Source organism: Haliscomenobacter sp. (assembly GCF_041740695.1).
Lineage (GTDB): Bacteria > Bacteroidota > Bacteroidia > Chitinophagales > Saprospiraceae > Haliscomenobacter.
Genome location: NZ_JBGSLK010000033.1, coordinates 1 through 52793, shown reverse-complemented (window position 1 = coordinate 52793; position 52793 = coordinate 1). Strand labels below are relative to the sequence as shown.

The 52793-nt window shown below is 47.2% G+C and carries 40 protein-coding genes and 3 tRNA genes; 19 read left to right on the top strand and 24 right to left on the bottom strand.

Translation table 11 applies throughout. The features are described from left to right. Positions 1–155: 155 nt before the first annotated feature. Entirely contained in the window at positions 156–4088 is a 3933-nt protein-coding gene (locus tag ACEW9O_RS07205; protein ID WP_373549464.1) for a CheR family methyltransferase, read from the bottom strand. 353 nt (positions 4089–4441) lie between these two features. Between ACEW9O_RS07205 and ACEW9O_RS07200 the strand changes: the two genes are divergently transcribed. Beyond that, positions 4442–6697, top strand: a complete 2256-nt coding sequence (locus ACEW9O_RS07200) for a prolyl oligopeptidase family serine peptidase (protein WP_373549463.1) — start codon at positions 4442–4444, stop codon at positions 6695–6697. Between the two features lie 135 nt (positions 6698–6832). Here the strand turns inward: ACEW9O_RS07200 and ACEW9O_RS07195 are convergent, their stop codons facing one another. Next, entirely contained in the window at positions 6833–7786 is a 954-nt protein-coding gene (locus ACEW9O_RS07195) for a nucleoside hydrolase (RefSeq protein ID WP_373549462.1), read from the bottom strand. Between the two features lie 315 nt (positions 7787–8101). Next, a complete protein-coding gene (locus tag ACEW9O_RS07190; protein WP_373549461.1) occupies positions 8102–12271 on the bottom strand; it encodes an ATP-binding protein in 4170 nt (1389 codons plus the stop codon). Between the two features lie 216 nt (positions 12272–12487). On the opposite strand from ACEW9O_RS07190, the gene ACEW9O_RS07185 reads away from it, so the two are divergent. Together ACEW9O_RS07185 and ACEW9O_RS07180 are read left to right on the top strand one after the other, a co-directional pair. Further along, positions 12488–12949, top strand: coding sequence for an energy transducer TonB (locus ACEW9O_RS07185; protein WP_373549460.1), 462 nt, complete (start codon positions 12488–12490; stop codon positions 12947–12949). Between the two features lie 192 nt (positions 12950–13141). Continuing rightward, a complete protein-coding gene (locus tag ACEW9O_RS07180) occupies positions 13142–13387 on the top strand; it encodes a hypothetical protein (RefSeq protein ID WP_373549459.1) in 246 nt (81 codons plus the stop codon). A gap of 73 nt (positions 13388–13460) precedes the next feature. On the opposite strand, the gene ACEW9O_RS07175 is transcribed toward ACEW9O_RS07180, so the two are convergent. From ACEW9O_RS07175 to ACEW9O_RS07165, 3 genes are all read right to left on the bottom strand, one after another. Then, positions 13461–15179: a GMC oxidoreductase gene (locus ACEW9O_RS07175; RefSeq protein WP_373549458.1), complete on the bottom strand. Its 1719-nt coding sequence runs from the start codon at positions 15177–15179 to the stop codon at positions 13461–13463. Positions 15180–15224: 45 nt separating this feature from the next. Next, on the bottom strand, positions 15225–15737 hold the full coding sequence (locus ACEW9O_RS07170) for a gluconate 2-dehydrogenase subunit 3 family protein (protein ID WP_373549457.1): 513 nt from the start codon (positions 15735–15737) through the stop codon (positions 15225–15227). Positions 15738–15825: 88 nt separating this feature from the next. Beyond that, positions 15826–16962, bottom strand: coding sequence for a hypothetical protein (locus ACEW9O_RS07165; RefSeq protein ID WP_373549456.1), 1137 nt, complete (start codon positions 16960–16962; stop codon positions 15826–15828). Between the two features lie 238 nt (positions 16963–17200). Between ACEW9O_RS07165 and ACEW9O_RS07160 the strand changes: the two genes are divergently transcribed. The 7 genes from ACEW9O_RS07160 (at position 17201) to ACEW9O_RS07130 (ending at position 26581) form a co-directional block, all read left to right on the top strand. Continuing rightward, the gene (locus tag ACEW9O_RS07160; RefSeq protein ID WP_373549455.1) at positions 17201–17371 is read left to right on the top strand and encodes a hypothetical protein; all 171 of its coding nucleotides are present in this window, start codon (positions 17201–17203) and stop codon (positions 17369–17371) included. A gap of 26 nt (positions 17372–17397) precedes the next feature. Continuing rightward, positions 17398–17613: a hypothetical protein gene (locus ACEW9O_RS07155; protein ID WP_373549454.1), complete on the top strand. Its 216-nt coding sequence runs from the start codon at positions 17398–17400 to the stop codon at positions 17611–17613. 80 nt (positions 17614–17693) lie between these two features. Then, positions 17694–19994 carry a T9SS type A sorting domain-containing protein gene (locus ACEW9O_RS07150; protein ID WP_373549453.1) on the top strand — a complete coding sequence of 767 codons (2301 nt, stop codon included), beginning with the start codon at positions 17694–17696 and terminating at the stop codon, positions 19992–19994. 97 nt (positions 19995–20091) lie between these two features. Continuing rightward, positions 20092–20862 (top strand): TatD family hydrolase, encoded by a 771-nt coding sequence (locus ACEW9O_RS07145; protein ID WP_373549452.1) that lies wholly within the window; start codon positions 20092–20094, stop codon positions 20860–20862. A gap of 73 nt (positions 20863–20935) precedes the next feature. Beyond that, positions 20936–21020, top strand: a tRNA-Ser gene (locus ACEW9O_RS07140). A 101-nt stretch (positions 21021–21121) separates the two neighbouring features. Next, positions 21122–23587: a hypothetical protein gene (locus ACEW9O_RS07135; RefSeq protein ID WP_373549451.1), complete on the top strand. Its 2466-nt coding sequence runs from the start codon at positions 21122–21124 to the stop codon at positions 23585–23587. A 237-nt stretch (positions 23588–23824) separates the two neighbouring features. Then, positions 23825–26581: a M14 metallopeptidase family protein gene (locus tag ACEW9O_RS07130; protein WP_373549450.1), complete on the top strand. Its 2757-nt coding sequence runs from the start codon at positions 23825–23827 to the stop codon at positions 26579–26581. A gap of 82 nt (positions 26582–26663) precedes the next feature. Here ACEW9O_RS07130 and ACEW9O_RS07125 read toward each other — a convergent pair whose 3' ends face one another. The 8 genes from ACEW9O_RS07125 to ACEW9O_RS07090 all read right to left on the bottom strand — a co-directional run bounded on the left by ACEW9O_RS07125 (position 26664) and on the right by ACEW9O_RS07090 (position 33737). Continuing rightward, a complete protein-coding gene (locus tag ACEW9O_RS07125; protein WP_373549449.1) occupies positions 26664–26891 on the bottom strand; it encodes a hypothetical protein in 228 nt (75 codons plus the stop codon). A gap of 88 nt (positions 26892–26979) precedes the next feature. Then, entirely contained in the window at positions 26980–29565 is a 2586-nt protein-coding gene (locus tag ACEW9O_RS07120; RefSeq protein WP_373549448.1) for a DUF4132 domain-containing protein, read from the bottom strand. 3 nt (positions 29566–29568) lie between these two features. Continuing rightward, positions 29569–29958, bottom strand: a complete 390-nt coding sequence (locus tag ACEW9O_RS07115; RefSeq protein WP_373549447.1) for a hypothetical protein — start codon at positions 29956–29958, stop codon at positions 29569–29571. Between the two features lie 77 nt (positions 29959–30035). Then, positions 30036–31145, bottom strand: coding sequence for a hypothetical protein (locus tag ACEW9O_RS07110; RefSeq protein WP_373549446.1), 1110 nt, complete (start codon positions 31143–31145; stop codon positions 30036–30038). 269 nt (positions 31146–31414) lie between these two features. Then, the gene (locus tag ACEW9O_RS07105) at positions 31415–31849 is read right to left on the bottom strand and encodes a hypothetical protein (RefSeq protein WP_373549445.1); all 435 of its coding nucleotides are present in this window, start codon (positions 31847–31849) and stop codon (positions 31415–31417) included. Between the two features lie 27 nt (positions 31850–31876). Next, the gene (locus ACEW9O_RS07100; protein WP_373549444.1) at positions 31877–32440 is read right to left on the bottom strand and encodes an RsmD family RNA methyltransferase; all 564 of its coding nucleotides are present in this window, start codon (positions 32438–32440) and stop codon (positions 31877–31879) included. Positions 32441–32482: 42 nt separating this feature from the next. Next, positions 32483–33325, bottom strand: a complete 843-nt coding sequence (locus ACEW9O_RS07095; RefSeq protein ID WP_373549443.1) for a DUF3822 family protein — start codon at positions 33323–33325, stop codon at positions 32483–32485. Positions 33326–33347: 22 nt separating this feature from the next. Beyond that, positions 33348–33737 (bottom strand): polymer-forming cytoskeletal protein, encoded by a 390-nt coding sequence (locus ACEW9O_RS07090; protein WP_373549442.1) that lies wholly within the window; start codon positions 33735–33737, stop codon positions 33348–33350. 117 nt (positions 33738–33854) lie between these two features. On the opposite strand from ACEW9O_RS07090, the gene tsaD reads away from it, so the two are divergent. The 3 genes from tsaD (at position 33855) to ACEW9O_RS07075 (ending at position 35726) form a co-directional block, all read left to right on the top strand. Next, positions 33855–34871: a tRNA (adenosine(37)-N6)-threonylcarbamoyltransferase complex transferase subunit TsaD gene (gene tsaD / locus ACEW9O_RS07085; RefSeq protein WP_373549441.1), complete on the top strand. Its 1017-nt coding sequence runs from the start codon at positions 33855–33857 to the stop codon at positions 34869–34871. 80 nt (positions 34872–34951) lie between these two features. Beyond that, positions 34952–35443, top strand: a complete 492-nt coding sequence (locus tag ACEW9O_RS07080) for a hypothetical protein (RefSeq protein ID WP_373549440.1) — start codon at positions 34952–34954, stop codon at positions 35441–35443. Between the two features lie 34 nt (positions 35444–35477). Next, a complete protein-coding gene (locus tag ACEW9O_RS07075; RefSeq protein ID WP_373549439.1) occupies positions 35478–35726 on the top strand; it encodes a hypothetical protein in 249 nt (82 codons plus the stop codon). A gap of 2 nt (positions 35727–35728) precedes the next feature. On the opposite strand, the gene ACEW9O_RS07070 is transcribed toward ACEW9O_RS07075, so the two are convergent. Further along, entirely contained in the window at positions 35729–36079 is a 351-nt protein-coding gene (locus ACEW9O_RS07070) for an ArsC family reductase (RefSeq protein WP_373549438.1), read from the bottom strand. Positions 36080–36231: 152 nt separating this feature from the next. Between ACEW9O_RS07070 and ACEW9O_RS07065 the strand changes: the two genes are divergently transcribed. Further along, on the top strand, positions 36232–36759 hold the full coding sequence (locus tag ACEW9O_RS07065) for a YceI family protein (RefSeq protein ID WP_373549437.1): 528 nt from the start codon (positions 36232–36234) through the stop codon (positions 36757–36759). A 102-nt stretch (positions 36760–36861) separates the two neighbouring features. Here ACEW9O_RS07065 and ACEW9O_RS07060 read toward each other — a convergent pair whose 3' ends face one another. Next, complete coding sequence (locus ACEW9O_RS07060; protein ID WP_373549436.1) at positions 36862–37299, bottom strand: CBS domain-containing protein; 438 nt, start codon at positions 37297–37299, stop codon at positions 36862–36864. A 99-nt stretch (positions 37300–37398) separates the two neighbouring features. Continuing rightward, positions 37399–38610 (bottom strand): ROK family protein, encoded by a 1212-nt coding sequence (locus ACEW9O_RS07055; RefSeq protein ID WP_373549435.1) that lies wholly within the window; start codon positions 38608–38610, stop codon positions 37399–37401. Positions 38611–38869: 259 nt separating this feature from the next. On the opposite strand from ACEW9O_RS07055, the gene ACEW9O_RS07050 reads away from it, so the two are divergent. Beyond that, positions 38870–41263 (top strand): glycoside hydrolase N-terminal domain-containing protein, encoded by a 2394-nt coding sequence (locus ACEW9O_RS07050; RefSeq protein WP_373549434.1) that lies wholly within the window; start codon positions 38870–38872, stop codon positions 41261–41263. 131 nt (positions 41264–41394) lie between these two features. After that, positions 41395–42117: a hypothetical protein gene (locus ACEW9O_RS07045; RefSeq protein ID WP_373549433.1), complete on the top strand. Its 723-nt coding sequence runs from the start codon at positions 41395–41397 to the stop codon at positions 42115–42117. Between the two features lie 59 nt (positions 42118–42176). On the opposite strand, the gene ACEW9O_RS07040 is transcribed toward ACEW9O_RS07045, so the two are convergent. The 4 genes from ACEW9O_RS07040 to ACEW9O_RS07025 all read right to left on the bottom strand — a co-directional run bounded on the left by ACEW9O_RS07040 (position 42177) and on the right by ACEW9O_RS07025 (position 47639). Next, the gene (locus ACEW9O_RS07040) at positions 42177–44219 is read right to left on the bottom strand and encodes an OPT family oligopeptide transporter (protein WP_373549432.1); all 2043 of its coding nucleotides are present in this window, start codon (positions 44217–44219) and stop codon (positions 42177–42179) included. Between the two features lie 96 nt (positions 44220–44315). Beyond that, complete coding sequence (locus ACEW9O_RS07035) at positions 44316–45479, bottom strand: hypothetical protein (protein ID WP_373549431.1); 1164 nt, start codon at positions 45477–45479, stop codon at positions 44316–44318. Next, on the bottom strand, positions 45476–46420 hold the full coding sequence (locus ACEW9O_RS07030) for a peptidase (RefSeq protein WP_373549430.1): 945 nt from the start codon (positions 46418–46420) through the stop codon (positions 45476–45478). Before ACEW9O_RS07030 ends, ACEW9O_RS07035 begins: the two co-directional genes overlap by 4 nt. Positions 46421–46460: 40 nt before the next feature. Further along, complete coding sequence (locus ACEW9O_RS07025) at positions 46461–47639, bottom strand: glycosyltransferase family 2 protein (RefSeq protein ID WP_373549429.1); 1179 nt, start codon at positions 47637–47639, stop codon at positions 46461–46463. Between the two features lie 74 nt (positions 47640–47713). Here ACEW9O_RS07025 and ACEW9O_RS07020 point away from each other — a divergent pair, with 74 nt between their 5' ends. Beyond that, positions 47714–48187, top strand: a complete 474-nt coding sequence (locus ACEW9O_RS07020) for a hypothetical protein (RefSeq protein WP_373549428.1) — start codon at positions 47714–47716, stop codon at positions 48185–48187. A gap of 61 nt (positions 48188–48248) precedes the next feature. On the opposite strand, the gene pgk is transcribed toward ACEW9O_RS07020, so the two are convergent. Beyond that, on the bottom strand, positions 48249–49457 hold the full coding sequence (gene pgk / locus ACEW9O_RS07015; protein WP_373549427.1) for a phosphoglycerate kinase: 1209 nt from the start codon (positions 49455–49457) through the stop codon (positions 48249–48251). 115 nt (positions 49458–49572) lie between these two features. Beyond that, positions 49573–50559: a type I glyceraldehyde-3-phosphate dehydrogenase gene (gene gap, locus ACEW9O_RS07010; protein WP_373549426.1), complete on the bottom strand. Its 987-nt coding sequence runs from the start codon at positions 50557–50559 to the stop codon at positions 49573–49575. 349 nt (positions 50560–50908) lie between these two features. Between gap and ACEW9O_RS07005 the strand changes: the two genes are divergently transcribed. Together ACEW9O_RS07005 and ACEW9O_RS07000 are read left to right on the top strand one after the other, a co-directional pair. Then, positions 50909–50980: transfer RNA gene (locus tag ACEW9O_RS07005), tRNA-Glu, on the top strand. 61 nt (positions 50981–51041) lie between these two features. Then, positions 51042–51113, top strand: a tRNA-Glu gene (locus ACEW9O_RS07000). Between the two features lie 71 nt (positions 51114–51184). On the opposite strand, the gene ACEW9O_RS06995 is transcribed toward ACEW9O_RS07000, so the two are convergent. Then, positions 51185–52684: a WD40/YVTN/BNR-like repeat-containing protein gene (locus tag ACEW9O_RS06995; protein ID WP_373549425.1), complete on the bottom strand. Its 1500-nt coding sequence runs from the start codon at positions 52682–52684 to the stop codon at positions 51185–51187. Between the last annotated feature and the right edge of the window lie 109 nt (positions 52685–52793).

The following is a 52793-nucleotide window of genomic DNA, read 5'->3' as shown; positions in this document are numbered from 1 at the left end:
AGTGGCTACCGCAGCGACTTATTCAGCGTTGCAGGTCTAAGTCGCTGCGGTAGCCACTTCTAAACTCTTAAGTCATGTACTCGGAACTCGTCACTCAAAAAAACAATAAAATTACCAATTGCTTGATAATCAACTTGCCTCAAGCCTATTTAAGCTTACCCCCCTTGCTTGGTGTACTTGAGGATTTTATTAAACAACAATTTTTCGTCAATGGGTTTGGACAAATAATCATTCATACCCAGGGCGCGGCATTTTTCCATACTTACGGTAGTAACATCTGCGGTGACTGCGATAATGGGGGTTTGAAGGTTCAGTTCCTTGCGGATGTACGTGGTAGCGTCAAAACCATCCATTTCCGGCATTTTTAAATCCATCAAGATCACATCGTACCGGTTTTGTTGGAGTTTTTCAATGGCAATTTTTCCATCGCCAGCCATATCAAATTCAAATCCAAAGTCATCTAACAATGTTTTCATCAAGAGCTGGTTCAGGGCAATGTCTTCCACGACCAATATTTTTACCTTTTTTATTCCTGCTTTTCCCAGTGCGCCTTTTGGAGAATTTTCCTGGCTCAGGTCTTCTGCTGGAGCTGTTTGTCCTTTTGCTTTTTTAAAGTCCAAAGAAAAACTGAAGGTAGAACCCTTGTTGACTTTACTTTTCACCTTCACCGTACCACCTTGCAGCTTCACCATCTGTTTGACAATGGCCAGCCCCAAACCCGTTCCCCCATACAAGCGGGTCGTTTCGGAGGCTACCTGTTCAAAAGCATCAAAAATCTGTTTCAGTTTGTTGTCCGGAATCCCAATTCCCGTATCACTTACCGCAAATTCAATGCCTACATTTTCGTCGTCTTCATGGAGCTTTTTCACCTGGACGGTGATGGTTCCCTCGTTGGTAAATTTTACCGCATTGCTGATCAGGTTTAAAATGACTTGGCGCAAACGCACCGAGTCGCCTACCACTATTTCAGGGATGCTCGTATCGTATTGTTTGATCAAGGTCAAATTTTTCTCCTGCATTTTGGTTTCGAACAAATGCAGCATGTCGGACACCGAAGAAAACAAACGGAAAGGGGTATGTTCAAGTACCATTTTTCCGGCATCGACCTTGGCCAGGTCCAAAATGTCGTTGATCAAAACGACCAAAGACTCGCCGGATACTTTAATCGCATTGACGTATACTTTTTGGGTTTCACTCAGTTTGGTCTTCATCAGCACGTTGGTAAATCCAATGATGGCGTTCATCGGCGTGCGGATTTCGTGGCTCATGTTAGACAAGAACTGCTGTTTGGCCTTTACGGCATCTTCGGCTACCTGGGTTTTTTGTTCGGCAATCACTTTGGCTTCAATCAATTCATTGAGGACTTTCTTTTGCTTCACCTGCGCCTCAGTAGCCAATTTCCTCAGCTCGGTGATGTCGACCATGGTCAACACAATCAACTCTTCGCTTTTGCTTGGTTGCTCAATGCTGTGCGCATTGAGTAACAATGTTTTGTGCCCGGCTACGGCAAAATCGAGCTCTACTTCAAAATCTTGGAAGTGGTTGTTTTTGGGCACAATGTCTTCCAGCAGCTCGCGCAGGGCGGGAATATTCCATTGGCTGTTGCTCAACTTGAACAACACGACGCCGATGATGTCTTCTTCGCGCACTTGGAAGGTGGTGCAAAATGCCTTATTGGCGGATTTAATGCGGATGTTTTTGTCCAATACGAGCGTGGGCTCGTGCACCGTGGCCAGAATCGTTTCGTAATAAGTGTACAGTTCTTCAATTTGTTGAATGCGGGCGTACAGCTCATGGTTGCTGGTGGTCAGCTCTTCGTTGGTGGATTCAATTTCTTCTTTGGAGGTTTCCAGCTCTTCGTTTAAGCTCTGCAATTCTTCATTGCTGGAAATGATTTCTTCATTGGCACTTTGCAATTCTTCGTTGGCGGCATCATGATCCTGGGTAATGGTGTTCATGTAGGCCCGGGCTGCCGCCAGTTCTTCTTCCAGTTTTTTGATCCTACGGTCTTTGGCGGCAGTATTTTTTCCTCCATTTTCAGCTGGGGCATCGGTTAGCTCCATTTGCTGCCCGGTAAATACCACGACCAGCAGTGGTTCCTCTCCCTCTATCGTGAGCGGTGCCACTTCGATGTTTGCGATATGGACGCGGTTGCCCTTGGCATCCCGATTCATTTCAACGCCAGTTTTGCGCACCGCCAGTTTGGTTTTGATGGCCTCCTGGATGGCATTGCGCAACTCGAAAGTGATTTCGAAGTGCGACATCTTTAAAATATTGAAACTGGCTTTGCCAGGTGCAGGTTGGAGGTACAAGGAAGTGGCACCCCGGAATTGCAGAATGTCCAGATCGTAGTTGATGATCACACTGGCGGGTACATATTGACCGAGCAGTGCGGCATCAAAGGCGCTGCTCAGGTCACTTTTGGCGGTGGTGGGAGTCTTTTTTGGCATACTAGTGGTAGACTTGTCTTTATCGCTTGAGCCAAGGTGCAAAATACGCGGATTTATTTCTGGAATTCGGTAACTACCCGAATTTTTTTTGCGCGAATAAATTCTGTACTTTTTATTCAGTGCCGTAAACAGCTGAGTGGAAGTTCCAATGGTTTCTGACTTGCCCAGCATCAGGCATCCATCATCATTTAGCGCATAATGAAAGGTGGAAATGATCTTTTTTTGGGCGGAGGTGTCGAGATAGATCAGCAAGTTGCGGCAACTGATAAAATCCATGCGGGAAAAAGGAGGGTCGCTCAAAATGTTGTGCTCTGCAAAAACACAGACGTCGCGCAGGGTTTTGGTGATGCGGTACTTGTCTTTGATTTTGGTGAAAAATTGCTGCAAGCGTCGGGGCGAAACATGTTTGAGTTGGTGCAGTGAATATTCTCCAATGCGGGCGGTATTGATGGCTTGGGCACTGAGGTCGGACGCGAAAATTTGGAAAGTAATGTGGTGGTTTTGTTGGTTGTGCAATTCAAACAGCAGCATGGCCAGGGAATACACCTCTTCACCTGTGGCACAAGCCGCCACCCAAATGCGTAGCGTTTCACCCTGTTTTTTGCTACTGAGCAAGCGAGGAAGAATGGTACTTTCCAAAAGTTGGAACGCCTCAGTATCTCTGAAAAAATCGGTTACATTGATCAGCAGGTCCTGATACAGCAGGTCTATTTCTTCGGGTTTTTTTGCCAGCAATTCGGCGTAATATGGCAGGGTATCCACTTTATGAATCAGCATCCTGCGCAGCATGCGCCGCTTGATGGTACTCATTTTGTAGTGGCTGAAATCGACGCTCTTGGTTTTGTGGATGAGTTGCAGGATGCGTTTTAAGTCGGGGTTGCTGTTTTCAATGGCATCTTCGGGCGTTGATTTTATCGGCGTTCGTTTCACCAAAGGGTGTTTGCCCATCCAATTCAATTCCCGGGCCATCTCTGGAGGGGACAAAATGAAATCAACGATCCCTTCGGCAATAGCGGATTGGGGCATGCTGCCAAATTTGGCGGAATCATCCTGCGCAAAAGTGATGCCCCCAGCCAGCTTTATTTCTTTCAAACCCCGGGTACCGTCACTGGCGCTGCCAGATAACACAATGCCTACCACATTCTCCTGGTGCGTTTCGGCCAGGGAAGAAAACAGCACATCAATGGACAGGTTGCTGGTTTTATTTTGTGGGCGTGGAATGAGTTTGATGTGCCCGTCGGTAACTGCTATGTCTTTGTTGTAAGGCATCACATATACATGATCGGGTTGCATTTTGTCCATGTCCTCAATGTCCTGCACGGGCATGGTGGTGGTTTTGGACAAAATGGGGGTTAGCAAACTTTTGTGGTCGGGGCTGAGGTGCTGCACGTAGATGAAGGCCATGCCTGTGTTGGGCGACAGGTTTTGCAGCAGCGAGGTGACGGCTTCCAGCCCACCCGCCGAAGCACCAATGGCCACAATGGGGAATGGATGGGGGCTCTTCGGTTTTTCGCTGAGCGTGCTGGCGTCGGTTGAATGTGGGGCTTCAGGCTGCTTGGCTATACTCGATTCGGCCTGCTTGCTGCTTCCTTTTTTGGGAATTGCCTTTTTTTTATTCGGAACGGGATTAGATTTCATTGTGCAACATTTAGCTTGAAATCAAGCCTTTACATGAATCCCTCCTTGATCAAGTATCGGCTGCTAAGACGAGCCAAGAAGTGCATTTTGGAGCGGCAACACATTATTCATTGCCGCACTCGATAAATATAGTGATTAATTGTGAAATAATTTTTTGTTTTATGTGCAGTTGGCTATTAGGCGTAGCAATAGTGGTATCATTTTGATTCGCCCTTCTACCAGTTTTTCGAATTCCTCATCAATAGGCTCCCATGGCTCAATTTTATTGCCTTTGCACATTTTTATGAAATCAGCTGTATAACAAGTGGTTTTTCAGCTAAATTTCCTTTTTTACAGCTCAAACAAACACGACCATGTTTAGAATTTACTTATCCTTGCTGATCATCTTGTTTAGCCTCCAAAACATTCAGGCCCAACAAATCGCCAAAGCCGACTACCAACGCGCAGTTGCCTCCCTTTGGGGCAACATCAACAACAAAAAGGTATTCAACCACAACCCACAGCCTATTTGGGCGCAGGATAGTTCGGGAATGCTTTTTGTTTCTCAAAATAGATTGGGCCGTACCTACCTCAAAGTCAACTGGAAAAGCAAAAAAATTGAGCCCCTGCTGGATCAGGATCGATTGGCTAAAATCCTGAGTGATAGTTTAAAAACCACTGTAAAAGCCAGCGATTTACCCATCCAAAACTTGAACTACAAAGACGCCAAACACCTTGTATTCACCAATCTCGGGCGGCTTTTTGAACTTGATCTCGAAACTTACAGTCTCAAAAGACTGAATCGACCTGCCCCGGCATTTTTCGAATCCAAATCGCCCGATGGCAAGTGGATCGCCTACACCGATAAATACAACCTCTACCTCAAATCCACCGCCGATGGCAGCATCCGACAGTTGAGCACTAAGGGGGAGCGATTGTATGAGTACGGCACTTTTTATGGCTGGTCCGACATCATTGAGGGCGAAAATGGGGAGCGGCCCCGGCGTTTTTCGGTACGTTGGTCGCCCGACTCCAAATGGATTCAGACCTATGTGACCGACCTGCGCGTCGCCAAAAAAATGTACCTGTTGGATTGGGGCCAGGATGATTTGTACAAACCCAAATTGCTGGGTTACTACCGCGGCTCACCCGGCGATACCGACATGGTGCGGATGATTCCCGTGTTTTACAACGTTGCCACCGGTGCCGAATACCAAAAAAATCACCTGCAAGGCACCCATACCAATCCCATCCAGTACGAATGGTCCAAAACCAGCGGGGTGGTGTATCAGGAAAACGCCATCCGGGGTTATCAGGCCGTGGAATTGCACCGCTGTGACCTCACCAAACAATCCGAAGAATTGCTTTACCGCGAAACGAGCCCTACCAACATTGACAATTACAGTTCCGAAATCTTTGAGGATTGGGGCAAAGTGCTGATCACCTCGGAGCGCGACGGCTGGAAGCAATTGTACCTGCTTGACCTTAAAGACAAGTCGCTGAAACCACTAACCAATGGGGCTTATTACATCAATCAAGTTTTACATGTTGACAAGGCCAAAGGGTTCATCCTATTCAACGCGCAGGGCAAGGAGGCGGGGCGCAATCCCTATTACCAACACTTGTACAAACTGACCCTGGCTACGGGCAAAGTGGAATTGTTGACGCCTGAAAATGCCAATCACGATGTGTTTGTATCGCCGGATGGGTTGTATTTTATGGACAATATTTCTACGCCCACTCAGCCTACGCGTACGGTTTTGAAAAGTCACAGCACGCCCCCACTGAGCTTGGAATTGCTCAAAACGGATGCCTCTGGCCTGGATTCGATCAAGTATCGTTTGCCCGAACCGTTCACCGCCATCGGCAAGGATGGGAAAACTACCATTTACGGTGCCATCTGGAAACCAAGCAATTTTGATCCTCAGAAAAAATACCCGGTCATTGATAATTCTTATACCGGGCCGCATACTTTTACGACTCCTCGTAATTACACCACGGCTTTATGGTCCAACCAGCCCTTTGCGGAACTGGGTTTCATTGTGATCACGGTAGATGGTTTGGGCACGGCGGGCCGATCGAAGGCTTTCCACAATGTGTCTTACAAAAACATGGGCAAAAACCTGGAGGATCACCGCCTGGCCATCCTGCAATTGGGGCGTAAAAATCCCTGGATGGATACGACCCGGGTGGGCATTTTTGGGCATTCGGCGGGTGGTTACGACGCAGGGCATGCGGTGCTGGAGTATCCAGATTTTTACAAAGTAGCCGTAGCCAGTTCTGCCGACCACGATTTCAGGATGGAAAAAGACTGGTGGCCAGAAATGTACATGGGATGGCCGGTGGATTCAACTTACCACCAGGTTTCCAACATCACCATGGCCAAAAATCTGAAAGGGAAATTACTGATCACCCACGGGGGCATCGATGAAAACGTGAACCCTTCGGCAACTTTCAAACTGGCGGAAGCGCTCATCCGCGCCAACAAGGAGTTCGACATGCTCATTTTGCCCAGCCAAAAACATGGCTATCAAGGCATTTACAACGATTATTTCACCAAGAAGCGTTGGAATTATTTTGTGGAGCACTTGTTGGGGGTGGAGCCGATTTGGGAGTTTGAGCTGAAGTGATTAGGTGACTCTTAGGTTTCTTGGGTTTCTTAGGTGGTAAAAAAGAAAAAACCTGCGCAGCAGGGTATTCTTTCACCACCTAAGAAACCTAAGGCACTCAAGGAATCACCTAAGGAATATTGCTTTGGGCTCAACTTAATTCCGCCCCATATTCTGCAACAAATACCCTTTCATGATCCGGCTAATGAACTCATTTGCATTGATGTACACCCCAACTTCAGCGTTCGGCGTTTTGCTTTCATCCACCTTCGTGAAGCCCTTATCATCCACACTTACGTTGACCATTTTGGTTTTGAACAACTCGGGATACAACAACATGCCGATGGCTACCGGATCAAACAAGGTTGGTGTTTCATTGCCCCACAAGACGTACAAGCCCGTAAGTGCATTGGTCAGCGGGGATTGGCGCATGTGCAGAATATCGCGTTTGGCTTTGTCGAGTTTGACAAAGGCGGTAATGTCCAGGCCTGCGTAGACGATATTGGCCCCGGAGTTGACAAATTTTTTAGCCGCTTCAATGTCGCATTTGACATTCCATTCTGCCTCCGGAGTGGGATATCCACCGTAACTCACATAAAACGAGCCAAACATGGCGTAGATTTTTTTGGCCGTTTTCAGCGCATTGGGGTCTTTTTGCAACACATCGCCCAGGTTGGTAACCGGGCCTACTGAAATGATCACCACTTCGTTGGGGTATTTTTTGAGGCTTTCCAGAATGAAATCCGCTGCACCTTGTTTGTTCGGTTGAAGTTTAGTAAAACCTTGCGCCCAGTAAAATTGCTCGGCGTACCAATTGGCCCGTTCGCTACTGGCGGAAGTATTGCGGCCCAGGTACACGGGGATTTTCTCCTGCCCCATTTCGTATAAAAACTTGAGGGCCAAAGTGGCTCGATCATTGGTGCGGCCATAACAGGTGGTGATGCCCAGGACGTCCACTTTGTCTTGCTGGGTCAGGAGCATGGCCAGGGCAAAGGCATCGTCGATGTCATCGCCGAGGTCACAGTCGAAGATGACCTTTTGGCGCGTGGGGGTTTGGGCAGTAGCGCCCAAAGTAAAAAGTAGAAAAAGGAACAGAAGAAAATGTTTCATGTTAGGGATGCAAATTGATGGTCTGTTAATATGAGTTTATCCCACATTATTAGAAACTCACCAAAGCGGCATTTTTTATCACAAAGAAATCACAAAGCGGCGCGGAGGACACAAAGTTAGACGTTGACGGAGCTTTCGTTTACCATTTACCCTTGTCAAAGTCTAACTTTGTGTCCTCTGTGTTCTCTTTTTTCCCTTTGTGATAATAAAAATGTCGCTTTGGCTGTGGACAGGCTCATGTTTTTGACCAAAATAAAGAATTGTGATTGTCAGAAACAAAATACTCCGCTTTGTGTGATTATCCTAGTTCCATGCTTACACTTCATTAAAAACCTTCCGCGCTGCTTCCCGCCACTCCAAAGGCGTCCTATCAAATTCCTGCTTAAACACCCGGGCAAAATAACTGGGATCACTAAATCCACAATCGTAAGCCACTGAGGTGACACTCAGCTCAGGATCCAACAACAAAATTTTGGCCTGATTCAAACGGATCTGGCGAATGAATTGATTGGGTGAAAAACCCGTAAGCGCCTCCAGCTTGCGTTGCAACTGGCGTTGACTCAGGTGGATGGCTTTGCACAATTGTTCAATGCTGAAGGTGTGATCCGATAAATTGGCCTCGATACATTCACGAATTTTTTGCACAAAAACGTCTTCCCTTTTTTCCAAAGTTGATCCCTCCAGCGCAGCATGCGCTCGCAAACCCGCAGATTGCAAGTAATGCTGCTTCAATTTTTCCCGCAATTCCAAGAGTTTTTTGATGCGCAGCCGCAGTTCCTCGGGCTGGAAAGGTTTTTCCAAATACACATCTGCGCCACGATCCAAACCGGTTAATTTGCTTTCAAAATCGGCTTTGGCGGTCAGCAAAATGATCGGTATATGGCTGCTGCGCTCATCGTTGCGCAAGTGTTGGCACAAGGTAAAACCATCCATGCGGGGCATCATCACGTCGCTGATGATCAGGTCGGGGATGAGTTCGGTAGCTTTGTCAAATCCCTCTTGGCCATCCACCGCAAATTCCAGCCGGTATTCTGGCAAACAGGAGTTGAGGTAAGCGGCTACATCGGGATTGTCTTCCACCAATAGAATCAAATGATGGGCAGTAGTTTCGAGAGGAGTGGGCGTTTCATGCTGCGGATTTACTGCAATTGCCAAGGACTCAGCCCAGGCATCAGGCAATCCTTCAGCAATGGTTTCAGCAACCATTTGGAGTGGTAAAAACACCGTAAATTCTGCACCTTTGTTGCTACCTGTTACTGGACTTTTTACCCAAATTTCTCCTTGCAACAAATTGACCAGTTCTTTGGTCAGCGCCAGTCCAATCCCCGCACCTTCACCCTGCCGGGTAGGGCTGTCGTCAACCTGATAAAAACGGTCAAAAATGTGGGGCAACTGCGCCTCAGGAATGCCAATGCCCGTGTCTTTGACGGTTATTTGTAAATAGGGCTTTTCATTTTGGAAACTGCGATCGATAGACAGATAGATATTGCCGGATTCCGGGGTGAATTTCAGGGCGTTGGACAACAAATTGGAAACGATTTGCCGCAGTTTCTCAGGGTCATATGCACAATCCAATTCCTGCAAGGTGGACAAAAAATGCAATTGTTTTTGTTGACTTTCGGCCAAGGAATGGAACGATTCAACCATGTAGCGCAAAAACGCGATGACATCCCCCTGGATAAAACGCAGCGACATTTTCCCACTTTCCAGCCTGGACAAATCGAGCATTTCATTGACCAGTTGTAAGAGCTGTTGCCCATTGCGCAGGATCATTTCTTGCTTGAAAGGCAAGTTTTCGCTGGGTTTTTCCAGGGTTTGTTGGGCCATCCCCAGGATCACGGTTAGGGGGGTACGAAACTCATGGGTGATGTTGGTGTACAAGCGGGTTTTGGCGGTATCCAGTTCTTTTGCTCGGGCTGCTTCGCGGGTTTCGTAGGCGAGTTGAGCACGCAGTTTTTCCCGGTTGAGGTAAAATTGGAAGAGTGCCCTGCCGGCCACCGTCAAGAGCAACAAATAACCCAGATAAGCCCAAGTGGAACGCCACCAGGGTGGCAGTATTTTGATGTTGAGTGTGGCTACATGAGGGCTCCAGATGCCCCTACTGTTGCTCCCTTGTACCCGGAAACTGTAACTGCCGGGGGGCAGATGCAAGTAGGTCGCCGAACGACGCGTGCCCGCTTCAATCCAGTCGGGATCAGCCCCGACCAGTTGGTAACGGTACTTGTTGAACACAGATCCAGTGTAATCGAGCGCGGCATATTCCAGACTAAAGATGTCTTGCAAATGGGTCAAGGTGATGCGCTCGGTAGTTTCGATGCTGCTGTTCAAAATTTTAGCATCATCCCCAACACTGACTGGGCGATTGTTGACCGCAAGGTTGGTGATGAAAATTCGGGGTTGGTAGTCACGACCCAACATTAACTTGGGGTCAAAAACATTGAATCCGTTTACGCCACCAAAAGCCAGCTTTCCATTGGGGAATTTGGCTAAAGCCCCAGTGTTGAATTCCTGGTGTTGCAAGCCATCCGCTGTGCTAAAACTCCGAATGGTAAACTGCCGTTTTTCTGACTTGTACTTTGATGGGCGGGCTTGGCTCAAGCAAAAAATACCCCGGTTGGTACTGCCCCATAAATTTCCCTGCGCATCGGCTAGTAGGCCATAAACGACATTGTTGGGCAAGCCATCCTCCGTGCTCAGGTGCAGGAAATCTCCCGATTTTTTGTCTAAACGATTTAAGCCTACCCTCGTACAAATCCAAAGATAACGCTGGGGAGCATGAGGGTCGTCCAGAAAGCCCGTCACGTAGTTGTAACTGAGCGAATTGCGTTGATTGGGTTCATTCCTGTACCAGCGAAAATGAGGCTTAGCTTTGGAGAAATCAGCTTTGACAAAACCCTCCAAGGTTCCGATCCAGATCAGGCCGTCGCCACCCTCGTACAAGGCAATAGATAGGGAGTGATGCTGCATGGGTTTGGCCGGATCAGCAAAATTGTAAATTTTCACCTGATTGGTTTGGGGGTCAACCCGAGCCAGTGCGCCTTCTAAACCAGCCAGCCAGACATTGCCCTGGTGGTCTTCCAGGATCGGTTGTTTTTCGGCAAAAGTGGCAGCGGGGATGGGAATATGGGTAGGAGCGCCGCCCGCGCGAAAACGAATGAGATCTGTATTGGTCAAGGCCCAATGTTCAGCTGAGCGGGTGAGCAATACATTACTGACCTGAGAGGAAATCGCGCCCAGGCCATCCACTTTTAGGGACTTGCCGCGCAGCTGGTACCAAAGCTTGCGGTAAGAATCCAGATAAACCGAACCATCGGGAGCTGGAATGATTCGACGGATGCTGATGCCTTCGGCGTAGTGTCGAAATTTGCTCTGGTCAGGGTTGAACTTGTACACACCATAATCATGAGTGCCTACCAACACCATACCCGAGCGGTCGGTAGCCAGTGAGGTTAAGCGCGCATTTAAATCCAGTGTGAGCAATTTAGATTGAAATAGGTCTGTTTTTTGCTCCTTGGCAAGCGTATTTAAAGGCGCTTTCATTTGGGTAAAAAAAGGCACTGCGCTCCATTTTAGTGGTTTGCCAGGCTTCCATTGCCGCAGATCGAGGCCGTACAAACTATTGCCTTTGATCAACCACAGTTTACCATCGGGAGCAATTTGTAGGTCAAGCACCTCGATTAAGGCTTCAAAGAGTGGTGCAGCACGTGTTCCATCCCAATAAAAAGGGGATTGGTTTTGGTCGCTGGCCCACAAGGTACCATCAGAGTTGGGACAAGCGAACTCGAACGAATACCCCTCGATGGCTTTGCGCAATTGAAAGGTTTGGGGATTAAACTGATAGATGCAACGGTCGTTGCCCCCCATCCAAACCCGGCCCTTACTGTCTTTGGCAATCCCCGTCACATCAAGGTTGTGGGCTAAGGTGAGCCGTTGAATTTTAGGCGGCGTGTTTTTTTCAAAAAAGTCGTCGGCTAACGAAATTACATTCAAGCCCGCAGCATCAGCAGCAGCCAGAATGTTGCCCGCAGCATCTTCAGCAATGCAGCGTATCTGATTGCTGGACAAGCTCAAAGGGTCTTTTGGGCGGTATTGAATCCGGTGAAAACGTGCCGTCTTTTTATCATAAACATTCAAGCCTTCGTTGTCGGTTACGATCCAAATCCGGCCTTTACTGTCTTCAAATAACTTCAGGATGCTATTGCTGGACAAGGAATGTGGATCGTAAGTGTCGTTCGTGAATACTTTAAAGTTGTACCCATCGAAGCGGTTGAGTCCGTCTTTGGTACCAAACCAAAGGAATCCTTCGCGGTCTTGCAAAATGTCATAAATCATGCCCTGGGATAGCCCCTGCTGAATGGAGATTGACTCGATTGGAACTTGGGCAAAGCCTTGGACTAGACTAAGCAGTAGCACGAGTAGCATCCAGAACTGGAACTGTATGGGACTTCGATGTGGGACAGTCAGGTGTGTTATGGGTTGTTTCATGGCAAAGTAAAATGGGTCATAGTACAACGCAATGGACTGGGTATTGCGCCTAATTGGCTGGCAAAAAATTGCAGAAAGTCCAAAAAATCCTGGCAATGTCCAGCAAATCCGGTGCATTGACCAAAACATCCTGCAAGATGTCCGAAAAATGCAAGATTGTCAAGATGCCGGCCTTCACCTTTGTACCCGCAATTTTTCACCAAAACCCGACATGTTATGAGAAAATGTTTTTTGCTTTTGGCGTTTGCCTTTTCACTTTTTTATCCACTTAGTAAAGGGCAAGATTTTATTCCAATTGTAGCTGAGTCGTACACTAAAAGCTGTAGCTGTCAAGCGTATCAGCATGAAAGCTCCAAGGATTCTCTAAAAATTGATTTAGTGGCAGGTCAACATCCACCCAGTTTTGATGATTGGGACAATTATGTAAAAGGGAAGTCCATTTACCCCCAATTGGCCCGGGAAAACGGTATTGAAGGGACGGTCAGCGTGTTGGTCTATGTGTCTGAAAAAGGCCAGGTCACTAAAGCCCGGCTGATTAAAGGGCTCGGCTATGGCTGTGATGAGGCGGCTATAAACCTGGTTTACGCCATGCCTGACTGGACTCCAGCATCCAATTTTGGCATCCCGGTAAAAGGGAAAAAGGTGCTGGAGATCAGTTTTAGGTTAGTAGAAAAGTAAGTGAGTTTTAAGTTTGGATCTTTAGAGTAGTATCAAGTTGGAGCTTGCTGTCCCTACCTCCTTTACTCAGCCCGATTAACCGAAGTTGGAGGTAGGGCAGCAAGCCTTTTTTGTCATTTCTAATGTGGCAAAAGTCATGATTGTAGTTGGTTTTGTTTCTTAAAAAGGCTATTATTGTAAAAAATTACTTCAATGATCCGGCACATTAATGCTTTTGATGAAATTGCTTCTTTTATGGCTTCAGGGATAGATCCGGAAAGGCTCATTTCCTACGAAATCCCTGTCTCACTAATTGAACGTTATGAAATTCTTGTAGAAAAAGAAAAAAATGACAAAATCAGCCCTGAGGAGAAAGGAGAATTAGATAGTTTATTAATGATCAACCATTTAATCAGCCTAGCTAAGTTAATGGCAATGAAAAAACTGGCTGCTGCATGAGTTGTATTTTATATAAAAGAAAGGGTGGCACCCTTAAATGCCACCTCTACTGACCGTTATTTCATCGGCTACCCTACAAATTCCGCTTCTTCAACTCCTCCACCGCATTATTCGCCGCCCTTGCCGTAATCGCCATAAAAGTCAGCGAGGGATTCTGCGTCGAGTTGCTGGTCATACAGGCGCCATCGGTCACGAACACGTTTTTGCATTCGTGCAATTGATTCCACTTGTTGAGCAAGGAGGTTTTGGGGTCTTTGCCCATGCGTACACCGCCCATCTCATGGATGTCCAAGCCTGGAGCCTTATTCGGATTATCATGGGTGCGGATATTGGTGAAGCCCGCCGCCGTGTACATTTCCGTGAGTTGTTCGTGGAAGTCTTTGATCATTTTTTCGTCGTTGTCGTCGTAGGCCACCGATACTTTCAGGAGGGGAACACCCCAGGCATCGGTCTGTTTGCCATCCAATGCCACGTAGTTGCTTTCCTTCGGAATGGTTTCGCCCATCATGTGGGAGCCTACGCGCCAGTTGCCGTATTTTTTGACCGACAAACTGTTTTTCAAGTCCTCCCCGATTCCAGAAGTATCGTTGTAGGTCATGCGGCTGGCGCTGAACCCGGAGGCGTACCCGCGCAAAAAGTCGGTTTCTTGCTTGAATACGTTGCGGAAACGCGGGATGTAACTGCCATTGGGACGACTGCCCGCCGTGGTGCTGTCCAGCATGCCTTCGTACTCTGCAGACATGGTGGTGCGGAAGTTGTGAAAAGCGATGTATTTGCCCAAAAGCCCATTGTCGTTGCCCAAACCATTGGGGAAACGATTGGATTTGGAGTTCAACAGAATGAGGTTGGTATTGATCGTGGCGGCGTTGACGAAGATGATTTTGGCGTAGTATTCCGTCATCTGTTTGGTGTTGGCATCTACTACACGTACACCCGTCGCCTTGTTTTTCTTTTCGTCAAAAATGATCGAATGCACCACCGAGTCGGGCTGCAAGGTCAATTTTCCGGTTTGTTTCGCCCAAGGAATGGTGGAGGAGTTGCTGCTGAAATACCCACCAAAAGGACACCCGCGCTCACAGATGTTGCGGTGTTGGCATTTGCCCCGTCCTTGCTGCAAATGGATGGGTTGTGGCTGGGTCAGGTGCGCACAGCGGCCAATGATGATGGGTCGAGAGCCGTTGTATTTTTTAGCCATCGTTTGGGTGAAGTGTTTTTCCACGCAAGATTGCTCGTGCGGGGGCAAAAACTCTCCGTCGGGCAGTTGGGCTAAGCCGTCTTTGTTGCCGGAAATGCCCGCAAAAATCTCCACATAGCTGTACCAAGGTGCCAATTCCGCGTAGGTAATCGGCCATTCCACCGCAAATCCATCACGGGCTGGACCATCAAAATCGTATTGCGACCAGCGCTGTGTACCTCTAGCCCACATGAGCGATTTTCCGCCCACCTGGTAACCCCGAATCCAGTCGAAGGGCTTTTCCTGGATGTAGGGATGCTCAGCATCTTTGACAAAAAAGTGAGCCGAGGTCTCATTGAACGCATAACAACGACTGGCGACGGGATTGGCATCCCGCATTTCCTTGGTGATTTGGCCACCGTGTTCAAACTCCCAGGGCGGCATGTTGGTTGTCGGATAATCTACGATGTGTTCCACGTTGGGGCCGCGCTCGAGGAGTAGGGTTTTTAAGCCCTTGCCCGTCAGCTCCTTGGCCGACCAACCACCGCTGATGCCCGAACCAACGACAATGGCATCGAAGCTGCGTTTTTTGATGGAATCTATAGTGAGGTTAGACATTGTTTGCGTCTGATTTTGGTTTCAATAAAAAAAAATGACTAGTGATTACTGTGTTACTGGTACACAACCATGATAAAAGCCCGGAGCAATATTGTATTTGGCAATGTTCACCAGGTAATGCTCCGAATTGGTGTAGCCACGAATGGTCAGGTTTTTGACCAGGCCGATGAAAGGTTTGCTGCTCGTTTCATCACTCATTTTTTTCAGCAATTCGATGCGTTGTTGGCTATCACATTGCACAAAAGGTTTGCTGTAACTTTGTTGCGCCAGGGTATTGGTTTGGGTCAAACCCTGCTGAAAAGTGGCCTTGGCCTTTTCATCATAGCAGTCCTGAATCATCCGCTGTACAAACTGCTGTACCTTGAGAGACTTGGCACCAGGTGTGCTGGTTTCGGGAATGAAGGTTTCCACAATTTCGGCCAATAAGGTTTCATCGGCTATAGCCGAAAAGTGAGTGGGACCAACGGATTCGGGCGTCCAACTGTTGGCCCAGGCGGGAAGTGCAACCAGGCCACCGAGGGCAACTCCGAGGCTTTTCATTGCAGCACGTCTTTTCATGGTGTTGATTTTTGAAAGTACTTTAAACAAGCTCTCCGCCGGAAGGTACAAAAAGATAGAATTCTAGAGAAATTTTGAGCGCTGGAACCTACTCCAATGCCATCCATTCGCGTGCTTTCGCCTGAATTTCCGGCCAGTTTTTAATCATTTTTGCTTCCCGCAAGGCTTGGTCTTGCTCCCATTTGCTCATGTTCAGGTAGGCTTTGGCCAGGTCGTAAGGTGTTTTACCCTGCTCCATGGCTTCGATGTTTACACCGAGTCGATCGAGGATGTAAATGGCGCCGGGGCCCGTGCCATAATACACCGACTGCCCCATCATGCCCCTTACCTCGGCTTTGGTTTCGATTGAAAACTCAAAAATGGAATAACTGAAATGGACGGGCTGGGTGGATTGGGTAAAAAACTGCAGGTTGCCCATGGTTTCGATGTATTTGGGTGACCCCTCCATTTGTTCCTGGTACAATTCATGGTTGCGGATCAGCTGATCGGGCGTGGGGTCCAGCTCCATTTCCACGCTGCGGATGGCCACGTATTGGCGCAAAATCTGCTTTAAGGCGGAAATTTCGCTGGGGTAGCTGGGCAGCTCTTTCATGATTTCCTGGCAAAGGATTTGGAGTTCCAATAACTCCCTGGTCAGTGGGAAATTGTCAAAATCCTGCTTGGATTCGGGTACACTCTCCCAACTGTCCTGATAGCGGTGAAACAATTCGTGGGTGGAAAAAGACACTGCCCGTGAGGTATCGCCAGAGCCTTCTGCCAGGTCGTCGGAATAAGCTTGAAGGTAATAGTTGTTGCCCGCGATGTCGAAGGTAAATTCAAACGTGCCATTGCCATCGGGGCCGAAAACTAGATCGTAAGCCTCTTTCATGAGCAGGTCGTAGCGGTAAATCACCAGCCCTTTGCCTTCTTTGGCATCTAGTCGGATCGCTCCTTTGGGTGGGGTTGGCGGGTTAATCACAAAGGCGCGGTCAGGGCCTTTTTCGGTAAAATGTACGAGGTATTGGCGGTAGCTGTTGTAGGCGTATCCTTTCCAGATTTCGTCTTTGGCGTAGATGTCGCCCAGTCCCTTGATGTGGCTGAAGAGGAGTTCATCCAGGGGATCGGCGAGGTCTGCACTGCTGACTGCTGCGTCAGATTGACTGCACTTTTCCGCACTGCTCAGGATGCACGCACTAAAAAAAAGGAATAAAATGAAGCTGAACGGGTTTGATTTGGTGTGGGTCATGTGGTGAATTTTATTGAAATGTACAGGAATTTTAGCTAAGGGGCCATAAAAAAATAAGTGCTCATTTTGCCAAAGGATTAGATAAGTAAACGATTCATTTTAAGTGTCTTATCTAATCCTTTGGCTCAAGAAAAATGAGCACTTATTTTTGCCCCACTACTAATGCTCCATCCCGTGTATGCGGCAATCTTGTACCTTTAACTGCGCATTAACTTTTTAGAATAAAATCCTTCAAATCATGCATGCCTTTTTCTCAACTACACCATTTTATCGAGAAAGCATCTTGGCCATTTTACGCATCATCATTGGCTTACTCTTGATTTATCACGGCTACGAGGTTTTTGATGCTACCACGATGAAAGGTTATCTGGAATGGGATGATTTTAAAAGCCCCTTGGGTGCCTTTTAGTCTATGCTGGAAAGGGGGCAGAATTTGTGGCCGGTATTCTGCTTACTTTAGGATTACTCACCCGGGTGGGCGCGCTGATTTGTATTGGAACACTAGCCTACATCACCTTTTTTGTCGGGCACGGCAAGTTCTGGTATGAAGACCAACATCCGTTTATGTTTGTGCTGTTTGGGGTGTTGTTTTTTTTCATGGGGCCAGGAAAATGGAGTTTGGATGCCCTGTTGTTTCCGAACAAAAAATAGTCGAAAATTGCCTTCAAAAGTACTTAGGCATGGCTTTCATAATGTATTTTTAGGGATCAACTTCCCTAAAACCGATTGCCATGATAAACCTAAAGCTCATTTCCAAAAGCCTTACCCTCGCTCTATTGGTATGCTACTCATTCAGCTATTCCACTGCCCTCAAAGCACAAACCTATTCTTTCAACTGGCAAGAGCTGCAACTGATCTGGCCAGTCCGCTTTGACCCAAGTGTCCTGCCCATTTATGCCAACAGCAATCCCTACCTCTACCCGCTGCGGTATACCGTGCTCAAATCCGATGACACCGACTACCGAGGAGGCACCGGAGGGCACAATGGCATCGACATTGGCTTGAATTCCTTTCGACCAACCGACAATAACGGAGCAAAAATTTATGCTGCCGCCAAAGGAGTTTTGGTAGCCTACCGCGACGGCATACCCGACCGCACCACGGGTGGCATCCCCTGGGATAAAATCATCCCTGCCGATAAAGTGAGTGTAACCAACCTCGCCGCTACCCACACGGGCTTCAACATCCAAAACACCCCGGATGGCAGTGGCAATGTCGTTTATTTGCAACACGACAATGGGTTTGTGACTCAATACGCACACATGAAACAAGGCCTGGCCGTCTTGGAAAAATACAAATTGGGCGATGTCATTCCCGAAGGAGCCTTACTCGGGGTGATGGCGAGCTCAGGAGCTTCTAGCGGGTCGCATCTCCATTTTGGGGTTTATTCAGGGCCTCAATCTACCAAAGCCGGCCTGAGCATCCCCAGCAGCAACCGCGTTTTTAAGGGGTATTTGGCTACACCCTGGGGTTATTTTGTCTGTCCCTTTTATGAAGAAACCGTACAGGGCAAAGTCAAAAACATGTGGAAAGGGCCTTATCCCGAAGTGTACAAACCCCTGGAAAATGGGAACCTGGAGATCATTGATCTGGCGCTGGCTGCCACTCCTTTTAACTCAACCACTCCACCACCCAACGTCAGTGCGGTGCCCCAGGGATATCCGCTTTACCTTGCGCCCTATATTGCAGGTGCAAAGGGTTCCTATACCATTCAGATCAAATCGAATGCGGAGACCATCAGTTTTGGCAATGGTTCGGATACCTTAAAAACGGGCGTCGTGTTGAATCCCGGCCAAATCTTGAGTTCCAACAATGGCAATTTTTACGCCCGCCTCCAACCCAATGGCCAATTGGGCGTATGGGATCGGGGCAGTGCCAACCCACGTTGGACGAGCACTCCGCCTAAATCGACCATCCCTAATGCTCAATACTACCTGCGTTTGAATGCAACGGGCACCTTGTGCGTGTACGTGAAACGCCCAGTCCAGGATTCGGTGATTTGGTGCAGCGACATGACTCAGGGGACGGGGAGCTTTTATGCTGTACTCCAATCGGATGGCAATTTTTGCGTATACAAAAACCCACGCGAGTACCGCTGGTGCGCCTTTTCGAATTCCAACGACCGGGCTTTGACCTCCAACATCACCCAATTGAAGGACCTCCCGGCGGGTGAATACACTTTGAGTGTTTTTCGGCAGGTACCTGGTGATGTTGCGCCAGTGCTGCGCGCGCAATCCAATTTCAGTATTTTTCAAGGTGCCAAGTTGGAAAAATCAACCTTACAAGCCAGTTCTGATAATGTAGTGGCCGGCCAATTGACGGCGGGAGATTTTTATAGTGCTTCGAATACAGTGGATAAACAAACCCAATTCACCGTTTATTTGCCTAAACCAGCTCCACCACGACCACTACCCCAGTTTGCCATTCTCTCGGTGCCAATAACAGGCATCACGGGCCTCAACCCTTTTGAGGGCCAATGGGGCGCCAGTATGCAATTAAAAGCCAGTGTCAATGGCAAACCGATTGCGGCTTTTAGTCCGGTAATGGCAGTCAATGGTGTAGCCAAGGCGGTCATTTTCAACCCATCTGAACTGTTCAATCCCGGGACTTACGGCCTGGCTGCCTGGCCAGTCAATGGTTTACCGATTACCATTTCCTTTGAGGTGCCCCACAATTACAACAAACAAAGCGACTACCTGAGTTTTGGGGCGGTCACGTTCGAATATTATTATCAGGCGACTACGACTAGCCTGCGCGACTTGGATCAGACCTTGATTCAGAATGTCCAACTTTTCCCTAATCCAGCGGCTGAAACGGTGCAAGTAGCTTTTTCGCTGGCTGAGTCTACGGATGTTCAAGTGGAGGTTTACGACCTGTTGGGACGTTTGCAAACACCGGGCTTGAAGCAAAAGATGGCGGCGGGCAAACAACAAATTCCGCTGAATGTGCAGCCATTGCCTGTAGGGATTTATTGGGTACAGCTGCGGGCAGGCGGAAGTAAGGTGGTGCAAAAACTGGTGCTGGAGCGATAGATTCATCGTTTAAGCGTTCAGGGAGTCCCGATGGGTAACTTGTTTTGGCCCAAAAATTCTGATTTCTTTTACCTTTGCGCCCGAAACAAAAAAACACATGCAACTCATCGATACCCACGCCCACCTCTACGCCGAAGAATTCAATGACGATCGTGTGGAAATGATTCAACGTGCATTGGAGGCTAGCGTCACCCGGATGTATTTGCCCAATATCGACAGCACTTCGATTGAAGGCATGCTGGCCCTGGAAGCGCAATATCCCGGACAATGCCTGGCCATGATGGGCCTGCACCCTTGTTACGTAAAAGAAAATTACCAGGAGGAATTGGCATTGGTCAAATCCTGGTTGGAAAAACGCAGCTTCCCGGCCATTGGCGAGATTGGCATCGACTTGTACTGGGACAAAACCCATGTCAAAGAACAAGAAGAGGCTTTTTTGACCCAGGTGGAATGGGCCAAACAATACGACTTACCCATCGTGATCCACTCTCGCGAGTCGATGGATTTGATTTTGGAACTCCTGCAACCCCTGCGCCATCCACGCCTGCGGGGCATTTTCCACTGTTTTTCAGGTTCAGTTCAGCAAGCGGAAGCGGCCATCGACCTGGGTTTTCTGCTGGGCATCGGCGGCGTTTTGACTTTTAAAAAATCGGGTCTGGATGCGGTATTGAGCGAAATTGAGCTCCGACACCTGGTTTTGGAGACCGACGCGCCCTACCTCGCTCCCACTCCCTTCCGAGGCAAACGCAACGAAAGCAGTTACGTATTGAAGGTAGCGGAAAAACTGGCTGAGGTCAAAGGCATGAGCACAAGCGAAGTAGCGACCATCACCACCCAAAACGCCTTGCAGGTTTTTGGAACTTTATAAAAAATTTAGCGTTTTTGTTGGCAGTAAGCGGGGAAGGTCGTAAATTCGCCGCACTTTAGCTATAAGCACATACAGAGAGGTGCTCGAGTGGTTTAAGAGGTACGCCTGGAAAGCGTATATACCGCAAGGTATCGAGAGTTCGAATCTCTTCCTCTCTGCGAGAAATTTCACAAAAGCTTTACAAGTCGTCGATTTGTAAAGCTTTTTTATTTTGATGAATTAGAAATAGTTTACCTACAACAATTAAACGCCCATTGAAATGGATAAAGACCTCACCCTTCATCAAATAAACCACCTGCAAAAAGTTGAAAAAAACCTTAATTCAAGAAGCGCTGATGTACTCAAAAAGTTAGATCAATTGGAAGAAATCCTGTTCAAAGGGATTACCCCCGATGATCTGGTCACCGTAAGCGATTTCTCATCCATTGAATTATTACACGGCATAGATAGTTATGATCTTATCTGCGAAATGTTGCGTCTTCATCAGGATTACAAAGAAGACAATTGGAGTTTTTTGCAGCTACTCGATGGATGGCATGAGGATCTGCTAAAAACGGGTTTTGACCTGCAATCAAATGCTGAAAAATCCAGGTTGTATTCCTGGGTAAGAGAGTCCATGATTTGGACCAAACAGGAAGAAATTTTCTTTGTGTGGTTAACTACATTGTGGCAGCAAAAAGAATTGTACAAATATCCCATCAACGCCTATACTATTCAAAACAATAGTGTAGAGATGTTTGATTTGAACAGGATTGCCTGGCTTGAGCACTTGCCTGAAGCAGAATCATTCAATGAGACACCTGTGTACTCGCATCCCTACACCAGACCTTTGTCCCGGTTTGAGATCGCACAAAGAATACGTTTAAAGCACGCTCCACCCTTTAAATCCTACGCCAGACTATTCAAAAAGTCAAATTCGCCCATCCTTGTACATTGTTCCTATTACACGGCGTACAAAGTTTTCACCCTCAATGGAGATGGGGAAATGTTAAATCTTATCGATCAAGGTCAATATGAGAATTGGCCAGAAACGCTCAAAGCAATTCACCAATTCAGTACACAGCAATTATTGGAAGGCTACGAAGAAATAGAAGCAGATCGTGAAATAGCTTTTGATAAAAACGCCTTGGATTTTGATATACTGGAATTTAAGTCTTGCAATTGGGTAACTGACCCAGAAGTTGACGCGATAATAGGCTATTGCAATCATTTAGTTTCACCGCAATTCAGAAGTTTCCTAAAACGCTTTTACAAAGTAGCTTTAGTCAAAAAAAAATATGCCTTTCCAGTCAGCGACAATGCGTATAAAAAGCTGAATAACTTCCTCTATCCTGATCAAGTTGGTCCAATCGCCAAGCTAAATGGGGTTGAATATTTAAAAATCGCCCAAACCAGTGATTCCCTAATGGTCGTATCAGACCATTTGGGCAAAATTTACCTGACGCAAAGAAATAACAAGGTGCTTTTCCTCTTTGAGGACTTCAGCGATTTTATTCATTCAATTTTTGAATATGATTTCATCGAAGAAGAAGAGGTAGATCGTGCTGAAAACGGTGATGTAGATTTTTTTAGAAACTACCTTAAAAACAACTACGTCGACAATAAATTTGGATTTGAAAAAACCTTATTGAATCTGGCCCTTGAACATCCTCAGTTGGTTGAATTTTTACTTGAGCAGAGAGCAAATCCCAATAAGCTTAGGATGCCTTTCGCCGAAGGTATTGAAGAAAGTATCCATTTGCTTAAAAGATATGGTTATGATCCTTCCCTTTGGGTGAATTCCAGGGGAGAACGGTTTGAGTCCCTCTTCAACCGGTGGCCATACCGAGATGTATTTAGTGATGTAAAACCCGTCAATTACCGCCATGCTATAAACATCCCCATCCGCAAAAGGCATTTTTTAGATCATTTAAAGCTCAAAAAAATTGAGCGCTTTTATGGAAACAAGATCCCATCCGAAGTGAAGACCTTCATTTTGAACCATGCGGGGGTTGAGCTCAAAGGCCTTTGGCTTAAAATGGACATCAACAGCGGCTGTTATCTAAAAATGGAGCGGGTATTAGGTTTAGACGAAATCCCTAATTTCATTAGCTTGCACAAATCGAGAAACAAAGCCAACGGATTTGGCAAAGCGAACAGTTGTCTGCCGATTGCAAAAACAGTCTCTTACGAAACAATTTATCTTGAAGAAAAAAATGGAAATCCATACTTGGGAATTGACAATCAATATGAAATAATAAACTTTCTTTCTACTCGTGTAATATCCACAAAAGGAGATTTGATTGAAAGGCTATTCGATTCTTTTTATCACGAGGAGCAGCTTTTTGTTTTTGAGGCAAAGGCGATTTTGAATAACGATGTAACCTATATCTCCACCCTATTGCAAAAAAACTGGAATCCCAATCACCCCTTACATCCCTACGGTACCCCTTTAGGATTAGCCATGTACTTGAATAATTTTGAAATGGTTGATTTACTCCTAGACGGCGGGGCAGAAATTGCATCCGTAATCAATGACACGGATTATTTGTATGGAGCTAAAAAACCTTTGGATGCCGCTATGACCATGTGTTCGTTGGAAATGGTTAAACATCTCCTGTCAAAAGGAGTTTTAAATTTTGATTCCACGGAGGATTATTATGAAAACGCCTTGAAACTCATTGAAAGAGGCAGCAGGACGCATTTACAAGAAGTTTTACCAGTGCTAAAATTGGCAGCATTGTAGGACTACCTTTAACTAATCTGATTTCTCAATGTTGAAAAAATTGAGTACTTAACAGAGTCTGCGATGCCGCTGACTATTGCAGCAAGGAGAGCAGAGGTAAGGAAGGTTGATTTTTCTGTATCGCCCCCCCTAACGTCGCCATTTGGTCAACTTCGCACAATCCACCTCAGCAGGTAACCTGCTTTTCAGGATTTGAATTATATTGCCCACCATTCCGTTCATTTACCCTTCAAATTCATGCGCACAACTACTCTTTTTTTGATCCTTGCTGTATTGGCAATCCGATCTTTTGGGCAAAGTATACCCTCGCCTAAAGAGCACTTCGGATTCAACATCGGCGACAATTACCGGCTCGCCAACTACACCCAAACCGAAGCCTATTTCAAAAAGATTGCTGCCACCTCCGACCGGGCAAAGCTGGTGGACATTGGCAAAACTGAAGAAGGCCGCACTCAGTACATGATGATCGTCTCTTCACCAGAGAACATCAAAAACCTGGAAAAGTACAAAAGCATCGCTCAAAAACTGGCCAGAGCAGAAAACCTTAGCCCTGCGGAAGCCAAACGCCTGGCCGATGAAGGAAAAGCTGTAGTCTGGATTGACGGCGGTTTGCATGCCACCGAGACGGTAGGTACCCATCAATTGATCGAGTCCATTTGGCAAACCGTAAGCAGAAAAGACCCTGAAACCCTGCGCCTGCTGGACAAGGTGATCATTCTTTTTGTGCATGCCAATCCCGACGGGCAGGAGTTGGTGTCCAACTGGTACATGCGCGAGCCGGATACCTTAAAAAGATCCCTGTCGCAATTGCCCAGATTGTATGAAAAATACATCGGGCACGACAACAACCGCGATTTTTTTATGAACAACATGAGTGAGTCAAAAAACATCAGCCGCCAGTTGTATGTCGAATGGCTCCCGCAGATCTTGTACAATCACCACCAGACTGGCCCTCCTGGATCAGTTGTAGCAGGGCCGCCTTATCGTGATCCTTTTAATTATGTGTACGATCCAATCGTGGTGACCAGCCTTGACGCAGTAGGTGCCGCCATGATCAATCGTTTGAATGCCGAAGGAAAGCCCGGTTATACCCAACGCAACGGCTCGGTTTTTTCCACCTGGTGGAACGGGGGCTTGCGCACCACCGCTTATTTTCACAACATCGTTGGCATCTTGACCGAAATCATCGGTAGCCCCACTCCGGCAAGTGTACCTTTGGTACCCGAGCGGCTTTTACCGAACGCCGCCACCCCATTTCCGGTTACGCCGCAAAAATGGTTGTACAAGCAGTCTATCGATTATTCCGTATCGCTGAATTATGCAGTACTGGATCATGCCGCCCGCAACAGCGAACATTTGTTGTACAACATTTACCTCATGGGGAAAAACTCCATTGAGAAGGGGAACCATGACAACTGGACACTTTCACCCAGCCTTATTGATTCGGTCAAAAATGCTGCCAAAAAAGAACCTGCTCGTAGCAACACCGCTGGCGCAGCAAATGAGGAAAACCAGGGGTTTGGGGGCAGACCAACTACACCAGTAAAGTATTATGATTTGGTGTTCAAAGACTCCACGCTGCGGGATGCCCGAGGCTATATCCTTCCCTCCAATCAGCCCGATTTTGCCGTGGCGGTAAAATTCCTGAATGCCTTGATCGAGTCGGGGATAAAAGTGCACCGGGCCACTGCTGATTTTATAGTGGAAGGGAAAAAATACCCTGCTGGTTCTTATGTGGTTTTGACCAACCAGGCTTTTCGCCCGCATGTGCTGGATATGTTTGAACCACAAGACCACCCCAATGACTTTTTGTATCCAGGTGGTCCGCCCGTTCGCCCGTATGATGCAGCAGGATGGACGCCCGCTTTCACCATGGGTTTCCAGTTCGACCGCATCCTGAATGGGTTTAGTGGGCCCTTTGAGGCGGTTCCTTATGGTGTGATCCAAGCGCCAAAAGGAACTTTGCAAAAAGCAAGCGCCGTAGCCGGGTACATCCTGGATGCTCGTTCCAACAATTCCTTTATCGCCGTAAATGATCTTTTGCAAGCGGGCGTCACGGTATTTCGCATTACGAACGCCAGCAACGACAACATCCCCCAGGGTTCGTTCTTTGTTCCGGCCACAAACAAGCCAGAAGCAAGGTTAGAAAAGGCTGCTGCCGATCTGAATTTGCAGATCAATGCGGTTGCCAAACAACCGACTGGTTTGGAAAAAGTTGCCCCCCTGCGCATTGCGTTGTGGGACGTATATGGTGGTTCCATGCCCTCGGGCTGGGTGCGCTGGCTGATGGAGCAATACCATTTCCCCTTCAAGCGCATTTTTGCCCAGGAAATTGATGCAGGCAACCTGAAGCAGAAATACGATGTGATTGTGTTCGTGGGTGGAGCAATCCCTGCTACCGTTTCCAAAAGCACCCAACGAGATACCATTCCGGCCAACATTCCGGCAGAGTTCCGGGATCACTATGGCAGAATCACGGCAGATAAATCCATCCCAGCACTCAAGGCATTTTTGGAGGCAGGTGGCAATATCGTTACCATTGGGAGCAGCACCAGTCTGGCGTACCATTTGAAATTGCCAGTGCGCAATGCCTTGGTTGAAATGGCAGATGGGAAAGAACGGACTTTGCCCGGCGAAAAATTTTATATCCCGGGCAGCGTAATGCAGGTAAAAATAGATGCAGCGCAACCAGCAGCCTGGGGTGTAGGTACTGATGCAGATGTGTTCTTTCAAAGCAGTCCGGTATTCCACGTTTCACCGGAGGCGCTTTCAAAAGGTATGGTGACGCCTATTGCGTGGTTTGATTCTGCTAAAACATTGCGCAGTGGTTGGGCCTGGGGCCAGGGCTATTTGCGCAATGGTGTGGCCGCTTTTGTGGCGAAGGTAGGTACAGGAAAATTATACGCTTTTGGTCCTGAAATTACGTTCAGGGCGCAAACACAGAAGACGTTTAAGTTTTTGTTCAATGAGTTGTATCAGGGGGTGAAGAATTGAAGGGGGAAGAAGCCGATCCGCAGCGTTGTGGATCGGCTTTTTTGTTTTGCGAATTGTGTGCTCATAGAGCCACCACTTACACTCAATTGAGCTGAAAAGCCCCAATAAAGCCAAGCCTCTCGTCTTTCAAGACATATATTTTACTACCAGACGAAAACTCTGCTTCAGACTCTTCGTCTGGTTCCTCAGTAATTGTACAAATCAGCGGTTGTAGGTTTTCGACCTTAGCTTGCAATGGCTCAAATTCAAAAAGCCATTCTCCGCCTGGAAAGGTTCTGACGTAAACTTTTATTTGCTCTCCTACTTTCATGGTTCAATCTTTATGGTTAATAAAGAAATGTGTTGGGTGCAATTTGTCCTATTTCACATGTCAACGGATCTAGTACGATATAGTTCCCCTACCGCCCCCCGATCTGCGACACAATCGTCCCATCCTCTATCAAATCATCCTCCGCCAGCAAAAATGCCTTGGACAAAATAATCGACAGCCCCGTATCCCCCTCAAAAGGCAAAAAAACATTCGGCGCAAGGGCTGGTTTGGTGCGATCTGGCACAATGCACAAGTACTGATCGTTGGGTTCCATCAGGATATTGGTGCTGCCAATGTGGATTTTGTAGGTCCGCAACTTGCCTTTGACCACCAAAAAACGATCTTTAATTTCCGCTACTTTATTGATTTTTAAACGCGGAACTAGTTGCGTCAAAATCTCCTTGCGGGTTTTGGCCAGCTCCGACAGGTTACCAAAGGAGTACGACTGCCAATAATCCCGGTATGCGGGTATGCCTCCCGAATCGCTCCAGGTAGGGTCGTTGCCTACACTGGCTACACCCACAAACAGGTCAACATCGCGCATGACTTCCGAAAAAATGATGGTTGGCACATCAATTAAATTGCAGGGTTGATCATTGCCCATTTTTACAAAACGCACCTGATCGGTGGCCACATAATGCCAAATCCCCGCGTCGTTGAACGCCTGATCGGCATTGATTTCGTTGACCCAAAATTCGGCACGCAGACCATACTCGGGCAAGTCCAGACTGGCCGCTTCGTTGTATCGCCCATCGTCGTAAGCACCCATAAGGGCATATTTCCAACCCCGGCTTTTGGCCAGGGAACTGAATTGATGTTGTTTGAGCACGTGCGCGGCCATGCGGTTGCTGTACACGCGGGTATTGACTTCGGCCTCGGTAAGCAGATAAACCTCCCGGAAGGCTTGTTTGAAAGGCTGCTGAATTTGTCGGGTTTGTAAAAAATTGCGCCAGGCTTGAATGGTAACTAGGCTTTCGCCTACGGGGTGCCAAAGTGAAACGGTACAGGTTTCATCGGGGATAAAGGTTTCCGCTTTTTCATTCGTCCATTGGCCGTCTCGGAAAATCCCGATTTGGGTAACTCCTTCTTGCTCAAAACGCCAAATGATTGGCTCGTACAGGTACGACAACAGTCCCTGGGTGAACAACATGGTGTGAAAATACCCCCATTTGAGCTGGCGATTCACCCGCAGCATTCGATCCAGGCGATCTTTTTGGGTGATCAGGGTTTGTTCAATTTCTTTGGCTTCGTTGCGCAGGTCTTTTAATTCCGTCGCAAACTGCGTTTTTACACTGGCGGGGATGGATTTTTGCGGGCTACCATCCGGTTTGTACCACTGGGTTTCGGTTTTGCCTATGCCCGTGATGCGGAGTACAACTTTGAATTCGCCGAATTGCAGTTCCTTTTGCCCATTTTGCAGCTCGTAGTCTGGCACGGCCAGGTCTTCAATTTCGTGTTTGGGGACTTTTTTTTCAGCGGCGGCATCATCGAGGTATTTTTCGAAGAGTTTTTGGGTTGAATTTTGTTTGATCCTGAATTTCAGGCCAGACAATTGACCAACGCCGTAAAGCCCAGCGGATTTGTACAAGGTATACAAACAAGCATTGCCCATTGCAGCCGCGGCTGGACCTTGCCCAGGGATTTTGCGGTAGCTGCGCTCAGCGAGGCGGGAGAGCAATTGCAAGGTATTTTTGTCTTCTAAGTAGCTGGCCATCCAAATGAAACCTTTGATCTCATCTATGGTCACGGAATCCAAGAAATGATAGGTGGTATAGGTATAAGTATGCGTGATGTAATTGTTGACGTGCTCTTCTTTGCGCTCCTTCAAATTCCCTAAAAACAAGAACCAATCATTCAGCATGTTTTTAAAAGCAGGAAAACCCAAGGCTTCAATCAGAGCTTTTGCTGTGGCAAGATATTTTTGGGTGGGTTTGCCTCCAGAGGCTTTTTGGGCATGGGCAATTATTGGATACCACAGCTCCCGATGCTGCAGATCTAGACCTTCAATTTTGCCATTGGCGTATTTCGCAAACTCGTCGGAACCCAAAAAGCGGGTAGGCATTACATTGGGTTTGGCACTTTCACCAGTTTGCAGTAGCACCTCCAGTTTGCCAATCATTTTTAGCCTTTCTTTTTCCTGATAGTAGGCTTTAACACCTTCCAGGTGAGACTTGAGCGATTGCAGCGTTTTTTTGAAGTCTTCGCCTAAAACTTTGCCAGCATATTGCTTTTCAACTTGGTTCAGCATCAAACCAATTGGCCAGTTCAGCACATTGGTGTCGCTGTAGCGGCCTTTTTGCAAAAACAGCTGAATAAGACCAACGACCTCCTCCTCACTCATGAGCAATTTGGCCCTAAACAGGTGCTGCAAATAAGCCTCCTGAAAGCGAAGTTTTTGGTACTTCACATTTTTGGCATCGTATCCAGTTTTGGAGTCATAACTGCCAATGTTTTTGAGCAAAAAATGAATAAATTGAACCTTTTGAGCGTCTGGCCATTTCAGGACACCTTCTTGATAAATGCTCAGGTTATTGATTTTGATGTCCCATAAAGTGCCGTTGTTTTTTTCGTGCTCCTGGATAGATCCAAGAATCACTTCATCAAAAACCGAAGACGAACTAGCTTGCTCATTGAGATTGGCAAACAGGTTTTTAAAATGATCGAACAGCGCCATAATTTATCCTCCTACCAATGGGGTTAGTTTAACAAAATTGATACTTGTATCCGGTTTCAACTGCACTTTTTGCTCCAAATCTTCACTTTGCACATCGTCGATCAGCACGAAGTAGCCATTGTTTTGAAAAGCGTGTAGTGCAACATACACTTGCTTTTCAGCGTCGATGCGCTTTTTGTCTTTGAGTTTGTAGCCATTGAGGGTTTGTTCGGCTTCGGTGGGGATGACCAAGCCGCGAAAAAATTCCCCCTGCTTTTGGTTGTATTCCTCCACTTCCTGGTTTACCCTGGCGGTGATGATGTCTTTGACGGAGACCCATTCCGTGGCAAACTCCAGATCGATTTTATGCAATACTTTACCCGTAAAGGAAGCATCTGCTACTGAGATCAGCATGATTACTTTTTTGTTTCAAAAAAAATAATTACACAAATTTAAAACAATAAATTTATTAAAACAAGGCTTTCTAAAATTTACTTCCCCAACACCGGTACCTTACTCACCTTCACCTCAAACTTCCGCGCCACCGGCACTTCCCGCTCCTCCAAATACTCCTCCTGCCGATACGTTTTCACCAAGGCTACAGCAATGATCCGCACCCGGGCATCGATGGCTTCGATGTAATTGTCGTTGGCCATTTCAAAGGTCAGGGTGCCCTGGGTGTAGGTATTGTGGCGGGCGTAAGCGGCGGGGCCGTCACCCTGATCGAGGACTTTGGCGTCTTTGTTCATCACGCGGTACTTGATGTTGTTGCCACCACGGGGTACGGTGAAGTAGCTCACGCCATCCAGCGCCAGGGAGGCCAGGGCGCCGTAAGGGCCAGCGAGGTAGCCCAGTTTGCCTGCTGCACTCACCGCATTTTTACCCAGGGTAGCCAGGCGATTGGCTTCGCTGTATTGTTTTTCGGCCTGGTCGCCCGAACCGATCCAGTAGGCCCAGGCGATCACTTCGTAGGAGCGGTCGGTTTCGTATTTGTTGCTGGGCAAGGTGACGGGCACTTTGCTGGAGGTAGAACCCGACCAACTGGCTTTGGCGGCAATGCGTTCGGTTTTGTCAGCCAAGCTCACAATGGCAGTATCAGTGCGCGCCAAGACCCGGCGGGTTTGTTTCACCATTTGTTTTTCAAAACGGGTTTCGTTGTTTTGGTAAACGGTGTCGAATTTTTCCACCCATCTCACTGCAGTTGCAAAGGTGCGGGTCTTTTCCGTTTGGGGAATCCGTTTGATTTGGACTTTGATGGTGCGGTCTTTTTTGGTGTCGCTGCGGAAGCGGAAGCGGTATACAGCCGCTCTGGACACTTCGAGGGTCTTTTCTTTGACCGCAGCTGTGTTCACTTCTCTGAACTTGACATTGCTGGGAAACTCGGTGATTTCAACCTCCGCCAGTGTGGCACCCACATTTTCACTGAAGCTAAAGACAATTTTATCGCCTGCTGCGAAGCCGTAAAACAGTTCCTGTTCTTCTTTGTTGGAGAATTGCAAGCTGAGGTCGCATACTTCGACGGGTTTGGGGCTCGCCGTCTTGTTTTGGGCATTCAAGTGGAAAGAGCAGCAAAGGAGCAGAAGGAAAAATAGGTTTTTCATAGGAGTACCAGATTCAGAATGATCGTTTTTATGTTTTTGGAAACGAGTTGTCACGGGTTTTTAATTTTACTAAAGCGACATTTTTTTATCACAAAGGAAAATAAAGAGGACACGGAGGACACAAAGTTAGATGTTGACAAGTGTAACTTGTAAGCTAAAGCTCTGTCAACGTCTAGCTTTGTGTCCTCTGTGCCCCCTTTGTGCTTTCTTTGTGACAATCAAAATGTCGCTTTGGTCAATTCATACCTTAGTGATCCAACCTTAGACAACTACGCCCTTGGCACTTCTTTTTGCAAAAAGACCTTCCCAGGGATACAAGGCCCAAACACCGACTGCCCGTCCCACATCCCTTCGAGGTACCAAGTGGTGTCTTTTTTCTTCAGGGTGAGGGTTCCCCATTTTAGGCACCAGGCCATTTCTTCGAGTTTGGTGTACTGGACGATACGGTTTTCTTTAAATACAACGGTGTTGCCCTTTACTTCACCCGTAAAGGCCATTTCGGCGTGGACTTTTTCTACACTGACGTAAGTTGTACCCGTGATTTTATTGCCTTTTTGCAGGATGTGTATTTCGCAGTAGTATTTTTGGCGAAATCCGCCTTCCTGTTGGGTCAATACCCCGACCCATTTGCCATTCAATTCGTTGTTTTGAGCGGATAAAGCTAGGCTAAAACTCAAAAAGGCCAGTAGTACTAAATTTTTCATGTCCTCGGTTTGGCATTCAATTTAAATTTATTCTTCCTCACTTGCATCATGCGGATGATGAAAAAAACTGAAAATGGTCTTGCCGTAGTGTCTTTCCTGCAAATAATTGGGATGATTTTTATACGTATGGTGCGGATTGTGCTCCATCACGAACCAACCTTCGGGCCGCAGTAGCTTGTATTTGAACACCAGATCGGGGATGGTATCCATGGTATCCAATGCATAAGGTGGCCCGGCAAAGATGTAGTCGTAATCCTCTCCCGAGCTCTCCATAAAGCGGAAGACATCCGACCGAATGATGCGGATGTTTTTGGTGATTTGTAGGGCTTCCGCCGTTTTTTTGACAAAATTAATGGCCGCCTGAAACTTGTCTACGTAAGTTGCATCGGTACAACCCCGCGAAATGAACTCGTAGCAATGGCTGCCCGTTCCCCCAAACAAGTCCAGCACTTTGGTCTCCTCAAAATCAATGTTGTTGTTGAGAATATTGAACAGGCCCTCTTTGGCGTAATCAGTAGTCGGGCGGGTCGGCCAGTTGTCGGCAGGTGGATCAAAACGCCGCCCTTTAAATTTTCCTCCAATAATCCGCATGGTGATTGATTGTGAGCATGTTTAAAAAAAATTAAACAAGCTCTATATTCCAGCTACCAAATCCAGGTATAGGTGTTCCGGGATGGCGCTCAATTTGGTCCCAGTCCGAAATCCAGTGGGCAATTTTACATAGTGCAGCGACTTGACGTAACGTTTGATCTGGCGGTGCAACTCCGACTGTTCGCTGTAATGCCCACAGATCCACAGCGGGGTGTATTCGGTACCCAAACGAAATTGATCAAATACCAGCAATAAAAAATAGAGCGCGTCCCGTGGGGTTTGATACGTAAACGAATTGCAAAAAATCAATTGGCCCTCGTGGAAATAAAAGATAAACACCCGATTGGGCATAAAATAGGCTGCAATGTTGTGTGGCGTTTCCAATCGACTACGCAACAGGGGTGCCAGTGCGCTCACACAATGCACGTACTCTGCCTCTGGTTGAATCCCGCTGAGCCAGGTCTGGCACACTGCTGGGATCTCATACACGGCATTGACCGGATAACCCGGGATCACATCCGCATGAATCAACGCGCTGCTTTCAGGCGTGGTCAGGTGCTGCAAATAAGTGCTGCGTTCTTCGGCCCGGTACCATTGCGCAGGCACCAAGGTAAAAGTAGGTGAAACTACCGCGGCGCGTACCGCCCGGTAATTGCGGGTCAGCATTTCACGGGGAGCACTTAGTTTGCTCAAGAAAGTGGCCCAATCCAGTTGCCCTTGGGCGTTTCGATCCAAAACCTGGTACTGATACGCCTGGATCTTTAGCTGGTTGTCCACTACCGCATAGCTGAAGCTGTCCGTCCCAAAAACAATGGATAACTTGCACAGTGCCGAGATATGCGGCGAGTAGTTGTCCTCAACGATGTCGTACTTGATACTAGCCAAATGCCTGCAATTAAAGGTTTAACTATTTCCCCATTTTACATACTCCATCAAAACGGGCTCCATCTTCAATGGCTAAATTAGCCGCGATGATGTTGCCGGTAACGACTGCGGTTTTGTCCAATTGGAGTAGACCCGATACTTCTACATCGCCACTTACGAAACCCATGATCATGGCGTCGCGGGCCCGAATGCGGCCTTCTACCCTGCCCTCTTTTCCTACCACCAGTTTTTTCTCGCAGGAAAAGTCGCCAACTACCACTCCGTCGAGGCGAACGTTTTCTCCAGATTGAAAATTTCCTTCTATTTTTGTGCCTTGTGCAATCACGCAGCTACTAAAACCATCACTTGGTGTAAGGTTAGAATAGGAAATGCTTGGGCTGTCTTTTCTGACTTTGCTTGCTGCCGTAGACATAAAACAGTGTTTTAGGATTTTTTTGAAAATGACATCTTTTCAGTCAAATCCGATGTTCTTGGGAATGATTTCAAATATCGTTGGCAAATTAAGGCCAATTTTTAATAATCTGTAGCTATGTCGCTTACAATTTTAGCCATTGAGTCTTCTTGTGATGATACTTCTGCCGCAATTGTGCGCGACGGGCAGGTGCTGAGCAACAAAACGGCCAACCAGGAGATTCACCAAATCTACGGTGGCGTAGTACCAGAAGCGGCGTCGCGGGCGCATCAAATCAATATTTTACCCGTGGTTGAAATGGCGATCCGGGCGGCTGGCATCGACAAAACCGAAATCGACGCGGTAGCGTTTACCCGTGGGCCGGGGCTGATCGGCTCTTTGATCGTGGGGGTTTCATTTGCCAAAGGTTTTGCCCTCAGCCGCAATTTGCCTCTGATTGAGGTCAACCACATGATGGCCCACGTCTTGGCGCATTTTGCTGAAGACCCTAAACCCCAATTCCCCTTTCTATGCCTCACTGTATCGGGTGGACACACCCAAATCCTGATTGTCAAGGATTACCTCGACATGGAACTCATTGGTCAAACCATCGACGATGCTGCGGGTGAAGCTTTTGACAAAACCGGGAAAATGCTGGGCCTGGACTACCCTGCTGGTCCGATCATCGACAAATTGGCCAAAGACGGAACGCCGCGTTTTGCGTTTCCCGAACCCAAAATTCCTGGGCTGGACTTTAGTTTTAGTGGGCTCAAAACTTCCATTTTGTATTTTTTGAAAAAACAGGTAGCCGAAAATCCAGCGTTTGTGCAGGAAAACCTGGTGGATATCTGCGCCTCGGTACAAGCTCGCATTGTGAGTATCTTGATGAATAAATTGCGTTTGGCCGCTGAAAAAACCGGGATAAAAGAAGTAGCCCTGGCCGGAGGAGTCTCCGCCAATTCAGGTTTGCGACAAGCGCTTGTCGAGGAAGGTCAGCAAAAAGGCTGGAATACCTATATCCCCAGAATTGACTATTGTACCGACAATGCCGCCATGATTGGCATTACCGGATATTACAAATTTTTGCAGGGAAAATTTGTGGGGCACGAAGTATCCCCCCTGGCCAGATGGGAGCTTTCAACACCGATTTTGTAAAATTCAATGTTATTCTGTATCTTTATTTGTACTTTAACGCAAGCAGTTGCGTTTAAATCACTGTTTTTAATTGTAATCACATGAAGAGAACCATCATCCTTATCCTCAGTGCACTTGTTGCGACCACTACAATTTTTGCCCAAGGCGGCATCGACTGGAGTGTGAACCCACAAAACCATGCCAACGTAAATATCCCCCTGCGCAAACCAGGTCGGGATGGGGATTTGCCGGTATTGCCAGTTGGATACATCAACATCAGTCAATTTGCAGCCAATGGCGTAAGCATGCCCACCAAAGGGCCCAAAGGCTATTTGTTGTTGTTCATTTTTGATGTATCCATTCAAGGACGCCAAAGTGAGATCGTTCACCAGGGCCAAACCCGCAAAGGAATTTGGTCGATTGCTCAAATCCTCGACCCGGGTCAACCCGCTCTGCCGGGCGATTTAGGCCGTAGCTTTACCAATACCCCCGAAAGTCCGGGTGCAGTAGTACGTGGTTTCTTTTGGGACGATCGCGCCTCTTTGATCCGCTATCCAACTCATGCCGAGGCTGCCAATAGTGTAAGGAACTAAAATTACTGGTTCTAGGATAACTTAATCGTTGACCATGAATATCGTATTTTGGATATTGTGGAGCATCAACCTGGTGTTGACCTTCATCGTCATTTTAGCCGCCATCTACCGGGAAAACGCGGGAGCTTTCAACAATGAAAACTACACTTATGCCTTAGTCCTGATGCTGCTTTTAGTAGGCAGCATCGTAGTGCGCTACGTCTTACAGTGGCCACAGTTGAGCGTGTTGCTGGCTGCGCTGCCGCTGTTGATTGTATTGATCATGTATTTTCTTGACCTGTAAATTCACTTTAGGGCCGCTTCCCATTGCCCTTGATCGAAACCCAGCAAAATAATTTTGCCATCCTGCTCTACCAGGGGCCTTTTGATCATGGAAAAGTTCTCGGGGATCACTCTGATGGCGCTGGGTGCGTCCACCACCGAGTCTTTTAGGGCTTGAGGCAGTTCCCGCCAAGTGGTACTGCGGGTATTCAAAATTTCCGACCAATCTTTTTGTTGCATCCAGGTTTCCAATTGAGCATTGGAAAGCCCTTGCGCCTTATAATCGTGAAAGGAATAAGCCAATCCCTTTTTATCCAACCACTTGAGTGCTTTTCTGACTGTATCACAATTGGAAATTCCGTAAATTGTAAGCATGGTTTTTGCTGCGTTGTGGTGATGCTGAATAGTGGGGCAAAGGTAAGCGAGAAAAAAAAATTACGAAAAAATAATTCAATGTATAAACATTAATTGTCTTTACAACGTTATCTTAGCATCAATCAATTTTGCAACCATTAAAACAAAAAAATATGGCAACCTGGACCATCGATCCATCCCACTCTGAAATCACTTTCAAAGTACGTCACCTGATGATTTCTACAGTTAAGGGTAGTTTCAGTCAATTTGATGCCACCCTGGAAGGTGATGAAAGCAATGATTTTGCGGATGCAAAAGTCACTTTCAGTGCCGATGTAGCTACCATCAGTACAGGTAACGAACAACGTGATGGACACTTAAAATCCCCCGATTTTTTTGCCGCTGAAGAATTCCCGAAACTGTCTTTTGTATCGACCGGGCTTGAAAAAGTTGGAGATAAAAAATATAAACTACACGGTGACCTCACCATTCGCGCCACTACCAAACCGGTTGTGTTGGATGTAGAATACACTGGTTCAATGGTAGACTTTTACGGCAATACCAAAGCTGGTTTTGACATCAAAGGCAGCATCAATCGTTTGGAATACGGCTTAAGCTGGAACGCAGTTACCGAAGCTGGTGGGATTGTGGTGAGTGATGAAGTGAAGCTGGAATTGGATGCGCAGATGACGAAAGGTTAAAGATGAGAGATGAGAGATGAAAGATGAGAGATGAGGCTTAGAGAAGGTCATAGTCAAAAACGCTGCGGTAGCATCTCTCATCTTTCATCTCTCATCTTTAATTTACATTGGTCTCCCCGAAATATATCCCTCCAAAGAAGATACCAAATTCTGGTATTGGGTAAGGATAGCCTGGAAAATATCGGAAGAAGAAATCATGCCCAAAACCTGGTCATCGACCACTACGGGCAAATGCCGAAAATGTTTTTCGGTCATAATGGTCAAACACTCTTCAATTTTGGCTTGGGGTGCTACGGTAATAACCGGAGAAGTCATCAAATCCTTAACGAAGGACTCGCGGGAAGGTTTTCCTTTCAAAATCCCCCTTCGGGCGTAATCGCGCTCTGAAAAAATACCCACTAATTTTGGCCCTTCCATCACCAATAGTGCGCCGATATTGTATCGGGCGAGTTCTTCAAGTGCTGTATATACCGAAGCATCTGGCGAAACGGCTAAAATTTCATTTCTCAATTTTCGATCCAAAATCTGTTGTACTTTCATTCTTGGTAAATTTGTGTGTGCGAAGGCTCTTACTCTCAATGATAGTTATTTTTTGACAATTGAAAAAGAGCCGTAGAAAAATTTACCAAATTTTGAACATCAGACCACTTCTTCCAATATACGTTCCACCACAAACGACAAAGTGCCCAATAATTTGGAGCGATCGCCCAGTTCTGAAACCTCAATTGACAAGTCATTTTTAAAGTCTACCAGGCAATATTTGTTGATGGCTTGTTCAATGGGGTTGATGAAAAACCGGCCCGCCTTAGCCAATATCCCGTCCACTATCAAAATCTCGGGATTGAACAGGTGTACTGCGATGGACAACCCACGCCCCAACTGAATGCCAATTTGGTGCAACAAATCTATGGCAAAGCCATCTCCCTCATTGGCTGCATCCACCACCGTTTCAATATTGACCTCTGCATCTCCCAAACTGGCTAGTTTAGACGCTTTACCTTGTTTGATGCCTTCTTTTACCTTTCGAAGCAGGGTTGAAGCCGAAGTAGTGACATCCAAACACCCAACTTTGCCGCATTGGCACAATTCTCCTTCCGGATCCATTTGAATGTGCCCCAATTCACCAGCAAAACCGGAAGCTCCGTTCAGCAATTCTCCATTGACCATGATCCCCAGGCCTACTCCCCAGTCAATATTGATGGCTAAAACGTGCTTTTTGCCACGTCCCAAGCCAAAGCGGTATTCTCCGAGCACTGTTGCTTTGGAGTCGTTGATGACGTGAGTGGGCACCCCAAATTGCTCTTCCAATACCGACTTGATAGAGCCCTCACCTTGTACAATTGGATAGGTGTAGTTGTGGCCAGTTTCGGGATTGATCAAGCCCGGCATCGACACGCCAATCGCCATTAAGGAAGGATGAGGCAAACGCAAGTCTTCCAAAAATCGAGAAATTTCCTCGCGCAGGCGATTTGAAAAATCTGGATTGCGCTCGATGGGCAAGTTGATGTCTTTTTCCTGCAATACTTCATTTTGCAGGTTGAAGGCCATCAGCTTGGTAGCATGGGTTGAAATATCGAGGATCAATACCCAATAGTAGTCGGGGTTTAAGGCATAAATAATGGGTTTACGACCAAATTTGGCCGCACCAATGCCTCTTTCTACAATCCAATGTTCCAGATTAGTCAGCTCGTCCACAAGTGTTGTCGTAGAAGGAACACTTGTATTCAACAATCTGCTCAATTCGGCAAGGGTGCTCGATCCAGAAAGATACAATTCACTCAGGATACTGCGTTTAAGGCGACTTTTTTTGATGTCAATAATCGACGCCTTGAGGTCTTCTACTTCAGCCATAACAAACAAAGGTCAATGATGATGAAGGTTCTTCATTAGCTCACCAATCCGTATTGGTTTGAGCTTTGAGTAAACTTACCTCCTATAGATTACCGTTTCTAACTAGACAAAAGTGCTATTTGAAAGCTTGAAAATACTTCATCTTTTGGCAACGAGGTAGCCATACCCCCTTAAATACCACAATCAATGCCAATTTTATTATTTTTTCACAAATTACTACATTTGGCACCGACCAATTTCACTTCGCAAATACTCTTTTATGAAAAATTGCTTGCTCTTGCTGTGGACTTTAGTACCAGGACTGACCTGGGCACAAACTCCCGACCGCACGATGTATTATTCCCAGGCCGCCAACCATTTTGAAGAAGCACTAGTACTTGGCAATGGTCGCATGGGTGCCACGATTCACGGCGGTGTTCAATCCGATAAAATTTTCCTCAATGAAGCCACACTTTGGGCCGGAAGTCCGGTAGATCCATACATGAATGCCGAGGCTTACAAACAGCTGCCCGCCATTCGGGAGGCCTTACGCAAGGAGAACTACCGTGCCGCGGATAGCCTCAATCGTCGGCACTTGCAAGGCAAGTATTCCGAATCCTACGCTCCTTTAGGCACCCTGTACATCGACATGGCCCATCCTGCCGAAGCAGTGAATTACCGTCGACAATTGGATCTGAGTACCGCCATTTCGAGTACCACTTACCAGCAAGCTGGAGTCACTTATACCCGCGAGTATTTCGTTTCCTATCCGCAACAAGTGATGCTGATCAAATTGAGCGCCAGTCAGGCTGGTAAGTTGAGTTTTAAACTCCGTTTCAACAGTCTGCTGCCCAATCAGGTTAAAACCGAGGCCAATGTACTCAGTGCCAATGGAAAGGCACCTTCCCATGCCGAACCCAATTATCGGCGATCCGCCGATCCCATACAATACGACCCGCAAAAAAGCATGCGCTTTTTGACTTTGGCCAAAATCATCAAAGCCGATGGTAAAGTGGTTCGTACGGACAGTACCATCGGGATTCAGGGCGGTCGTGAAGCCATCATCATGGTTTCGATTGCCACCAGTTTTAATGGTTTTGACCAAAACCCCGCTACCAATGGCAAAAACGAAGTAGCCCTAGCCAATGATTGGCTCAAAAAAGCAGAAAAAATCAGCTATGCTAGCATTCGGGCTGCCCACCTCAAAGACCACCAAAGTTTTTTCAACCGGGTGGAGCTCCAACTGGCGGGCCGCAGCAGCAATGCCAGTTTGCCTACCGACGAACGCTTGAAACGTTTTGCCGATGGCGCCAAAGACCCCGATCTGGAAATATTGTACTTCAATTTTGGCCGCTACCTCCTGATTGCCAGTTCCCGCACGCCCAATGTACCCGCCAATTTGCAAGGCATTTGGAACCACCAGATTCGCCCACCCTGGAGCAGCAATCACACCATCAACATCAATACTGAGATGAATTATTGGCCTGCGGAGTCCTGCAACCTCTCGGAATTGCATCAACCACTGCTGGGCTTTTTGGGCAACCTGGCCAAAACGGGTGCGGTTACCGCTAAAACCTTTTACAATGCCGGTGGTTGGTGCGCAGCCCACAATACGGACATTTGGGCGATGAGTAACCCGGTGGGGCATTTTGGGGAAGGTTCACCCAGTTGGGCCAACTGGAACATGGGCGGGGCCTGGTTGGCTACCCATTTGTGGGAGCATTTTGACTATTCTCGAGATACAATTTGGTTAAAAAACTATGGCTACGATCTGCTCAAGGGCGCATCCCAGTTTTGTTTGGATGTTTTGGTGGATGATGGCAAAGGCAATCTCGTCACCTCTCCTTCCACTTCCCCCGAAAACATTTTCATCACTACTACAGGATACAAAGGTGCCACCCTCTACGGAGCTACCGCCGATTTGGGGATGATTCGTGAACTTTTTGCCCAAACCATTGCGGCTGCCAAAACGCTCAACCTGGACGCCGATTTTCAGCAAAAACTAGCTACTGCCTTGGGCAAATTGTACCCTTACCAAATCAGCAAAAAAGGACACTTACAAGAATGGTACCACGATTGGGCCGATGAAGACCCCAAACACCGCCACCAATCCCACCTTTTTGGTTTATACCCTGGTCACCACATCAGCGTGGATCAAACCCCAGAGCTGGCTGCCGCATGCAAACAAACCCTGGAGGTAAAAGGCGACGAAACCACTGGCTGGTCCAAAGGCTGGCGCACCAACCTCTGGGCCCGCCTGCGCGACGGCAACCGCACCTACAAAATGTACCGCGAGTTGATGCGCTACGTTAGCCCGGTGCCTGATACGCGCTACAATGGCGGTGGTGGCGCTTACCCCAACCTGATGGATGCTCACCCTCCCTTTCAAATTGATGGCAATTTTGGGGGTACAGCCGCAGTATTGGAGATGTTGGTGCAATCGCGCAGCAATGAAATCACCCTCTTACCCGCCTTACCTGACGCTTGGGCCAATGGGTCGGTGCGTGGAGTATGTGCACGGGGTGGATTTGTGTTGAATTTGACCTGGGCGAATGGCAAATTAAGCAAAACGGAAATCAGTTCGCCAAGGGGTGGACAGACGAAGGTGATTTATGCTGGAAAAAGCCAGGAGCTGCGCTTAACAGCGAAGGGAAGTAAGATATTGGCATGGTGAAATAATTTTCAATAATTACTGAAACTATTGAATATTCAGAAACAATACTGTATCTTTGGTTCAACATTCAAAAAGAAGCTTTAAAGCACTTAACCAATCCGCTTTGAAGCTTCTTTTTTAAACCGAAGGACATGGGAAATTCAAAAAAACTGGATTCGAAGGTCATTATTTATGATGACGTATGCCCGCTTTGTAAAGCCTATACCAGCGGATTTGTAAGTGCAGGTTGGTTGCGACCAGAAAACCGCATTGGTTTCGCTGAAGCTCCTGCCGAATTACTCGGACGGATTGATATTGACCGGGCACGCCATGAAATCCCCCTATATGACCGTGCTACTGGAGAAACGATTTACGGCAAGGAAGCGCTGTTCTTCATCCTTGGCGAGGCTATTCCAGTTTTCAAACCACTGTTTCGCATGGGCTTATTTCGGATCTTCATCTTTGGTCTGTATCAAATCATCACTTACAATCGCCGCATCATCGCCAATAGTCGGCCTCCAGTCAATGGGTTTGACTGTGCGCCAGACTTCAATGGATTTTACAGGTGGTTGTACATTGGGCTAATAGGAATATTTGCAGGTTTGTTGTTCGTCTCAGCAGCTCCAAGTTTTGACTTGTTCTTCAGCATTTTGGCCTTATTGGCGGCAATAGCGGTCACAATAGGGTGTTTGATTGAAACCTTTGACGTGCAAACCGACTATTTTGGGCACTTGGCAACGGTATTGTTTATCATTGCTTTGCTATTTTTTAGCTTGCAAAACTTCCATATTCCATTCGCCGTTCCAACAATCACCCTGTTGGGCACCTGGCTTTTTTATCGTCGAATAATAAACATTAAATCTATTTCAATGTAAATATTGACATGGATTGCCCAAATTCAAACATGAAAATCTGGGCAATCCATGACTAGAAATCAATCTTTCCTCGAAATCCCGTACAAGATCAAACCCATAGCCGCGAAGAACAATACCCCCAGGATTTGGAAGCCCCCTTCGCCTAAAATGCCGTTCAGCATGGGCTCCAGATTGAGTTTGGCAATGTTTGCGGCAATGCCCTCATTGACTGATAAGATCGCCACAATTACCCCCATCAAGGCACCACCCGCTACCAAACCAGTGGCAAACAAATTTCCTTTGCTCAAGTCTTCTTCTTCCACTGCTTTGCCTTTTTTCTTGGCTGCATTGTCCGCGATGCCACGAATTACACCACCAACCCAAATGGGGAGTGTAGTAGACAAGGGCAAATAGGCTCCTACGGCAAAAGAAAGGGATTTTACGCCGCACAATTCAATGGTGATCGATAAAAATGCACCAACGATTACAAACTGCCAATCGAGGTTGAAACTCAACAAACCTTTGATCAAAGTGGCCATCAAGGTACCTTGTGGCGCAGGATATTTGTCACTACCAATGGCGTGCTCGATGCCTTGGGAAAGTTGCTCGGGAGTAGGTGTATCCAGAAGTTGTAGGGTTGCTCCAATGGCAATCGAAGAAACGATCGCACCCACAAACAAGGCAATCTGCTGGTATTTTGGCGTTGCCCCAATGATGTAACCCGTTTTTAAATCCTGTGAAGTCGCTCCAGCGTTGGCAGCAGCAATACAGATCATACTACCTACGACCAGTACCATCGGTTCAAAAGTTTTGCCCGTCATTCCAAAACCGATAAAAATGAGCGCCGTGCCCATCAAGGTAGCAATGGTCATCCCTGAAACTGGGTTGGAACTGGTGCCAATCAAACCAACAATCCGACTAGACACCGTCACAAAGAAGAAGCCAAAAACAATCACCAGCAGGCCAATCAGCAATTTTCCACCAAAGGAATTGCCCGGAATTTGTGGCAAAATCAGCATCAAGATCACCAGCGCAAGGCTACCTATCCCCACTACAGCAATCGACAAATCCTGCTCAGTCCGCGCACGGCTTGCTGCCGCAGAACGGTTTTTGAAAGACTCGATGCTCTCGCTGAACGAAGCCGCGATGGTTGGAATGGTTTTGAGCAAAGTGATAAAACCACCTGCCGCTACTGCCCCCGCCCCGATCTGACGTACGTAGGCCCGGTACAGGGCTGCGGCAATGTTGCCAAAAGTTTTGGTGGCAGGATCCCAAGCACCGGGGCCACCCGCAGAAGCTACATCGGAGAGGTAACCCAGTTTCACCAATTGTGCTGCAATGATTTCGGTTGGCACGAGGGTAGCCAACAGTGGAATCAAACCCAACCAGGCCAATACACCACCAGCAACCAATACTCCCGCAATTTTAGGCCCAATGATGTACCCTACCCCCATGTATTCAGGGGTAATTTCACCGTTGACTGTGGCCGCAGGAAAGTACTTGTGGGTCGCTTTGGTCACCCAGGTCGGCGCCTCGGCAATGACGTGAAAGACTTTTTGCAGCAGCGCGTACACAAATGCTACACCCAAACCTTGATAGGCTGTTTTGGCAAAATCGCCCCCCTTTTCCCCCGCAATGAGCACCGAAGCGCAGGCGGTTCCTTCTGGATAAGGCAGGTTGTGGTGTTCTTTTACAATGAGGGATCGTCGAAGAGGGATCATCATCAAAGTGCCCAAAATCCCCCCAAATACCGCCAGGGTGAAGATGGTGGTGTACTTGAAGTATTGATCACCCATCGCTGGATCGGACAAAAACAAGAAGGCAGGAACGGTAAACACAACCCCGGCCGCAATTGATTCACCCGCTGATCCGGTGGTTTGAATGATGTTGTTTTCTAAAATAGTGGTCCCCAAAAAACGTCGACCTAAGGAGATGGCCAACACGGCAATCGGGATCGAGGCGGAAACCGTCAAACCCGCTTTAAGGGCCAGGTAAACGGTTGCAGCACCAAAAATAATTCCAAAAACTGCCCCCAAGAGGATAGCGCGCAGGGTAAATTCTTTGACATTGGTCACTTCAGCCGGAATGTACGGCTTGATTGGATCGTAGTTATGGTTCTCCATGAGTCAATGGTTAGGACTAAAGCTTGTTTAAGGTGTTTATACCCAACTAGATTGTTAACCAAATTGGATTTGGTCTTTTCGGCGGAAAAGATAATATCATTTTTCAATAAAATTAAGCGCAGGTTTAAGTATTTCCATCAAAGCATGGCTGCGCTTTGCTTTGGAAAAGGAGGCGAGTAATATGGGCGCCTGTTCAGCAAGGGTGAAATAACTGCGCTCGTTCACCCATTTGGTCAACAAATCGGCCAGGGATTCTGCATCGTGAAAGCTTTGGCTGAGGCTTTGTAAGGCCGGGTCAAGTGGGTAAAAATCCGGCACCAAGGCTGGTTTCCCAAAACGCAGCATGTCGTTGATGCCTCCGCTGATGCTGGTTTTTCCGTAGCTTTCTTGGGTCGTACCAAATTGAATTTGTTCCCTCAATGGCAGGAGTAAAAAATCGGCAGTTTGTAGCTGTTTTTGGTATTCCTGCTCGGGCAGCATTTCGCTAAAGGTCTGAATGTTGATGTTTTGGAAACGGCTGCTTTGTACTAAATCAAAAAGTGGCTTGGCGCGTGGACCACTTGCTTTTCCCAAAAAAATCAGCTCTACAGTAGTGGCCAATTGGGCATCGGCTTTTTGTAAGGCTAAAAAAAACAACTCAAAATCGCGGGTCAGTGCGGATACAGTTCCAGGCACTACGATTTGAATGGGGGCATTAAAACAAGGTGAATTAGGCGTGTAAAAAACAAAGGGTAAGGCAGACAAAAATCGACAGGAAGATGGTAAAAAAGGCTGCATGTATTCCTGAATCAGCGGGTCGGTAAAGCTGTAGTAGGTGATTTTTTTCAGTAGCTTTTTTCGAAAAAAATCCTCTCTTCGCCATAGGCTGCGCAAAAAACGCAATCCATCTTTAAAGCTTCGAATGCTCAAGTTGGATTGAGGTGCAAAAAAAGCGTTGCCTTTGTGGATGAGCAAAACGGTAGGAGGTGCAAAAGTGTGTTGGGCAAAAAAAGCAAAATGCTTGACCAAAGTCGTGAATACGATCAGGTCGACTGCATCCAATTGTGTTTTTACCTGTTGAATAAATTGGGGAATGGAGTTTTGTGGTGATTTAGACGTCCAATGTAGCTGCTCATTTTCTTGCCATTCAACTTTCCGTTCTTCTTGCATATAGGCTGGCGCAAATACATGAATTTCGACTGCTTGCAACAGGAGTAGGTCAATTAGCCCATACAATACCTCTTGATGTTCCTGTAATTCAACCAGTGCGATTTTTTTCATTCCAAAGCCGCTTTGAATTGATGTTGGATAACCTGGATATCTTCTTCGGTATAACGCCGCGAAAAATGCACTGGTGTGGCATTTTTCACCCCGGCCCTATGCATGACTTCAGCCGAAGCCTGGGCGTAACTGTGCCGGTTTTGCAAAGCCAATTCCCGATCCTCGTTGAGGTAATAAGTTTCAATAAATACCTGATCGGCATTTTGAAAGGTCTTCATGATTTTCTCATGGTTGCCACTGGAAGCCAAATGATCCATCACTACACCCAAATGATACCCGGTTTTGAGTCGAAAATAGGAAAACAAATCACCTGCTGGATAATGTTGCCCCTGAATGTTGATGGGTGTTTCAGGGCTATTGGCCAAAAAGGCAGCCTTAGCCATTTTGACCCAAGGGCCAGGAGCAATGGGGGCTTCGTCTTTTTGAAAATTTACAGCATCGGGCTCCTGAAAGGAATAAGCAATGGAAGGGGTGCCGTGATCCAGGATGGTAAACCGCACCTCCACCGCCTCATTTTGGTACAGCACTGGCCCCTTAATCTCGCCGATCAGTTGCAAGTTCCATTTTGATGGGCTGACTTGATAAATTTTGATGTGGCGCTCATTTTGGATTTCCCGGATTTCATATTGTAATTCGTTTTCAGCGATCAGATTCCAGTTGTAGGCCCGGAGTTTGGCCTGAAGCTGTTTGGCGATTCCTCTGGGGCCACACAACACTACCCGCATACCACTGCCGAGTTGATGGCGCAAAACCGTATCAAAATTGACAAAATGATCGATATGGGTATGGCTGATAAAAATGGCCGCGAGGTTCAAACAATCCTTTTTGCCCAACAGACTCGCACTGCCACATTCACAGAGGTATTGCTTCGGGTGATTGTCAATGCTCAAATGGATACAAATATCTTCGGTCGGCAGGTTTTTTAAGGTCGCGTGAATCATAGCTCGGTGGATTGTGTGCCCATAAAACTGGAGAGTGTCCTTATTGGTTCCGCTTGCGTTCCGCTTTCTCCCACAACACCGTTTGTTGCCTCTTCAACAATCGCGCAAAACCCAGAAATACTGAATAATTCATTATACAGAAATAATAAGGAATAAAAAAAGCCTTGATCTTGAGTTGTTTTTTTTCAAAAAACCAGCCTAATAAAGCCAGTAGGTAGAACAGGATTTGCAAAATGAAGATGCCGAAATACAATCTCCCCGCTGAAAAAGCCAGCAGCAAGTTCGATACAAACACGATGGGTAAGGCCAAGGGAGCCAAAGTCCAGCGCATTACTTTATGTGAAAAAAATTGCCAGCTAAAAATGCCGTAACGAAAAGGATTCAACAAATCGCGCAAACGCCAGGAAGCCTGAAGTCCACCCGCAGCAATGCGAATTTTTCGTTTGAGCTCCTCTCCTACCGAAGTCGATGAACCTTCCAAAGCGTAGGCATCGGCAGCATAAGCAATCCGGTAACCTTTGCGCAATACCGTCATGGTAAGGTAAAAATCTTCGATTAAGGTGTCTGCCGGGATGTTTTCATAGAGGGCAGTACGAATGGAAAACAATTCTCCTGCGGCACCCACAGCCGAGTACAACTTGGCGTCCCAAGCTTTGAGCAAGCTCTCATACTTCCAATACAAACCTTCCCCAGCACTGCTCGCTTCGTCCTTATTGGCACTGCTGATGCGTTTTTCTCCTGCAACAGCTCCAATTTTCGGATTGTGGTAATGGCGAACCAAATGCTGAATGGCCTGACTATTCAAGTGGGTATTGGCATCGGTAAAAACGGTGATGGGCGACTTTACGAGTGGCATGATGCGTTCAATCGCCGCCAATTTCCCTTTGCGTTCAGGTTGATGGTGTACCTCAAGGCTCAATCCAGCTGGAATGGAGCAACTTTTAGCTTTTTGGAACGTTCCATCTATAGAGCCATCTGTAATCACCATCACCTTCAATAATTCTTTTGGATAATTCAGGGACAGCGTGTTGTTGATTTTTTCAACAATCCAGTCCTCTTCGTTGTAAGCAGCAATCAGGATGCTTACCTCGGGATGTTCTGTTGTTGGGGTTTGATTTTTTCTAAAAAACAGTAAATTGAGTATCAACAAGATAAGTCCATACCCCAAATAAGTATACACAACGATTAGAACATTTAGCCAAAAAAACCATTCAAGCATAATATAAAAAATTAATTTATCCTGGCTAAGGTAAGTATAAAATCTTAACTTTGTTGTACCCTAAACGAACTTGCATGTACTTCCTATTTACACAAACCACTTTGGCTCGCGGCGTCCAGCTTAGCCCAGCTAACTTAGTATATTCCATCATTTTGTTCAGTTCAGCCTTGGGTGCCTTGCTCATGGCTCAAAAAGTTGAGGGCCTTGACTGGTATATTTTGGTTCCACTCGTTGCCCTCTTCATGGTCTGGAAAATCCCCTCCTCATCCCACAAATTACAAACTGCTCTGGGCGTTTTGACTGTGATCGTTGCAGTTGTATTGCTTTTTGTCTTCTTGCCACCTCAAGCTCAGCAGTATACTTTACAAGGAATTTACATCGATGAATGGAACAAGTTTCGGGCGTTTATCATAGCGCTTCCCTGTATGTGCATCATGCTGCGGATTGTGAGCACCAACCCAAGCCAACTTAATTTGTTGTTGTTTGGCATTCCGATGGTGGTCTGTGCGGGGTTCTCGGTCTACGCTTTGCGGATTTTATTGGGATAAAAAAAGCTTGTCCCAAGTATCAGAACAAGCTTTTTTGACCCATTATACGCACAAGGGCAAATTATTCTTTAATGGCTTTCACTCCCGGCAAAACCTTGCCTTCGAGCAACTCCAGCATTGCGCCGCCGCCAGTAGAAACATAGCTGACCTCATCGGCCAAACCCATTTGATTCACCGCAGCAACGGAGTCACCACCTCCAACCAGGGAGAAGGCACCATTGGCTGTAGCTTGGGCCACTGACTCAGCGATGGTTTTGGTGCCCTTGGCAAAGTTTTCAAACTCAAAAACCCCCATTGGACCATTCCATAGCAGGGTTTTGGACTTCAGAATGGTGGCACTAAACTCGGCACAAGCTTTTTCGCCGATGTCCAAACCCATCCAACCAGGTTCGATGGTATTACTGGCGGTCACTTTGCGATTGGCATCATTGCTAAAAGCATCTGCCACCAGTGAATCTTCTGGTAAAAGCAACTTCACGCCTTTGGCCTGTGCTTTGGCGATCAGCTGATTGGCCAATTCAAGACGATCATCTTCACACAAAGAATTGCCAATTTGACCACCTTGTGCTTTGACAAAAGTATATGCCATCCCCCCACCCACGATGAGGTTGTCTACGTAGTCGAGCATCCGATCCAGCAGCAGGATTTTGTCGGAAACTTTCGCTCCCCCGACGATCGCCGTAAGCGGGCGATCCGGGTTGTTCAATACCCGATCGGCGTTGTCCAATTCAGCTTTCATCAAAAAGCCAAATCCTTTGTTTTCTGCACTAAAAAACTGAGCTACCGTAGTCGTAGAAGCATGCGCCCGGTGGGCAGAACCGAAGGCGTCGTTGATGTACACGTCGCCGTAAGAGGCCAAGGTTTTGGCCAGTTCCACATCACCTTTGCCCTCTCCTTTGAGAAAACGGGTGTTTTCCAAAATCAACACCTGTCCGGGTTGCAACGCAGCAGTCATGGCCGCAGCCTTAGGGCCAACAAATTCTTCACAAAACAATACGGGTACCCCCAACAATTCAGCCGTATGTGCTACCGTATGCTTCATGGTAAAACGCGCCACATCGATGGAACCATCGGGCAGCAACTTTTCATCCGGGCGTCCCAAATGCGAAATCAGAATCGCGGAACCGCCTTGGTCCAAAATGTACTTGATGGTAGGAATAGCAGCCCGAATGCGGGTATCGTCCGTGATGGCAAAGGTCTTTTTGTCGAGTGGCACGTTGAAGTCCACCCGCACCAATGCCTTTTTATTGGAGAAGTTTATATTTTGCATAGTTCCAAGGTTCGAAGTTCCAAAGTTCCTGGGTTCGGGGTTCCAAGTCGGTCACTTCGGCTTCGCTCAGTGACCGGCCTGGAACCTTGGAACTTAGAACACTGGAACTCGTTTTTTAAATTCGCGTTGCCAGATCAGCCAAACGAGCAGAGTAGCCCGCCTCGTTGTCGTACCAGCCTACAACTTTAACCAAATTGCCGCTGACCATGGTCATGTCCATGTCGAAAATACAAGAGTGTGTATTGCCAATGATGTCCGCAGAAACGATGGGGTCTACACAGTATTCCATGATGCCTTTCAGAGGACCTTCAGCAGCAGCTTTGTAAGCCGCGTTGATTTCATCTACAGTAGCGGTCTTTTTTACCAAAGCAGAAAAGTCAGTTACTGAACCGGTGATGGTCGGTACACGCATCGCGTTACCATTCAGTTTGCCTTTCAAGTGAGGCAATACCAAACCTACTGCCGAAGCGGCACCTGTGCTGGTCGGCACGATGGAAACCGCAGCTGCACGCGCACGACGCAAATCCGAGTGGGGTGCATCCTGCAAACGCTGGTCAGCAGTGTATGCGTGGATCGTGGTCATGAAGCCAGTCTCAATGCCCAACAGGTCGTCCAATACTTTCACCATTGGCGCAAGGCAGTTGGTGGTACAAGAAGCATTGGAATAAATGTGGTGGTCTGCACTGATTTTGTCCTGGTTTACACCCAATACGATGGTAGGCAGGTCACCTTTGGCTGGAGCAGAGATTACTACTTTTTTGGCACCAGCAGTCAGGTGCAATCCAGCTTCATCCTTGGTAGTAAAACGACCAGTTGATTCAATGACTACATCCACATTCAGATCTCCCCAAGGCAACTTGGTTGGATCTTTTTCTGCCAAAGCCAAAATTGACTTTCCATTGATGTGAAGGTATTTATCATCAGCACTTACAGTGCCATCGAACTTCCCTTGGGCAGAGTCGTACTTAAACAAGTGAGCCAGCGTGAGGTTGTCAGTCAAGTCATTGATGGCAACGACTTCAACGTCGCTCATTTTCAACAGGTTGCGCAGGGTAATCCTGCCAATGCGTCCAAATCCGTTGATAGCAATTCTTTTTGCCATGAGTGGATGTGTTTATTTGATGAGTAAAAGTTGGTGTATAGTGAACACTCATTTGCGCTTGTTCAGCTAGGTATTCGGTTGGTAAGGGCGAAAAATGCAGCGCAAAGGTAAGAAAATATTCTTTATTCGTTTTTCCGGCGCTTGTTTAAGTTTTTTTTTCGTGCGTCAAAACCCTCATTTTCACCCTTGTCAAAACAAAAAAATGAGTACCGAGCGGTCGAAACAAAAAAAATGAAAAAAATTTTAGTCAAGTTCTTGTGTAATTCCGCAAGTCGAATTTATCTTTGCAGTCCCAATTGGGAAGCATACAAACATTGAAGTGATTTTTTCAGGGTTTGATGCATCCAATGGCCCGTTCGTCTAGGGGTTAGGACGCAGGATTTTCATTCCTGTAACACGGGTTCGAATCCCGTACGGGCTACTCTTCACAAGTTGGAACTTTTTTTCACTTGTTCGAGTTTCATAAGAAAAAATACCTAGATGGCCCGTTCGTCTAGGGGTCAGGACGCAGGATTTTCATTCCTGTAACACGGGTTCGATTCCCGTACGGGCTGCTACAGAGGCGATCTTTTTGATCGCCTTTTTTTATTTAGGGCGGCCACAGAGGGCCGCCCCTACGGTATCATCAATCGATCAAATCAAATTCTTTGCGGTTGCCTACCTTATCCACGGCTTGTTTGGCCAGGCGGTTGTACCAACTTTTCAATTCTTCATATCGGGCATAGGCATCTTTACCCGGGCGTTGATCACCCTGATCCAGCATGCTGCGCAGATAGCTGATCTGGTCAACCAGACGTGGCACCATGTACCTCCCTTCGGCAGTAAACAATTCCGAATACAAGTCATTGTAAAATGTCGAGAGGACTGGGTCATTTTTTTGCTGTGCACTGGCCCGCTCCTGTGTGATAGTTGCTCCCAAGATGCGGCTGCGGCTATCCAGTTCAATGATCTGCAAAGACAAAGCTTCCTGTTGCTGAAGGTCCTTGGTGGTCACCCCTGCATTGATCAAACGTGGATCGGGTAAGACCTTAAAACTTTGCAAAGAAGCCACTCCATTTACCGTCAAACGTACAAAATACTGCCCTGGTGCGGCCAGTGGTGCCCCGCGACTAGAGCGTGTTCCATTGCGATCCCAAGCCCCCAAATGCCGTAAATCCCATACAAAGCGCTGTATTCCAGGTGTAGTGCGCAGTGCATCGCTGAATCCGGCTATCACAAAACCCATTGCCATACCCGCGCGGCTAGGGATTTTCACGGTATCTCGTGGATTGTTCTGGGAGGTAAATGCCCGGATGGTTTGCATTTGAGCATTGAGGATTTCCAGAGTGATGGGACTTTGGGGTGCCTCTTTTAACCAATAATCAATTTGGATACCAGGGCTTGGGTAATGAGGCTCAGTCCCCTTGCGGTTGGGCCAGTAGCGCAGGCGGTACTGGTCGCGGGGTTTGAAGAGGACAGCGGATTGTGCCAATGTGGGCTTGGCCAATTGATGTAATGCCGACAAGTTGTCCAAAATCCAAAATCCGCGCCCCATGGTGGAGATGACCAGATCTCCCTTATGCACCTTGATGTCCGTAATAGGGGTAATCGGCAAATTTTGCTGGAAGGGTTGCCAGTTTTGACCATCGTCAAAAGAAACAAACATACCATATTCGGTACCTGCGTACAACAGGCCTTCCCGGCTGGGGTCTTCCCGTACGGTACGCACGGGGTAATCTTCGGGAATTCCTTTGGTGATCAAGGTCCAGGATTGGCCATAGTTATCGGTTTTGTACAAATAGGGCCGCCAATCCCCCAATTGATACAACAAGATCGCTGCATAAGCCTTATTAGGGCGATGCGGGGAAGGATCAATACAGTCTACCCTTCCGCCCTTGGGCATACCGGCTGGGGTCACATTTTGCCAGGTTTTGCCATTGTTGCGCGTGACGTGAATGGGGCCGTCGTTGGCACCCACCCAAATCAGGCCAGGCAGTTTGTTCGATTCCCGGATTTCGTAAATGGTACTGTAATACTCCTCGCCCGTCACATCGCGGGTAATCGGGCTACCGGAAATCACCTGCTTATCGGGTTCAAAGGCAGTAAGGTCGGGTGGGGTGTAATTCAAATTGTCGCACCTCATCATTAAGCTGCGGATTTCCTGAAAATATTAGTGATGAGATCGAATTTTTGGCTGCGTAAAGCGACCCTAAGTTTGATCATCTTATCGCAACCATCATCAGACCAGCGTTGCC

Bases quoted from the DNA above. Each gene is read 5' to 3' on its own strand.
- ACEW9O_RS07200 (WP_373549463.1), top strand. From the start codon at position 4,442: ATGTTTAGAATTTACTTATCCTTGCTGATCATCTTGTTTAGCCTCCAA.
- pgk (WP_373549427.1), bottom strand. From the start codon at position 49,457: ATGCAAAATATAAACTTCTCCAATAAAAAGGCATTGGTGCGGGTGGAC.
- ACEW9O_RS07100 (WP_373549444.1), bottom strand. From the start codon at position 32,440: ATGCGGATTATTGGAGGAAAATTTAAAGGGCGGCGTTTTGATCCACCT.
- ACEW9O_RS07090 (WP_373549442.1), bottom strand. From the start codon at position 33,737: ATGTCTACGGCAGCAAGCAAAGTCAGAAAAGACAGCCCAAGCATTTCC.
- ACEW9O_RS07055 (WP_373549435.1), bottom strand. From the start codon at position 38,610: ATGGCTGAAGTAGAAGACCTCAAGGCGTCGATTATTGACATCAAAAAA.
- ACEW9O_RS07025 (WP_373549429.1), bottom strand. From the start codon at position 47,639: ATGCTTGAATGGTTTTTTTGGCTAAATGTTCTAATCGTTGTGTATACT.
- ACEW9O_RS07135 (WP_373549451.1), top strand. From the start codon at position 21,122: ATGGATAAAGACCTCACCCTTCATCAAATAAACCACCTGCAAAAAGTT.
- ACEW9O_RS07205 (WP_373549464.1), bottom strand. From the start codon at position 4,088: ATGAAATCTAATCCCGTTCCGAATAAAAAAAAGGCAATTCCCAAAAAA.
- ACEW9O_RS07190 (WP_373549461.1), bottom strand. From the start codon at position 12,271: ATGAAACAACCCATAACACACCTGACTGTCCCACATCGAAGTCCCATA.
- ACEW9O_RS07030 (WP_373549430.1), bottom strand. From the start codon at position 46,420: ATGATTCACGCGACCTTAAAAAACCTGCCGACCGAAGATATTTGTATC.
- ACEW9O_RS07145 (WP_373549452.1), top strand. From the start codon at position 20,092: ATGCAACTCATCGATACCCACGCCCACCTCTACGCCGAAGAATTCAAT.
- ACEW9O_RS07020 (WP_373549428.1), top strand. From the start codon at position 47,714: ATGTACTTCCTATTTACACAAACCACTTTGGCTCGCGGCGTCCAGCTT.
- ACEW9O_RS07160 (WP_373549455.1), top strand. From the start codon at position 17,201: ATGCATGCCTTTTTCTCAACTACACCATTTTATCGAGAAAGCATCTTG.
- ACEW9O_RS07175 (WP_373549458.1), bottom strand. From the start codon at position 15,179: ATGTCTAACCTCACTATAGATTCCATCAAAAAACGCAGCTTCGATGCC.
- ACEW9O_RS07130 (WP_373549450.1), top strand. From the start codon at position 23,825: ATGCGCACAACTACTCTTTTTTTGATCCTTGCTGTATTGGCAATCCGA.
- ACEW9O_RS07125 (WP_373549449.1), bottom strand. From the start codon at position 26,891: ATGAAAGTAGGAGAGCAAATAAAAGTTTACGTCAGAACCTTTCCAGGC.
- ACEW9O_RS07075 (WP_373549439.1), top strand. From the start codon at position 35,478: ATGAATATCGTATTTTGGATATTGTGGAGCATCAACCTGGTGTTGACC.
- ACEW9O_RS07120 (WP_373549448.1), bottom strand. From the start codon at position 29,565: ATGGCGCTGTTCGATCATTTTAAAAACCTGTTTGCCAATCTCAATGAG.
- ACEW9O_RS07045 (WP_373549433.1), top strand. From the start codon at position 41,395: ATGGGAAATTCAAAAAAACTGGATTCGAAGGTCATTATTTATGATGAC.
- ACEW9O_RS07080 (WP_373549440.1), top strand. From the start codon at position 34,952: ATGAAGAGAACCATCATCCTTATCCTCAGTGCACTTGTTGCGACCACT.
- ACEW9O_RS07035 (WP_373549431.1), bottom strand. From the start codon at position 45,479: ATGAAAAAAATCGCACTGGTTGAATTACAGGAACATCAAGAGGTATTG.
- ACEW9O_RS07180 (WP_373549459.1), top strand. From the start codon at position 13,142: ATGATCCGGCACATTAATGCTTTTGATGAAATTGCTTCTTTTATGGCT.
- ACEW9O_RS07040 (WP_373549432.1), bottom strand. From the start codon at position 44,219: ATGGAGAACCATAACTACGATCCAATCAAGCCGTACATTCCGGCTGAA.
- ACEW9O_RS07170 (WP_373549457.1), bottom strand. From the start codon at position 15,737: ATGAAAAGACGTGCTGCAATGAAAAGCCTCGGAGTTGCCCTCGGTGGC.
- ACEW9O_RS07105 (WP_373549445.1), bottom strand. From the start codon at position 31,849: ATGAAAAATTTAGTACTACTGGCCTTTTTGAGTTTTAGCCTAGCTTTA.
- ACEW9O_RS07185 (WP_373549460.1), top strand. From the start codon at position 12,488: ATGAGAAAATGTTTTTTGCTTTTGGCGTTTGCCTTTTCACTTTTTTAT.
- ACEW9O_RS07165 (WP_373549456.1), bottom strand. From the start codon at position 16,962: ATGACCCACACCAAATCAAACCCGTTCAGCTTCATTTTATTCCTTTTT.
- ACEW9O_RS07115 (WP_373549447.1), bottom strand. From the start codon at position 29,958: ATGCTGATCTCAGTAGCAGATGCTTCCTTTACGGGTAAAGTATTGCAT.
- ACEW9O_RS07050 (WP_373549434.1), top strand. From the start codon at position 38,870: ATGAAAAATTGCTTGCTCTTGCTGTGGACTTTAGTACCAGGACTGACC.
- ACEW9O_RS07070 (WP_373549438.1), bottom strand. From the start codon at position 36,079: ATGCTTACAATTTACGGAATTTCCAATTGTGATACAGTCAGAAAAGCA.
- ACEW9O_RS07110 (WP_373549446.1), bottom strand. From the start codon at position 31,145: ATGAAAAACCTATTTTTCCTTCTGCTCCTTTGCTGCTCTTTCCACTTG.
- ACEW9O_RS07065 (WP_373549437.1), top strand. From the start codon at position 36,232: ATGGCAACCTGGACCATCGATCCATCCCACTCTGAAATCACTTTCAAA.
- gap (WP_373549426.1), bottom strand. From the start codon at position 50,559: ATGGCAAAAAGAATTGCTATCAACGGATTTGGACGCATTGGCAGGATT.
- tsaD (WP_373549441.1), top strand. From the start codon at position 33,855: ATGTCGCTTACAATTTTAGCCATTGAGTCTTCTTGTGATGATACTTCT.
- ACEW9O_RS07195 (WP_373549462.1), bottom strand. From the start codon at position 7,786: ATGAAACATTTTCTTCTGTTCCTTTTTCTACTTTTTACTTTGGGCGCT.
- ACEW9O_RS07060 (WP_373549436.1), bottom strand. From the start codon at position 37,299: ATGAAAGTACAACAGATTTTGGATCGAAAATTGAGAAATGAAATTTTA.
- ACEW9O_RS07150 (WP_373549453.1), top strand. From the start codon at position 17,694: ATGATAAACCTAAAGCTCATTTCCAAAAGCCTTACCCTCGCTCTATTG.
- ACEW9O_RS06995 (WP_373549425.1), bottom strand. From the start codon at position 52,684: ATGATGAGGTGCGACAATTTGAATTACACCCCACCCGACCTTACTGCC.